The organism is Caballeronia sp. dw_19 (genome assembly GCF_018449515.1).
In the GTDB taxonomy this organism is placed as follows: domain Bacteria; phylum Pseudomonadota; class Gammaproteobacteria; order Burkholderiales; family Burkholderiaceae; genus Caballeronia.
In genome coordinates this window covers 1-47,354 of record NZ_JAAVUQ010000051.1, presented here as the reverse complement: position 1 = coordinate 47,354, position 47,354 = coordinate 1, and the positions used below count along the sequence as shown (strand labels likewise).

At 61.4% G+C, this 47,354-nt stretch carries 29 protein-coding genes and 3 pseudogenes; 13 read left to right on the top strand and 19 right to left on the bottom strand.

All coding sequences use genetic code 11. From position 1 onward, the window contains the following. Positions 1 to 220: 220 nt before the first annotated feature. The 10 genes and pseudogenes from mdtD to HB376_RS36730 all read right to left on the bottom strand — a co-directional run bounded on the left by mdtD (position 221) and on the right by HB376_RS36730 (position 11,812). Positions 221 to 1,669 (bottom strand): multidrug transporter subunit MdtD, encoded by a 1,449-nt coding sequence (mdtD, locus tag HB376_RS36770; RefSeq protein ID WP_213768605.1) that lies wholly within the window; start codon positions 1,667 to 1,669, stop codon positions 221 to 223. Positions 1,670 to 1,975: 306 nt separating this feature from the next. After that, positions 1,976 to 2,635, bottom strand: coding sequence for a hypothetical protein (locus HB376_RS36765; RefSeq protein ID WP_213768604.1), 660 nt, complete (start codon positions 2,633 to 2,635; stop codon positions 1,976 to 1,978). 515 nt (positions 2,636 to 3,150) lie between these two features. After that, a pseudogene (locus HB376_RS36760) lies at positions 3,151 to 3,455 on the bottom strand (mannose-1-phosphate guanylyltransferase/mannose-6-phosphate isomerase); the annotation flags it as partial. Between the two features lie 242 nt (positions 3,456 to 3,697). Next, the gene (locus tag HB376_RS36755) at positions 3,698 to 4,660 is read right to left on the bottom strand and encodes a hypothetical protein (protein WP_213768603.1); all 963 of its coding nucleotides are present in this window, start codon (positions 4,658 to 4,660) and stop codon (positions 3,698 to 3,700) included. Further along, entirely contained in the window at positions 4,657 to 4,899 is a 243-nt protein-coding gene (locus HB376_RS36750) for an acyl carrier protein (protein ID WP_213768602.1), read from the bottom strand. Before HB376_RS36750 ends, HB376_RS36755 begins: the two co-directional genes overlap by 4 nt. After that, complete coding sequence (locus tag HB376_RS36745; RefSeq protein ID WP_213768601.1) at positions 4,892 to 6,502, bottom strand: AMP-binding protein; 1,611 nt, start codon at positions 6,500 to 6,502, stop codon at positions 4,892 to 4,894. The genes HB376_RS36750 and HB376_RS36745 overlap by 8 nt, the downstream gene beginning before the upstream one ends. Before the next feature lie 331 nt (positions 6,503 to 6,833). Then, on the bottom strand, positions 6,834 to 8,240 hold the full coding sequence (locus HB376_RS36740) for a hypothetical protein (RefSeq protein WP_213768600.1): 1,407 nt from the start codon (positions 8,238 to 8,240) through the stop codon (positions 6,834 to 6,836). 157 nt (positions 8,241 to 8,397) lie between these two features. After that, a pseudogene (locus HB376_RS41495) lies at positions 8,398 to 8,685 on the bottom strand (sugar phosphate nucleotidyltransferase); the annotation flags it as partial. A gap of 41 nt (positions 8,686 to 8,726) precedes the next feature. Then, positions 8,727 to 10,655 (bottom strand): capsular biosynthesis protein, encoded by a 1,929-nt coding sequence (locus tag HB376_RS36735; RefSeq protein ID WP_213768599.1) that lies wholly within the window; start codon positions 10,653 to 10,655, stop codon positions 8,727 to 8,729. A 2-nt stretch (positions 10,656 to 10,657) separates the two neighbouring features. Then, a complete protein-coding gene (locus tag HB376_RS36730) occupies positions 10,658 to 11,812 on the bottom strand; it encodes a glycosyltransferase (protein WP_213768598.1) in 1,155 nt (384 codons plus the stop codon). 695 nt (positions 11,813 to 12,507) lie between these two features. Here HB376_RS36730 and HB376_RS36725 point away from each other — a divergent pair. From HB376_RS36725 to rfbC, 5 genes are all read left to right on the top strand, one after another. Next, positions 12,508 to 13,677, top strand: coding sequence for a polysaccharide biosynthesis/export family protein (locus tag HB376_RS36725; RefSeq protein WP_213768597.1), 1,170 nt, complete (start codon positions 12,508 to 12,510; stop codon positions 13,675 to 13,677). A gap of 217 nt (positions 13,678 to 13,894) precedes the next feature. Then, a complete protein-coding gene (gene rfbB, locus HB376_RS36720) occupies positions 13,895 to 14,953 on the top strand; it encodes a dTDP-glucose 4,6-dehydratase (RefSeq protein WP_213768596.1) in 1,059 nt (352 codons plus the stop codon). After that, complete coding sequence (rfbD, locus tag HB376_RS36715) at positions 14,950 to 15,846, top strand: dTDP-4-dehydrorhamnose reductase (protein WP_213768595.1); 897 nt, start codon at positions 14,950 to 14,952, stop codon at positions 15,844 to 15,846. Before rfbB ends, rfbD begins: the two co-directional genes overlap by 4 nt. 18 nt (positions 15,847 to 15,864) lie before the next feature. Continuing rightward, complete coding sequence (gene rfbA, locus HB376_RS36710) at positions 15,865 to 16,749, top strand: glucose-1-phosphate thymidylyltransferase RfbA (RefSeq protein ID WP_213768594.1); 885 nt, start codon at positions 15,865 to 15,867, stop codon at positions 16,747 to 16,749. After that, positions 16,746 to 17,288 (top strand): dTDP-4-dehydrorhamnose 3,5-epimerase, encoded by a 543-nt coding sequence (rfbC, locus tag HB376_RS36705; protein ID WP_213768593.1) that lies wholly within the window; start codon positions 16,746 to 16,748, stop codon positions 17,286 to 17,288. The genes rfbA and rfbC overlap by 4 nt, the downstream gene beginning before the upstream one ends. Positions 17,289 to 17,336: 48 nt before the next feature. Here rfbC and HB376_RS36700 read toward each other — a convergent pair whose 3' ends face one another. From HB376_RS36700 to HB376_RS36665, 8 genes and pseudogenes are all read right to left on the bottom strand, one after another. Then, complete coding sequence (locus tag HB376_RS36700; RefSeq protein WP_213768592.1) at positions 17,337 to 18,851, bottom strand: glycosyltransferase family 1 protein; 1,515 nt, start codon at positions 18,849 to 18,851, stop codon at positions 17,337 to 17,339. A gap of 14 nt (positions 18,852 to 18,865) precedes the next feature. After that, complete coding sequence (locus tag HB376_RS36695; RefSeq protein WP_255631782.1) at positions 18,866 to 20,914, bottom strand: glycosyltransferase family 2 protein; 2,049 nt, start codon at positions 20,912 to 20,914, stop codon at positions 18,866 to 18,868. 163 nt (positions 20,915 to 21,077) lie between these two features. Beyond that, entirely contained in the window at positions 21,078 to 22,076 is a 999-nt protein-coding gene (locus HB376_RS36690; RefSeq protein ID WP_213768591.1) for an NAD-dependent epimerase/dehydratase family protein, read from the bottom strand. Then, positions 22,063 to 25,377: a glycosyltransferase gene (locus HB376_RS36685; RefSeq protein ID WP_213768590.1), complete on the bottom strand. Its 3,315-nt coding sequence runs from the start codon at positions 25,375 to 25,377 to the stop codon at positions 22,063 to 22,065. The genes HB376_RS36690 and HB376_RS36685 overlap by 14 nt, the downstream gene beginning before the upstream one ends. A gap of 363 nt (positions 25,378 to 25,740) precedes the next feature. Further along, positions 25,741 to 26,353, bottom strand: a pseudogene (locus HB376_RS36680) (IS5 family transposase); the annotation flags it as partial. A gap of 1,006 nt (positions 26,354 to 27,359) precedes the next feature. After that, positions 27,360 to 28,013 carry an ABC transporter ATP-binding protein gene (locus tag HB376_RS36675; RefSeq protein WP_213768589.1) on the bottom strand — a complete coding sequence of 218 codons (654 nt, stop codon included), beginning with the start codon at positions 28,011 to 28,013 and terminating at the stop codon, positions 27,360 to 27,362. Next, positions 28,010 to 28,801, bottom strand: coding sequence for an ABC transporter permease (locus HB376_RS36670; protein ID WP_213768588.1), 792 nt, complete (start codon positions 28,799 to 28,801; stop codon positions 28,010 to 28,012). The genes HB376_RS36675 and HB376_RS36670 overlap by 4 nt, the downstream gene beginning before the upstream one ends. Before the next feature lie 7 nt (positions 28,802 to 28,808). Further along, entirely contained in the window at positions 28,809 to 29,963 is a 1,155-nt protein-coding gene (locus HB376_RS36665; RefSeq protein WP_213768587.1) for a hypothetical protein, read from the bottom strand. Positions 29,964 to 30,785: 822 nt separating this feature from the next. Between HB376_RS36665 and HB376_RS36660 the strand changes: the two genes are divergently transcribed. The 8 genes from HB376_RS36660 (at position 30,786) to HB376_RS36625 (ending at position 46,369) form a co-directional block, all read left to right on the top strand. Further along, positions 30,786 to 32,006, top strand: a complete 1,221-nt coding sequence (locus HB376_RS36660; protein ID WP_213768586.1) for a capsular biosynthesis protein — start codon at positions 30,786 to 30,788, stop codon at positions 32,004 to 32,006. Continuing rightward, on the top strand, positions 31,999 to 32,784 hold the full coding sequence (locus tag HB376_RS36655; protein ID WP_213768585.1) for an SDR family NAD(P)-dependent oxidoreductase: 786 nt from the start codon (positions 31,999 to 32,001) through the stop codon (positions 32,782 to 32,784). The genes HB376_RS36660 and HB376_RS36655 overlap by 8 nt, the downstream gene beginning before the upstream one ends. Then, positions 32,784 to 34,316: a sulfatase-like hydrolase/transferase gene (locus HB376_RS36650; RefSeq protein ID WP_213768584.1), complete on the top strand. Its 1,533-nt coding sequence runs from the start codon at positions 32,784 to 32,786 to the stop codon at positions 34,314 to 34,316. Before HB376_RS36655 ends, HB376_RS36650 begins: the two co-directional genes overlap by 1 nt. After that, positions 34,316 to 41,917, top strand: coding sequence for a type I polyketide synthase (locus tag HB376_RS36645; RefSeq protein ID WP_213768583.1), 7,602 nt, complete (start codon positions 34,316 to 34,318; stop codon positions 41,915 to 41,917). The genes HB376_RS36650 and HB376_RS36645 overlap by 1 nt, the downstream gene beginning before the upstream one ends. Further along, entirely contained in the window at positions 41,914 to 42,816 is a 903-nt protein-coding gene (locus HB376_RS36640) for a UDP-3-O-acyl N-acetylglycosamine deacetylase (protein ID WP_213768582.1), read from the top strand. The genes HB376_RS36645 and HB376_RS36640 overlap by 4 nt, the downstream gene beginning before the upstream one ends. Before the next feature lie 28 nt (positions 42,817 to 42,844). Further along, positions 42,845 to 44,191 (top strand): aminotransferase class I/II-fold pyridoxal phosphate-dependent enzyme, encoded by a 1,347-nt coding sequence (locus tag HB376_RS36635; protein ID WP_213768581.1) that lies wholly within the window; start codon positions 42,845 to 42,847, stop codon positions 44,189 to 44,191. Beyond that, a complete protein-coding gene (locus tag HB376_RS36630; protein ID WP_213768580.1) occupies positions 44,188 to 44,865 on the top strand; it encodes a GNAT family N-acetyltransferase in 678 nt (225 codons plus the stop codon). The genes HB376_RS36635 and HB376_RS36630 overlap by 4 nt, the downstream gene beginning before the upstream one ends. Before the next feature lie 121 nt (positions 44,866 to 44,986). After that, on the top strand, positions 44,987 to 46,369 hold the full coding sequence (locus tag HB376_RS36625; RefSeq protein WP_213768579.1) for a CoA transferase: 1,383 nt from the start codon (positions 44,987 to 44,989) through the stop codon (positions 46,367 to 46,369). Between the two features lie 20 nt (positions 46,370 to 46,389). Here the strand turns inward: HB376_RS36625 and HB376_RS36620 are convergent, their stop codons facing one another. Next, positions 46,390 to 47,136 (bottom strand): GntR family transcriptional regulator, encoded by a 747-nt coding sequence (locus HB376_RS36620; RefSeq protein WP_213768578.1) that lies wholly within the window; start codon positions 47,134 to 47,136, stop codon positions 46,390 to 46,392. Positions 47,137 to 47,354 lie beyond the last annotated feature (218 nt).

Here is a 47,354-nt window from a genome sequence, read left to right as displayed (position 1 = left end):
ATGACGTGCCGCCACGCACAGTGGCTAATAGTGATAAAGAGAAAATCCGACTCTCGCAGGCCGCTAACACTGAAAGCAGCAACCCAGCATTAACCCCGACCGCTAACGCCGAAAGCACCAACCCGGCACTGACCCCGACCGCCAACCCCGGAACCTAACACCCCGACCACCAACCCCAAAACCCCCCAACCCGTCCACCGGCGCGAGCAAAAACCACCGTTCAATGCGCTTCCGACGGATCCGTTTTCTTGTTCTTCACAGCGCGAATCTCTGGCCCAAGCTGCGCAAAAATCCACGCTGACGCAGCCGTAATAATGCCGACACAGAGGAACGTCGCGTGAAAGGCGGGCAACGAATTCGTCGCGGTGACGCGCGGCAGAATGCCGGTGAAAGTTGCAAGCACCGCGCCGGCGATCGTGACGCCGAGACTCATCGACAACATCTGCACGAGCGAGAACAAACTGTTGCCGCTGCTGGCACCGCCAGTGCCGAGGTCCTTCAGCGTGAGCGTGTTCATCGCGGTGAACTGAATGGAGTTGACGCCGCCGAAGAACGCCAGTTGCACGAGCCGCAACCAGAGAGGCTGATCGGCGCTGGTGAGCGAGAAACTGGCCATCGTGAGCCCGACAAGCACCGTGTTGACCACCAATACGCTCCGATACCCGCGCTTCATGATCAGGCTCGTCACGATGCGCTTTGACAGCATCCCCGCAGCGGCCACGGGCAGCATCATGAGACCGGCTTCAAACGGCGAATAACCGAGACTGATCTGCAACAGCAGCGGCAGCAGATACGGCATCGCGCCGCTGCCGATCCGCGCGAACAGGTTGCCGAGCAAGCCGACGCTGAACGTATGGATCTTGAACAGATCGAGCGAAAAGATGGGCTGCGGCACGCGCACGGCGTGCAACCCGTAGGCCACGAAACACCCGAAGCTCAGCACGAGCAGCACCAGCACGACAGCGTGCTGGAGGCCGAGATCGGCGAGGCCATCGAGTGAGATGGTCAGGGCAACCATGCCGACCGCGAGCAGCAGATAACCCGCGAGATCGAAGGGCGCGGTGGCCGGGTTGCGGCTATCGGTCATGAAGAGCCGCGTGGCAATACAACCGATCACGCCGACCGGAACGTTGATCAGGAAGATCCAGTGCCACGAGGCAATCTGCACGATCCAGCCACCGAGCGTCGGTCCAATAAGCGGCCCGATCAACCCCGGAATGGCCACGAACGACATGGCGCTGAGATAACGTTCGGCCGGCACCACGCGCAGCAACGAGAGGCGTCCGACCGGTAGCAGCATGGCGCCCCCCACACCCTGCACCACGCGATAAATCACGAGTTGCATGAGCGAGTGGGCATCCGCGCAAAGCAATGAGCCGATAGTGAAGATCAGGATCGCGCTGAAAAACACGTGGCGCGTGCCCAGCTTGTCGGCCAGCCACCCGGAGAACGGAATGACCGTCGCCATGGTCAGGGAATACGCAATGACCACGCCCTGCATGCGAAGGGGCGCTTCGCCGAGGCTTTTCGCCATGGCCGGCAGCGCCGTGTTGACGATGGTCGAGTCGAGGGTCTGCATGAAAAAGCCCGTGGCGACCAGCCATAGCATGACGGTGAGCGATTGGGGCGAGGGCGTGGGGGTAACGTTCGAGCGGATTGTGTCGGGCATGAAAGGAGCCGGCGGAGGGAGTGCCGTGATTTTACGTGGATGTGGCGGGATAGCGGGGCAATCGAGAAGACGACTATGCCGTGCGGACGGATCAGCAATAAACGTTCAGGGCGCCCGCACGTTTTCTTCGAGTCGACAGATCGAATCGAATTATCAAATGCCCCCGCAAATGAGACGGAATGTCAATTCGTTGATTCCGATCACCCTACACTTGGCGCTCGCTTTAGATTCCGGCGATCGAATACCGAATACCGAGAACGCACAGCAAACAATGGGCCTTTTCGCTGAGGGAGTGAGATTGGCGTGTCAGAACCGATAAGACACGCCAATCTGAATTATCGGATACCAGCGATACCGCCGCGCTTTATCGCTGAGTTCCTGCGCGCCTGTACTGGCGATCTGCTGGGCAAATGCTGGGCCGGCATGCTGGGCCAGCGACGGAGACAACGTATAGCTTGTGCGCGGCACGCCGTACGCTACGCCCAAGTCCGCTATGAAGCCAAAACCTTTGGCCAAAGGCTGATGCCCGAAGCCAATGCCGAAATAAGGCATGACCGTGGGATATTCAGCCGTTGCCGTCGCGGTGTCTCCCGGCAAGGCGGGGTAATGCTTGCCGCCAAACACATATGTGCCGTTTGACGGCGTGGAGACGCCTGAGAGTTTGTCGTCGGTGAAGAGGACACCGCCCGTCATGCGAAACCCGAGGCTGGACCAGGGGAAGAAGTCCAGATAGAGACCACCCTGGCGCACGTGGATATCGTCGTCGTAACGATTTCCACCTACTGTGAAGTTGTGCGAAAGGTTGATGGCGTTGAAATCCGCGTGAAGCCCGAAGTTCGAGCCAAGCCCGATTGCACCGCCGATGCCCGCGCCTTGCGTGCCGCCCTGTAAGTAGATCTCCTGTGCGTGTACCCCGCCAATCCAGACTGCACTACAAGCCGCCAAAATCATTGTCTTGGTGATCATTGTTGTCTCTCTGGTGTCATGCTTGATGCACGAGCCATCTGGGCGACAAGCATTGTTAGTGTTGGTCCCGGCGTCTCCCGACGCGCAACCTCAACGTATTCCCCTTAAAAGGGGCGGTATGTGGGGAGTCGCACGCCTTTTCGTACGATTCGGGCAAACCCTTTGTGCAATGGCGCTAGCACATCGACTCGCTATAGGCTGTTCTTCAGCATCGCTGACGAATCTGTGAACAGATAACGTGATTGGATGATGCGTAGAAATGGGCAATCGCGGTCATCTGTCATGCGCGGGTCAAACTGAGAGGTCGGGAAGTCGAAGCGGATGACCGCGACACATGGGTCGCGCAAGAAAGCGGGGCCGGGCGGGAGAGAACAGAAGGATCTGAACTTACGCTGATCGTGAAGCAGAGGGAAGACGAAATACTGGTGAATCGTTGCTGCGCCCTTAACGAGTCCGGGCGTGGCAGGATACTGAGTTGATGAACCCTTTCATGTACAAAGGTTTAGTCCCGGACGGCCACACGGCCGTACCACTCGCCGATGCGTGACCGACTCCTTATGTCCCGACGCCTTCAACCGTCCGACGATCTTCTTCACATCCTGCGTGCTGTCGCGATGCGTCACCCGCACCGCATCCGCGGTTTCCATGATCACGTGTTGTCGAGTCCGATAGCCGCCACCATGCGATGTTCCGCGCGAATGTACGAGTTGGTTACGTTCTCGACCAGAACGTCGCCGAGCAGCGCGTTCCCTTTGGCATCGCTTTGAGCGATCCCCGCCAGTGCTTTCCATGAACCGATGTCATTCCGGTCGAGATCGGCCGGGTTTTATGGCTACGCAATTTTGCTCGATTTCCGCGATGGGCGTTTTTGCTTGTAATGCCATAGCCCATGACGCTCGTTTCATATCCGAGATTGTCGCCGCATCCCCATTACCTGCCAAGAACATGACGATACACGCATGGCGTCCGCACGCAGCGGGCGCCGCGCACGGATCGATTCGGCTCATCGCGACGCCGAGCGACGCGGGCTCCGCAGACAGACAAATGACGGGCAAGCCGTCCTCATTGCTTGGCGGCCGATTCCTCATAGGTCTGCCAGTTCTTCTGCGGATGGAGCGCGTCCAGCGCGACGCCGGTGAAATCGGCAAATGCCACCGCACCGTCCCGCGGCAATACGCGATTGCCGGAATTGTCCTTGTTTCCAACGAATCGCTCGATGACTTCGAACACGACGAGATCGGGCTTTTCCGCCTCGATCAAGTCATAGTGCATGTCGAGGGAACTCACAGCCACGGTCCGCGAGAACACCGGGATCATGTGCGGCAGGATGTCGTTGAAGAACGAATCCCGGAACACCACGACACGCGGCGCATCCACACGCGGCGAAAGGAATACCGACGTATTGCCGCGGCTAAACACACTGTTGTCGTAGATCCGCTTGAAGGGCAGTTCCGTCGCGTGCGACAAGACCTCTGAACGCTCCTCTTCCTCGGGTTCGAGACGCACACCCAGGTCGCCAATGGTCTTGCGTTGCGTGACCTTGAGATCGTCCAGCGTTACCTTGCGCAGGTTGAAACGGGCCGGCAGTGAGTCCATCAGCAGGTTGTAGGTGAGAAAGCTGCCCCAATGATTCCAGTGGGTATCCGTTTTGTAGAACAGATCGCGCGTTTGGCGCGCTTCCTTGAGCTGCTCGATTGGGTACAGGCAGGCCTGCCGAACTGGCTCCGGCAGGCCGTTCAGGATTTGAATGACGGGCCGGTTCTCTGAAATGCCGACGTCGGGCAGGTAGTCCGAATAGACCACGTGCTTTTCCGGCACGAAAAGATATCGCACCTCGATGCCGCGCTCCTTGCACCATACGTACCGGTTGTTCAGCGCGCCCGTCCAGACCCCGAGTTCCTCGTTACTGAGCGCATATGCACCGGATAGCTGCTCAATTACCTCATGATCCGTAAAGAACAGGAAGTCGTTCTGCCCTCGCATAATGGTCTTTTCTAGGGCCTGGGACCTTGTGAGTTCTGTCATTCAACACTTGCCTCAACCAGGGATACAAGATCCCCCAGGTTTTGCGCCGCACTGGCCCTTCGGGGGTCGAGCGTCGTGTTGAAATTCTTTTCCAGACGAATCACGAGCGTCGCATGTGCGAGCGAATCCCAGCCGTCGACATCCGTGGCGACGGTGTCCATCGTGATTTCCGACGGATCGACGTCGAACGTGCGTGCAACGATCTGAATAACACGGCTTTCGATAAGGGCACTACTCACTTGCAAACTCCCTAATATATTTTGAAATGTTTTCCGAGCGGCTGATTTTTCCACTCGTGGACTTCACCAACCAGCCAGGTTCGACGAACGCGATCTTCTTCGGCACGAGACCGATCGTGCTTTCCAGTTTCCGTTTCATTTCGGATCGGATCGACTTCACCTCCGCCGAGCCGTCCAGTTCCGCGACGATGATGGGGTCTTCGCTGCCGATCTCTGGATTGTAGATCCCGAGCGCCACGGCTCGGCCGGGCTTGATGCCCGCGACGGTATTCAGGATAGCCTCGATCTCGTTCGCGAAGAAGTTCTTGCCGAGGACGATGATCATGTCCTTGGTGCGACCGAGCACATACAGCTCGCCTTCGACCAGGAAACCGAGGTCACCTGTCAGGTAATAGCCGTCCTGAAACGCTTGTGCGCTGTCAGTCTTGTAATAGCCGCCGAACACGAAATCGCCCTTCAATGCGATTTCCCCGACTTCCCCGCCGACGATCCTGACTTCCATGCCGTCGATTGGATGGCCCGTGCTCAGCAGGCGGATCAGATCGGTGCCCTCGAGCGAAATCCGCTGCTCCTCGCGCAACGCTCGCTGCGATACCGCGACGCTGCGGACCGGGGCGCCAATCCTCGTCTGTGTGACCGCGAATACCGTCTCCGCCATCGCGTACGATACCTGCAACTGTTCCCGTCGGACACCGAAGCGCTCGAACGTCGCGAGGAATGTGTCGAACGTCTCGACTTTGCACGGCTCCGAGCAATTGATAAATGCCTTCACACCGGATAGATCGACGTTGTCAGTGCCGCGCATGCTGCGCGCCAGGTGATTGAACGCGAAATTGGGCAACCAGACGAACTTGCCGTCGTAGCGCTCGATCAGGCGAAACAGCTCAACCGGATCCATGAGCCATTCGAATGGGCTCATGATCACGGAATGATTTCCGCGCACGAGTGGCATCAGCAATGTCGCGACGAAGCCCATGTCGTGATAGAGCGGCAGCCACGACACGATCGTGTCGTCATCCTCGAGTCCGAGGGATGCAGCATAGCTGTCGAGTTGATCGACGATCGCGCGCGACGTCAGCGTGACGCCCTTCTTCAGCCCGGTCGTACCCGAACTGTGCTGCAGGCAGCAGATTTCGCGATCGGTCCATTCGTACGCGCCGGCATGGCCGGACGCGTGCGCCGCGTCGGCTGGCGTCAGGATGGTCAACAAATCGGGTGTGATATTGGCCTGGACCTGCTCGACATTTTCGTCGAATGTGATGAAAAAACCGCCGCCGATATGACGGAACAGATCGTCGTGACTGGACCAGAACAATGCGGGATCCTGCTTGGCCGACGGAAATGGCATCATCGACGGCACACATCCGGCGAGCAGCGAGCCCAGAAAGGCGAAAATGAAATCTGGTTCGAGTTTCAGAGAGATCAGTACGACATCGCCGGGATTGGCGCCCCGATTTTTCAGAATCGATGCGTAGCGGCTCCCGCCGTCCAGCAATTGGCGATGCGTCAGGGATACGGGGGAATTATTATTGATGATAGTAAAGAGCTCTCGATCACGGTCGCTTTCTACTCGCGTTAAAAAATTGTGCAAAATACTGCTCATGAGATCCCCGAACGAAACCAAAATGAATTGTAGCGATGGCGGCCGAGAGCGTCAGGACAACGGCGAAATGCCGATTGACTCGCGCCATTTTGCGGCAAGCATGACATCCGTCTTGCAATGTTCGGCGACAGTGTCCCGATCGTGACGGCGCGAGCGGTTTCGCCCTAAAATTCTTTACCGATAGTTTAACGCATCAAATGTGCCCTATTCGCAAATGAATCAGGGTAAGGCCGCTTCAGTACTGCCTCAACGCCCGACTCGGCAACGACCTGCCCGCGGGTGCATCGTCTTGGCAGCGGACCCGGAGCCGGGCGCATTTGGTCAAATTTGGTCAATAGAGCATGTACCAGCTGGTATCGGCCCCGCGGCACAAGAAACCATGTCCTGCCCCGGGCAACAGCGACGCGGGTCGCGTGGCCAGTGCACCCGACGCCGCACGGACGGTCAGCGCACGGACCGGCCGCGTCGACGAGAACCGCACGATCGAGCCATCGTATCCGCCGTCGCATCCGGGCAGTACGATCGTCAACGAGGCCAGCGCCGCACGTGGGTTGACGATCGCAGTCTCGGAGCCGCGCGCGATCGTTATGACATCGCCCGCTGCCGGCACGCTGTACGAATACGACTTGTCGATCGTTTGCGCGCTATGCGCGACCGGCACGTCGAACGTGAAGGTTCCGCCGCTGCACATCTGCCATACGTATGCGCGCGCGACGATGTCGTACGCGAAAAAGCAGTTCGAATTCAGCTTCCCGATTTGCCACTTACCCGCGCCGGCTTCGTCCCATTGCAGGACGCCGGGCTGGCCGGCCGCGCTGTCGATTTCCAGCTGCGCCGAGCCAGAACGCCGCCCGATGCGCGTTACCGCATTCAGTTCGATCGCGTGAGCATCGGCGCCGTCGCGAATCGAGAAGTCGCCGTTCGCAAGCACCTGCTGGATCCAGGCCTGCACCTTGCCGCGCGCGTCGAAATAGTTGAACGTGATCGGCTGGCTCGGCACGTCGACGCCGCCGGTGTCGAGCGCCCCGATATGAAACGCGTTGGCGGCCACGCCGTCCTGAGTCACGAACGCGTAGGTCCACTTCGCGAGCGCGCGATCCTGTGTCGACAGCGATCCCACGGTAAAGCCGACCGCTGCCTTTGGCTGCACCAGCGAACTGCCGGTCAGGGTCGGCCCCTGCACGTTCGTATCCGGCGACGTGACGTCGAAATCGTATTCGGCGGCATTCAGTTGCACACCTTTCACGTCCGATATTTCCCAGCGCGCGTTGTCGATCAGGATGTTGTTGTTGGCCCAGCACGCAGCTTCCTGTACTCCGCAGATCTGGACGCTGAAGTAATTGACTCCGTTTCCGGACGTTCCATGCCCCGTCGACGGATTCCGATTGTTGAGATAGCTGCCGTATCCGTTCACGCCGGTGACGGTGGTGCCTGGCGGAATGGTGAGCGTCGTCTGATGCGCGTCGAAGGATACGCAGCCGGCACAGATGCCGCGATAGAGCGCCTGACCGCTGGCTGCGCGGCGGCTGTCCGACGTAGCCAGCACGCCGCCCGCGGTAATGCCCCCGTCCGGCGCGCGGTCGGGGGCACCCCGGATAACGGTCGAAGGGTCCGACGCTGCGCTGGCCTGCCGTTCGAACGTCGCGGGCGCGAGCGAGTCCGTCGGAGCCGCCTGCACGGCTCGCACCATCAGGACGACGGCCAGCCACCACAGGCCCATGCTGAAACATCTCTTCATGCCACATCACCCATCTCTAAGGACATCGGCCGCCACCTTACCTTCCGACGACCCGCGTCACCGGCTCAGATGGTTGTGTAGCCGCCAGGATCGCAAGGCAAGTCCATCCAGGAACTGTACGTGAGCCTCTTGATCCAGCAGCGTATAGGTCGAACTGCGCAACGCAAGCGGCTGCAACCGCAATATCGGGCACCGTCTTGGGACCGACAGGCTCCAGCACGATAGACGAAACGCCGTACCCGCTACGCGCAACTGCTCGGTTACCAGGAAACGTTGCTTGTTGTTCGTCACCACGATAGGCGCAGTGACATCGGCAATATCGCGCGTGCAGCGCTTATCTGAAGCAGCGTCTTATCGCCGCTAAGCTTCAGATACAGCCGCTGCGCGACATCGGCCGCAGGCGCCTGTCGCTGCTGCCGCGCAAGATGATTGCATGAATGCTCATTCAAGCTTTCCCCGGAGGCCTTATGGTTAGTCGATTGTGTTTCATTTTCGCGGCAAGCATTTTTGCCTGTATTGCCACAGCGTATGGTAGAGGGCGTTGCGCAGCCATCGCGCGGATTTTAAGAATGGCCTCAGGCGGTTGCCGCGAACAGGGCGTAGAGGTCTTGCGGCTCCGGGCGCAAGTTGATGCACGACAGCCTCCGGCGTGGTGTAGATGCGCAAGCGCCAGTCCCAATAGATTGGGTATCGAAGCAGGGCGCCCGCGGTGAGCATATCCAATGAAAGAGTGCGCTCGCGCCATGGCAACGGTGCAAGCGCGTCGTGCGTCAGTCCCCAGCCGGCATAGAACGGCAGCCCGTAGGTGAATACCGCCTTTTCGCGCATGAGCGCGTCGAAACCCGCGAGCGATGAAAGGGTATGCACTTCGTCGGAAATATCTATCAGGGAGAGCAAGTCGGCAGTCGTATCGACAACGTCGGCAAGCTGTTGCGCGTCAATGAGGCCCGAGCGATTTCCCGATAGCACGTCCGGATGTGGCTTGTACACGATGAATGCGTTCGGACGACGCGCACGCACTTCGCGCAGCAACGTATCCGCGGTGCTGATCGTGCTCGTGCCGAGCCGGATGGACGCATCGTCTGCCACCTGCCCTGGAACCAAAACGATCTGCTTGCCACCGGGCGCCGTCCATTCCGGGGCGTGTCGGCCAAGGTTGTACTTGGTTACGCCGAACTCGATGATCCGCTTTCGCAAGGCTGCGGCGCGTGCTAGTTCCGCTTCGTTAAATCTGGTTTCGTTGAGCAGCACGGACAAGTCGCTCGGTTGGCGTGCGTCGAAGTACAGCCCGCGCCGGTCGATCACCTGGCTGCGAGGTGCAATCATGTCGGATCCTAGGCCGCATGAATGAAAAAACCCGTCTTCTATGCGCACGCGCGTTACGTTCGGCGGCAGTTCGTCCGCACTACGCGCGCCCCAGAGTGCGCCGCATTCGTCGTTCGCCATTGCGGCCGGCTCATTCGACCATCGAAGCGTGCCTCCGCCCGCCGTCAGAAACGGCGTGGCGAATGGCCGCTTCCACCACTGAAAGCGGATGCCTGCGACGTCCCTGAGATCGGCGAAACGCTCGCGGACTTCGCGCTGCAGGTCGATGGTATCGACGACCTCGGCTAATGTACCCGGCGTGTGGGTGATGGGATCAAGATAGCGTGCCCATTGTATGAACACCACATTGAACAAAGCGGACAATGTAGGGCGGGCATCACGTTGGATGAGTGGCGTTGCGTCGTGTGTGAGCCCCCAGCCCGCGTAATAGGGCGCGCCGTACACATGTAACGGTACATTTGCAAGTAGCGCCAGCATTCCTTCCGATGCGCCGATGGTATAAGCCCGATCGACCTCGTGAAGTGCCGCGTGGGCCGTATTGGCGACGTGAATATCGGGGGGAAATGCCGGGACGGTCGACGAAAGCCAGCGGCCCGAGCCGTTATCGGATGATCGGGCTAGCCAGAATTCCGCCTCGGGATAAGCGGCGCGTGCGGCCTCAATCATGCGCGAGAAATCGTGCGGCGTGTGGTGTATCGCGACGCCTTGCATACCGTGCGACTTTTCGCGCTGGTCGATTAACAGTACGCGTTGCTGCGCCCGCCGGACCTCCGGACGCGGCGCCATTACCCGCTTCATTAATGCTGCAATGTATGGCGGAAGTTCCGTAACCTCGGACAGCTGCGCATTCAGGGCGTCGATCAGATCACCTTCGGGCAATAGCCACCACGACAACATTGGCACGCCGAGCGGCACGGAAGATAGAAGGGGGCCGGGCGCCGCCGCGATAGCCTTCCGACCCGTTGCGCGGGCAATGCGCAGCGCGGCGCGTCCGCTCCAGTGATCCGTCCACAGGTAATCAGAGCGTCCGGTTAGCCACGCAACGAGGCGAAATCCGCGTGTGATGCCCGCAAGTGATGCAGCGCGCATCGTCACGTTTGCAGTGAGCCGATGAAGTCATCGACTCGCTCAAAGTGCGTAGTCCACGTCGGCGGCCGAAAGTGTTTCGCGCGGTCGAGCTGTGCCGCGCGTGCCCGGCTTTCCGGTTGCATGTATTCCTTGATTTGCGCAATCCATCCCAAGCCGTCAAGCGGGTCGATGTACTCCGGGATGTCGCCGGCTATCTCGTGGAAAACGTCGATATCGCTTGCAAGAACCGGTACCTGCAATTCGAGCGCTTCGACGAGCGGCATGCCGTAGCCTTCGACGAACGACGGGAACAGCAGCGCCTGGGCGTACTGCAGATAAGTGCTCAGACGCTCGTCTGAGCAACTCGCTTCTTCGATCACCACGCCTTTTAGGGCCACACATCGTTCCAGCATGTCAATCACGTTTTCGCATTCCCAGCCGCGCCGGCCGATTATGACGAGCTTAGGGGCAGCGTTGCCATACTCTTCAACAATACGGCGCCAGACATGCAAGATAAGCCAATGATTTTTGCGTGGCTCGATAGTGCTCAGGAAGACAAAGTACGGTGTATCGATAGGGCGTTTTCCGTGCGCGCGGACGGGCAGGCCGGACGCCAGGTGTGCGATGACCGCCGGCGGCATCCGTAGATGCGCTTGTTGCGCTTCAGCGATAAGGGAGTCGAGTGTGAATCGGGAATTAACGATCAGCCCATCGGCATGTTCCAGCGCGGTGCGGATGCGTTGCCGATGAGCCTGGTCGACAGCCGGACGACAATATTCAGCGTGAGTCAGCGGAATTAGGTCGTGCACCATGAATACTGAACGAACATTGCGCCGCTCCATTGCACGGTAATATCGCTGGAATTCCATTCCGTTGTGACTGGTGTGCAATAGGATCCCCCGCTCGAACGCTGTTTTGCGCAAGCTACTGGTGCATGCGCTTATCACTAATCTACGAATCGAGTTTCGATTGCAAATTGACGATGTCAACCACTCGAACGCTTTAAGTGAGTCGCGCTCAGTTAATACGCTGGACACTCCTCGCTCGCTGAGGACGGCGCGGGCTTGGCCGCCGTATCGCTGTACGTAAGCGAGTCCCACCCGGTCTACTCCGGTAGGCAGGAGCCCGTCGTAAAGCCGGGTTAGCAAACGCGTTACGTCAATTAAGATTTTTGACACTGAAGTGAAGTAAGTTTTGCTACGTTAGTGCGGGAGGCGTAAGTGTTATGCACACATGCTATCTGGCCCGCCGGCAATTGTTGACGACCGCGCATTCTCTCAGATTTATCTTTCGGTAGATCGCAGCCGAATTACTTTACGGAAGAGATCGTTGGGAGTCGAACCGGATCTCTGAATTGCCTGGCTTTGCGGGCACCAAATGAGCGCCGCCAAAAGTGCTCAATAAGAATGAAATAGCGGAACTCGAAAATGCGGCGCGCCAGCGGGCGTATTTGGGCGTAGCAGGAGTTCAGGCGAAAATCCAGCGTGGCCGCGCGATTCCGGTTCGCCCGCCTGGTTCTGGATCACATGATCGGACAGCGGTACCGGCAGTAAATCGGGCGAACTGCGCAGCGCGAGCAACACCGCACCTGCAATAGCGGACGCCGTTTTACGGCCGACTGACTCCAGCGAGATAGGCGAAGCCTCGGTATCAGTTTGCGCATCCGCTCGGCGGCCAGGAAGCGTTGCTCGTTGCTCGTTGTTCGTCACAACGATAGGTGAGATGATGCCCGCGATTTCATTTTTGGATGCGATCTGGTCTGCTGTACCGCCTTGAGTTTTTGAAAATCGACGCGACAATTTTTTTCAAGTTGACCTTTAGGATGTCGCATTGTGCGACAATTCGCGCCACTCTATTTCTGAATATGCACCACATGTCGCATTCGCTGATCCGTACTATTACGCCTGTGCTGTTGATCAGTGTACTTGCCAGTTGCTCTGCTATTCCGAGGTCGGGTCCGAGCACGGCGCAGGTCAATGCCGCAGCGGACTCCTCCTCGGTCGCTGCGAAAGCGACCGGTATCCAGGTTGTCGACATTACTGACGAGGTGGCGCGCAAGCTCTTTGCCGAACGCGGCAGCGCGGATTTCTCGACCTCGCTTGGCAACGTGCCCGACTTCCAGCAGCAACTCGGCGTCGGCGACACTATCGAGGTATCGATCTGGGAAGCGCCGCCCGCGATGCTGTTCGGAGCATCGGGCGATAGCCGCAGCGGGCCAAGCAACGCCCGGTTAACGGTCCTGCCCGACCAAACCATCAACGGCAGCGGCTTCATCAATGTGCCTTTCGTCGGCAACGTAAAAGCGACCGAACGAACTCCGACGGAGTTGGCCAGCGACATCACGAGTCGTTTGAAGAATATTGCGCACGATCCGCAGGTGCTGGTCAAGCTGTCGCGCAATGAGACCTCGTACGTGACCGTGGTCGGCGACGTGGTGAACAATAACCGCATGCAATTGTCGGCGCGCGGCGAACGGCTGCTGGACGCGCTGGCGAACGCGGGCGGCGTCCGTCAGCCGATAGACAAGATCACGCTGCAGGTGACGCGCGGTGACAAGCTCGTATCGCTGCCGCTCGAAACGGTTATTCGCAATCCAAAGCAAAACGTCCCGTTGCGCGCGGGCGATGTTGTCACTGCGCTTTTTCAACCTTACAGCTTCCTCGCGCTGGGCGCGGCCGGCAAGAATCAGGAGATCAATTTCGAGGCGCAGGGCATCTCGCTAGCGCAGGCGCTCGCGCGTGCTGGCGGCCTTGATGACTCCCGTTCTGACGCGAAGGGTGTGTTCGTGTTCCGCATGGAAAATGCGAATGCGCTCAACTGGCCCGTTCAGCCGGCCCGCGTGACAGTCGACGGCAAGGTACCCGTCATTTACCGACTCGATCTTCGCGATCCTAATTCGTTCTTCAGCGCGCGTAATTTCATGATGGACGACAAGGATCTGCTTTATGTGTCGAATGCGCCGATCGCCGATATTCAGAAGGTGCTAAATCTGGTGTTGTCGGTTGCTTATCCTGCCGTGACCGCTGTTCAGCTCACGCGTTAATCGGAATCTGACGTTTGCGTCGGGTGTGTGCCGGTGACATTCATGATCCGGCCGGACCCGAGGGCACCGGATTGAAGCTGGATACTCGCATCAGGCGCGGTGCCGCGGACCATCGCGGCGATGTCGATATAAAAAATTGCAGGCAGGAAAAAATGTGGGTCCGATTTCGGATCGACATGATTTGATTGCCTGATGGGCATCTTCGACAGGGGAATGTATGTTGCTCGTTACTGGTGGCGCCGGTTTCATCGGCGCCAATTTTGTGCTCGACTGGCTCGCGCATAGCGACCAACCCGTATTGAACGTCGACAAGCTGACATACGCCGGCAATCTCGATACCTTGAAGTCGCTGGACGGCGACAACCGTCATGTCTTTGCCCGTGCGGATATCGGCGATCGCGAACGCATGTCGTCGCTGCTCGAACAGTACCGCCCGAGCGCCGTGGTCAATTTCGCCGCGGAATCCCACGTGGACCGCTCGATCGTGGGTCCGGGCGATTTCATTCAGACTAACGTTGTCGGCACGTTCAATCTGCTCGAGGCCGTGCGCGGCTATTGGAGCAAGTTGCCGGACGACGAGCGCACGGCCTTTCGCTTCCTGCACGTTTCCACCGATGAAGTTTTCGGTACGCTCGAAGCGGACGATCCACCGTTCGCCGAATCAAATACGTACGAGCCGAACAGCCCGTACTCGGCGAGCAAGGCGGCGTCCGACCATCTGGTGCGCGCGTGGCATCACACGTACGGCCTGCCCGTGGTCACCACGAACTGTTCGAACAACTACGGTCCCTACCACTTCCCGGAAAAGCTGATCCCGCTTGTCATCCTGAACGCGCTGGCCGGCAAGCCGCTGCCGATATACGGCGACGGCCAGCAGGTCCGCGACTGGCTCTACGTGAAGGATCACTGCTCGGCGATCCGCGTGGTGCTGAAGTCGGGCGCGCTAGGTGAGACCTACAACGTGGGTGGCTGGAACGAGAAGGCCAACCTCGATGTCGTCCGCACCATCTGTGCGATCCTCGATGAACTCAAGCCGCGCGCCGACGGCCAGTCGTATGCGACTCAAATCAGCTTCGTCCAGGACCGCCCCGGTCACGATCGGCGCTACGCGATCGACGCGCGCAAGCTCGAGCGCGAGCTGGGGTGGAAGCCTGCCGAAACCTTCGAGACGGGGATCCGCAAGACTGTAGCGTGGTATCTCGAGAACCAGGAGTGGGTCGCGAACGTGACGAGCGGTCAATATCGTTTGTGGGTCGAGAAGCATTACGGGGCATGACGATGCGGCGAATCCTAGTTACCGGAGCCAATGGCCAGGTCGGTTTCGAGTTATGCCGTTCGCTCGCGCCGCTCGGCGAGGTCACGGCGCTGACACGACACCACATGGATCTTGGCAACCGTGCGAGCATCCTGGCCGCACTGGATCGTGTCAAACCCGACGTGATTGTCAATCCGGCCGCGTACACAGCCGTCGACAAGGCGGAGAGCGAACCAGGCATCGCACGCGCGGTCAACGGCGCAGCGCCGGGCGTGATGGCCGGTTGGGCGGCCACCCACGGCGCCTCGCTGATCCACTATTCGACAGACTACGTGTTCGCGGGTGAGGGCAATGATGCCTATCGCGAGTCCGATCCAACGGATCCACAGTCCGTCTACGGGCTGACGAAGTGGGAAGGCGAACAGGCCGTGCGCAACTCCGGCTGCCGGAACCTGATCCTGCGCACGAGCTGGGTGGTCGGTGCTCACGGCGGGAATTTCCTAAAAACGATCCTGCGGCTCGCCCGCGAGCGCGAGCAGCTAAAGATCGTCGCGGACCAGGTCGGCGTACCGACGTCGGCCGCGCTGATCGCGGACGTGACCGCGCATCTGGTGGCGCGCCAGGGTCAGCAATCGGATACCTTCGACTACGGCACTTATCACCTGGCCGCCGGTGGCGAAACCACGTGGTTCGACTATGCGCGCCACGTGGTCGCGGCCGCAGAGCGCCATGGCCTCCCGCTGAAGCTGAAGGCGGACGACATCCAGCCGATTACGACGAACGAATATCCGCTGCCTGCCAGGCGCCCGGCCAATTCACGGCTCGATTGCAGCAAATTGACCAGCGCGTTCGGGCTCCATCTGCCGGACTGGCGCCACGGCGTCGATCACGTCTTTTCGGAATTACACGACTGAGGCAGAAGCAGAGACATTATGAATCCAAAGGGCATCATTCTCGCTGGCGGGTCCGGCACCCGGCTCTATCCTGCGACGCAGGCAGTCAGCAAGCAATTGCTGCCGATCTACGATAAGCCGATGATCTACTATCCGCTGAGCACGCTGATGCTGGCGGGCATTCAGGATATCCTGATCATTTCGACTCCACAGGACACGCCGCGCTTCGAACAGCTGCTGGGCGACGGTTCGCAATGGGGGATTCGCCTGCAATACAAGGTGCAACCGAGCCCGGATGGCCTCGCGCAGGCGTTCATTCTCGGCGAGTCGTTCATCGGCGACCATCCGTGCGCGCTGATCCTCGGCGACAACATCTTCTATGGCCACGACTTGGCGGTGCTGCTGAAGCGAGCCGCAGCCAAGACGTCGGGTGCGAGCGTGTTCGCGTATCGCGTGCAGGACCCTGAGCGTTACGGCGTCGTGGAGTTCGATGACGCGGGCAAGGCCATCAGCATCGAGGAAAAGCCGGAACGGCCAAAGTCGCAATTCGCGGTGACGGGGCTTTATTTCTACGATGCGCAAGTCGTCGAATTCGCAAAGTTGATCAAGCCGTCGCCGCGTGGCGAACTCGAAATCACCGATCTGAACAGGCTCTACCTGAAGGACGGCATGCTCGACGTGCAGACAATGGGGCGCGGCTATGCGTGGCTCGATACGGGCACGCACGACTCGATGCTCAACGCGTCGCAGTTCATCGCGACGATGGAGCATCGCCAGGGCCTCAAGATCGCGTGCATCGAGGAAGTCGCATACCGGCTCGGCTACATCGACGCAGAGCAATTGCTGCGCCTCGCGCAGCCGTTGAGTAAGAACGGCTACGGCCAGTACCTGAAGGACATCCTGAAGGAGGGACACGTACGATGAACGTGCTCGATACCGCTATCCCCGACGTCAAGATATTCGAACCGAAGGTGTTCACGGACGCTCGCGGCTTTTTCTTCGAGAGCTTCAACCACAAGGTCTTCGAGGAAGTCATCGGTGCATCCGTCACGTTTGTGCAGGATAACCACTCGAAGTCGCTCCGCAATGTCGTGCGCGGATTGCATTATCAGATCAGCCACGCGCAGGGCAAGCTCGTGCGGGTCGTCGCGGGCGAGGCATTCGACGTCGCCGTCGACATCCGGCGGTCGTCGCCGACCTTTGGCAAGTGGGTCGGCGTCACCCTGTCGGCGGATAACAAGCGCCAGCTGTGGGTGCCCGAAGGATTCGCGCACGGTTTCGTCGTAACGTCGGAATCGGCGGAGTTCCTGTATAAGACGACGGACTACTGGTATTCGGACGCCGAGCGCGCGATCAAGTGGGACGATCCGACGCTCGCGATCGAATGGCCGGTCACGGGCAATGCGCTCGTGTCGACCAAGGACGCGGCCGCTCCCGCATTCGCCAACGCAGAGTACTTCTGAGTATCGCCGGCGTGTGACCGGGCAACGCCGCGTGGCGTGTGCTACCGGTCACGCTGCGGCACCGATCCGCGCGAGAAACGCTTCCCACTGGGGCAGCACATTTTCCGGCAGATATTGTGCCGAGACGGCCACGCCGCGTTCGATCGCACGTCCGCGCTGTACCTCAGGACCCTGCAGCATGCGTCTCAGGCAATCTACCAAGCTCGTGACCGAATGAGAGTCAAAGTACTCCGCCGCGTCCGCATAGATTTCCCGGTGAACTGCAATATCCGACGCGGCGACGGTGCCGCCGCTGCGCATCGCCTCGACGCCCGAAAAATCGAAACCTTCCGCGAGACTCGGACAGACGACTACAGCCGCATGACGGTAGAGCACCCGTAGTTCGTCGGCCGGCACTTGCTCGAGCGCGTATAGCGCATCCTGCTCGATCCACGGCTGCATGTCCCGGATGATCGGTTCCGCATTCCATCCCTTGCCCCCGACGATCACGAGCTTCAGTTCCGGATCGGACGTAGCGCGCAGCGCGGCGAATGCCGAGATCAGCAGCGAATGATTTTTGCGCGGCTCGAGTGTCGACACCATCAAGAGGTAGCGGAACGACGGACCGTTGGGCGGCCGGGATGGCGTGTCGGCAACGTTGGCGTTGTGTCTCGTCCGCAGGATTGGCGCGACGCGGTTCGCGGGGGAATCCTCGGGAAAGTAGTGGTGCGAGACCACGTTCGGGATCGTGACGCTGCGCGTTTCCAGTTCTGGAAACACGCGCAGCAGGTCCTGACGGGTCGATTCCGACACGCACGCGAAGTGCGCGCCGCTAGCGACATTGTCAGCCAGCGCTCGGAAGTGGGTTGCCTGATGCCGCGACTTGTTCGCGAACGCGTGCGGCATGAAGATCGGCAGCGCGTCGTGATATCGGATCACGAGCGCCGTGCCGGGCGCGACGCGTCCAGGATACGGCGTCTGCGCAATGAAGACGTCGAGGCCTGTTGTGTCGAGCGTCGGGTAGACCGGACGCTTGCGCCATTTGGCCGCCAGCAGTCCGGCCGACTGCATGATGTTCCACGGGATCGTGCACACGACGAACCGGCGCGACGTGACGTCGGCGAAATCCTCGGCGGGCAGGGTCTTGCTGAACAGCGCTTGCCAGACGTATTCCTCGAAATGACGGCTGTCGAAGAGTGTGAGCGGAATTTTCCGGCGCGCACCGTGCGTTGCCGTCGACAGCATCAGGCCGTACGCGACACGTCGGCGTTTCAGGTACAGCTCGATTTCGCTGAGCAGCTTGCCGCTTGGCTTCGTGTCGAGGCTGACGATCACACGCGAGTAGCGGTTGAGCCGTTCGCTGATCGGCACGGCCGTGTCGTCGTTGCACGACAACGGAGTGCCTGATTCCAGGAAGCGCAGCGAGGTCTGCAGCAGGCCGACGATCTCGATCGACGGGCTGGCGCCCAAATTGCGGAACAGGAGCCGGGTCTCCTGCGGAATGCCGGCGAAGCCATCGAGGGCCGGGCGCATTTCGAGCAGTACGCGTCGACGCGAGGCGGGGGGCGAGGTCGGGTGACTCATGTCTGGGCGGTACGTTAGGTGTGGTCGCGAGCCAGCGCGTCGCGGGCGGACGGGATGCGGGGCGGCCATGCGTAACCGAAATCCTCTGCGTCGAGGCTCAGGTTCGGGTTGTAGGCGGGATCGTTGCGCAGCAGCTCGCCCCAGGTATTGTGCATGTACGCGGTCTCGCGCATGCTGCGCTCGATCTTCTCTCGCACGTCGTCGAATCCGCGGCTCGCGGATTCGTGATGGAAGAGTTCCGCGTAAGGCGTCCAGATGTTGCGGTAGCCCGCGTCGCGCAAGCGGAGGCAGAAATCAACGTCGTTGCAGGTGACCGCGAGATCCGCCTCGTTCAGACCGCCGACCTCGTCGTAAAGCGCCTTGCGCACGACCAGGCAGGCGCCAGTCACGGCGGAAAACGACTGCACGACACTCGCCCGGTCGCGCGGGCCGCGCTGTCCCCGGGGCAGAAAACGGTGAACGTGGCCGGCGACGTCATGGATGCCGAGCACCACCCCGGCATGCTGAATGGTTTCGTCGCCGTACCATAGCCGCGCGCCGACTGCGCCGATTTCCGGGCGCACCGCGTGGCTAACCATCTCGTCGAGCCAATCCTCATTGATCACTTCGATATCGTTGTTGATCAAGCCGAGGATCGTGCCGCGGGCCTCGCGGGCGGCGGAATTGTTCAGGCGTGAGTAATTGAATTCGCGGGGATCGTCGAGCACCCGCACGCGGTCATGTGCTGCGAGGTCGCGCAGATACCGGAGCGCGGACGGCTCGTCCGATCCGTTGTTGACGATCACGATCTCGTAATTCGTGTAACGGGTTCGCGCCATGATTGACTCGACGCAGCGCCGCAGCAGTGCAACCTGATTGCGCGTCGGGATCAACAGGCTGACGAGCGGCGCTTCGGCTGGCAGCGCGTAGCGTACCCGATAGGCGCCGCCGTCCGGCTCGACGCGTGCGGTGATCTGGCGCCGTCCGAAATGGTCTTCCAGCGCGCGCCGGCCGGCATCAACCGCGTAGGGCTTTGCGCCCATGTCGGACGCGGTGCTGCCGTCGTGCTTGCGCCAGTGATAGAGCACGCGAGGAATGTGATGGATGCTGCTCGCCGGGAGGCGCTCGATGCATCGCAGCGCGAGATCGTAATCCTGCGCGCCGTCGTAGTCCGGCCGGAATCCGCCGACTTCGGCGACGAGCGCGCGCTCGTACACGCCGAGGTGGCAGATCATGTTGTGCGAGTAGAACAGGTCCGGGTTCCAGTCGCTTTTGAAGTAGGGGTCCGAACGAGCGCCGCTGTCGTCAACCTTGTCTTCGTCGGAATAGACCAGCCGCGCGTGCGGCATTTCACTGATCGCATGCGCGACCCAGAAGATAGCGTGCTCAGCGAGCAGGTCGTCCTGATCGAGCAGCGCGATCCAAGTGCCCGTCGCGAGTGCCAGCGCGGTGTTCGATGCAGCCGAGATGCCGCCGTTGTCGCGGCGATACGCGACCTTGATGCGCGCATCGCCCGCGCGAAACGACTCGAGCAGGTCATGGACGGCGGGCTCGCCCGAACCGTCGTCGGCGATGCAAAGCTCCCAATGCGGGTAGGATTGCGCGCGAACGGATTCGATGGCGGCGCGCAGCCAGGCCGGATTCGGACGGTACACCGGCATTACGATCGACAAGGTCGGCGGCTGCGTCGCCTGTCCGATCGCGAGTTGGATGGCCGTGCGATCCGCGTCGTTCGTCGTGTCGAATTCGCGTACCCAATTCGCGTACAACGCGCTTTCGCTGCGTTGATCAAACGCGTCGCAGTAGCGGTGCCAAAGCTCGGGGAGCGCAAGTGGTACGCTCCCGCGCTGGGTCGTTACCCGATACGCGGGGTCCGTCAACAACAGTCGCTTGTGCATGCGCGACGTGGCGAACCGTTGCGACACCCGCGCCAGCACGAAATGTACGATCGACGGGGCGACCGCGTCGAAACGAAATCGCACGGTCCCCATATGCTCTATCCGGATCAGCCGCTTGCACAGGCGTCCTGCGTCGATCATGAACGGGAACGTGTCGCGCCCGTGGTGTCCCACGATCTCGATCATGCTCTTGCAACGAACGCTGGCCGACTCGATCTGCAGTTCGACCATGTACCATCCTGGGCGGATGGGACGCGCGATCGTTGCGATCGTCCCGTCGTCATCCGGTGAGCTGTCCAGTTCGAGATGCCTGGCCGTCCACCGCCATCGTCCCACCCAGCCTGCGATGCTACGCAGTCGCTGCATAAGCGCGTGCCGTTTCGTTGGCATCTAGCACGTTGCTTAGCCACCGGTAGGTGATGTCGAGCGCGGCCTGCCAGTCGGTCTGGGGCCTCCAGCCGAGATGGTCGTATGCGCGCCGGATGTCGAGCACATTCACGGGAACGTCGGCCGCGCGGCCGGGCGTGTACTCAACGCGCGGCAGCTTGCCGTGAACGTGCGTGATCGACTCGATCACGTCATTGACGGACTTGCCGACTCCGCTGCCGATGTTGAAGACGCGCGGCGCGTGCTGCGTGTCGAGTGCCATCGACGCGATGGCCGCGTCGACGACATCCTGAATGTACACGTAGTCGCGCACGACGCTGCCGTCGCCCCAGATACTGATCGGCGTGCGCGACAGCGCCTTGCCGAACAGCGTCGCGATCAGCCCCTGATCGTGCGGCATCTGATATTCGCCGAACGGATTGGCGATCCGGAGCGCGACGTAGTCGAGCTGGTGCAGATGACGGAACAGATGCAAATAACCTTCCACCGCGTGCTTGACGATCCCGTACGAGCAGATCGGCAGGGGTATCACGTTTTCGCTGATCGGTACCACGGATTGCGGGCCGTAGACGGTGCCGCCGGACGAGGCATAGATCACCTTCTTCACGCGGTGCTCGCGGCATAGCTCAAGCAGGCGCAGCGTGCCGATCAGATTTTCCTCGACGTCGCGCGCCTTCTCCGCGTTGGACGGCGCGGGCAGCAGAGTGTTGACGAGGTGGATCACGAAATCGCTGCCGCGAATCGCGTCGTCCAGCCCCGTGCCGGTGGCGAGATCGGTGCGTCGCCAACTGACCTTGTCGGCCAACTCCGCGCGGGCGGACGCCGACCGGCCGGCGCCGATCACGGTCGCGCCTGCCGACTGCAGCGCCAGACACAGGTTTGTCCCGATGAAGCCGTTGGCGCCGAGCACTGTGCAGCGCGCGCCTGCCAACCAGTTCCGATCGTGATCAGGTTGTTGCATGTTTTTTCCCAACGTCGGCGATAGATGTCACGCCGCAAGCATCGAAGAAGGCGCTCGTGAATGCTTGCACCGAGAACTGCTCGTCGAATACCTTCTTGCCGCGGATAGCGATTTCCGGCAGATCGCTCGCGCGATCGACGGCTTCGCGCAGCATCTCGGCGATCGCCTGCGGCTCCGGCGAGCGCGATACGAAGCCCGACACGCCGTGCTCGATGTACGACGAGGTGCCGGTCATGTTGGTGCACATGAGCACCTTGGCGATTCCGAGCGCATCGATCGAAACAAGCGGGAGCGTATCGTCGCGTGACGCTATCAGGATGGCGTCCGCCGCGGCGAGCTCCTGCACGTAGTGCTCGTACGGAATTTCCGTGCGAATAGTGATTTCCGGAAACTTGCGCGCATTCGTCTCGACCGCGCGGAAGAAGTGCTCGTCGAGCACGCGACCGTAGAGGTTTAGGCGCAGCTTTGAGCGGTACTCGGCCGGCAGTATTTCGAATGCGGCCACGGCCAGATCCTGCCCCTTGCGCGGCTCGTACGAGCCCATCAGCGACACGTTGAGCGGGAAATTGGCTCTCTTCAGAGGCAGGGGCTTGTCGTTGTGCGGCCGGACGCCGTACTTGATCACTTCTGCGTCGGGGCGAAGGCGTTTGACCAGCACCGCCGCATGGTCGCTGCCGACCCAGATCCCTTTCGCGACCGAGAACGCCTCGGTGATTTCTGGCTGGATGTTCAGCAAGTGCTCGAGCAGCGAGATCTCGTGGATGTACCAGTACGTGTCGACGACGGCGCTCAACTGCGTAATCGCAGGCCACGTGACGACCGTGTTGGCGATCACGAGATCGAAGTTGCGGGCGAATTGCTCGACGGACGGATGCTGACGCAACAGCAGTTCGTCGACTATCACGGGAATGCCGAGGTCGTTGAGTTGTTGGCGGAAGACGCCGTCCGACGGCGATGCTACGACGACGAAATGGCCCGCCTCGTGCAGTACGCGCGCCATCTCGAACACGACGCGCGGCGCGCCGCTGCCCGTCAGGTCGTGCGAGATCAACAGGATGTCCTTGCCGCCTTCCGGCGCGGGCGGTACGTTTCCGTAAAGCTGCCATGCGTCGGGCGAGTCATGGAACAGGATGTCGCGCATCGTGGGCGGGAAGTACGGGTCATACGATGTTTCCCGACCCCAGCGGCGCAGCAGGAAGATGTCCGACTTGTCCTTCTTGCGCGGAACGTTCTGAACGACTTTGGCCTTTTCGGCCTTTTCGGTTTCGCCGATCGACATGTGGCCAATATGGATCAGCGTGGCGTGGGGCGTGTACAGGCAAGTGTGTCCGAGTTCGCGAACGCGGAAGCAGAGGTCGACGTCGGAGTGAGAAATCGGCGCATTTACCGCGTCGTAGCCGCCGACCTGGTCGAACACACTCTTACGCATCGCCAGGAGCGCGCCGCAAATGAGCGAGACCTCGCGCAGCCACAGCGCCATGCCGAAGTGCGTGTCCGTTTCGTGCGGCAGACAATGGAACATGGTGCCGACGAGGCCGCGCACGCCTGTCACCATGCCGGCGTGCTGTATCAGGTAGTTCTCGTACAGCAGCTTCGGACCGACGATGCCGACGTTCGGACCGACGGCGAAGCCCTCGAGGATCATCTCGACCCAGTCTTTCGACACGACGCGCACGTCGTCGTTGAAGAAGATCACGATTTCGCCCGTGGCGAGCGCCGCGCCTTCATTGCATTTCAGCGAGAAGTTGAAAGGTTTGTCGAACGGGACGAACTTCACGCAGTCCGGCAGGCCGGGCTTATCGAGCTTCTTGATCAGCTTCGAATTCGTGACGACCAGGATCTCGTAGTTGCGGTACAGCGAGTTGTCGACGATCGACGCGATCGAATCCTGGATGTTGTTCAGGTTGTCCGACGGAATGACGATCGAGACCTTTTCGGTCATCGACGAGACGTTGACGCGGAAGTGATTGGCCGCGCGCTCGGGATAGGCTTCGCCCTGTAGCCGGCGACGGCGCGCGGCATCCTGGAGCGCCGCGATGTTCGTTGTCCGTGCATGGGGCTTGTCGCCTTGCGCGGCGGAGCCGGCGATCATCCGCCAGCCGTACAGCACGCGTGCGATGTGTTGCACGTTCTCGGTCATTTCCGCGATCCGCAGCGCGAGATCGTAGTCCTGTGAGAAGTCGTATTCGGAACGGAACGCACCGGCCTTCTCGACGAGTGATTTTCGGTACACCGAGAGGTGGCCCGTGTACATACTATTGAACAGCATGCTCGGGCTCCAGTCCGGCTTCGTGAACAACTGGATCGGTGCACCCGCGTCGTTGATCTTGCACTCGTCGGAGTAGATCATGTCGAGCTTCGGGTTCGCATGCAGCGTCGAAACGACGTGATGCAGCGCGTCGAATGTCAGCATGTCGTCGTTGTCGAGCAGGGCGACGAACTCGCCCGATGACATCGCGAGCGCGACATTCGTCGCTGCGGCGATGCCTCTGTTGGTTTTCTCGATCGACAGGCGGATGCGCAAATCGCGCGCGGCCGCATCGCTCAGGAACTGGGCAAGCTCCGGCACGTTGGAGCCGTCGTCGACGATGCAGAGCTCCCAGTTCGCGTAGCTCTGGTATTGCGCGGATTCGATCGCCTTCGCCAGATATTCGAGCGGCACCTTGTAGACGGGCATCAGGATAGAGATTCGGATGTCCGCCGGGATCGCTGACGCTTTCGCAGGCTGGGCGGTGAAGCGTAGCGGCAGCGCGGCGAGCGCGGCTTCGTAGCGGTGCGCGATTGGATCGTGGACGGCCGGGGACTGATACTGCGGTTCCGCATCGGCTGCCAGCGCAGGAATCGTACCCGCGGCGTCGCCGCCGTTCAGTGTCTTGACCAGCGCGGTCAGGCGCTCCAGTTTGCGATCGAATTCGGCTATCTGGAGCTGGATCGCTTCGCTAAGCACGTTCAGCTTGTTGTCGATTGCGCGGATCGTGTGCTGCTGCTCGAGCGTGACGGACGCGAGCGAGTGCTGGAACCACGTGCGCGGCGACAGGAGCTTCCGGCGCTTGTGAGCCTGCACGAGTTCGTCGAGACCGGGGAGGCTCACCCGCGCGGCCTTGCCCTCGGGGCTCAGGCGCAGCTGGGCAAGCAGCTCGGTCTTGCTGACCCCGGCGCGCAGCCGATTCAAATAGTAGCGCGTGCCTTCCGCATCCGGCGCACGCCGCAATAGCGTGTGATATGCGACTACGACGAACCGCTCGTCGTAGTAGCCGAACAATTCCGAAAGGCTGGCTGCAGGGTTATGCATTTGAATCATGAAAACGAGTTCCCCGGGGTGTTTGACCGCCATGGCGGTAATTAGCAGGTTGGTAGTACGTCGATATCATTCGGGGGGTGCTGTCACGCGTAAAAGCGGCCTTCCATGAAGCCTATATGTTGGTCGCTTTGCGTGTCGCATCGTTGGCGATACGCATTGTATTCGCAATACTGCAGCACTACTTACGCCCTATATCAGCGAAGATGCGGTAATTGCAAATACCGTAACGGGGAGCCCGCTGCCGTGGGGCGCCTTCACAAGTGTCCGTAGGGTCCCAATCCCTGACGTAGATATCGTTGGTTCAAAAAGCGGCGTTGTTGCATAAGACAAACGTAAGGGTAAGTGGCTCGCGTGATCCCGGAATTTCGTGGTATCAGACGCACCGCAGCCAAGGGTATCGATCAGTTTGTCCGCAGGGATCTGTTCGAGCAGCTTGGGCAACATGTCGGCATCGGCGACGCCTTGATGCTTCATCAGCGAGGTGCGTACCCGACCGGTCTTTGCGTCGAGTCCGGAGTGCACCTTGCGCCAAGTGCTGCGCTTCGAATAGCCGTGCTTACGCAGCTTCCACTCGCCTTCGCCGTGAAACTTCGCGCCGGTGCTGTCCACCACCCTGTGCGGCGGTTCGCCCCTGCGCAGGGTGGTCAACCTAATCTTCAATTCTTCCGTGCAGCGGCTAAGCATCGTGTAATTCGGCACCGGCAAGTCAGCGAATGGGAGTTCGCGTAGGGTATGCATGAAGCCCTGAAGCAGGCGGTACACTTGTTTGAGCACGAGCAGCATCTGAATCGCCGCGGCCGAATACGTGTACGGCCGACCGCACTTAAACAACCCTGTCCTGGTTGTTTTTCATGAAGCTCTCGTCGATCCACATCGTCACGTCGCCTCTCACAGTCAAGCTCGTGTAGTACTGCGTCCAGTTCCTGACGCGGTATTCCCCTTTGGGTTCACGCGTCTTGTGTTCGTCCTTGTGCATCTTCTCGGCAAAATCGAGAATCTACGCAGTTCCCTGGAAAGTTGACAAGGGCGCCGTCCACTACCGTTGCGTGTAAACCTCATTTAATGATTTCGCGAGATATCCCATCACCCTTCCTTGCACGTGCAGGGAGCAAAAGAATAAAGGCTAGGTCCTCATATCGAGGACCATTCCTTATGATCTTCGACCCCGGCAATGAAAGTGGTCAAGATTAATTCTCACGCTACGCCATTGTCGACCGCAAATTTTATAGCAGCCAGAATTCGTCAATTGACATTCCGTCTCATATTACGACTACGTTCTAAGTACGACTACGTTCTAAGACCGCGTTTTACGTTTGCGCGAAAACTTTAAACGTCTATGGCTTATCGTGCCGAACCGCTCGCCATTGCCAGTGACCGCCGCTGCATCGAGGTAAAATCACACCATGCCTTCCGTCGGCCGCCTTTAGCCCGACACGAATCGGATCCTGGCATCCAATGTCGAACACCACCAACACATGAGGCTTAACAACTGGGCGGAAACTCGCAGCAGCCGACCCGGGTTCGCGAGAATTTGACGCGCCGTTTGAAGTCGTCGCGTCACCGGCAAAGTTACGTTCGGTTCGCGATCAGGTCGCCGATCTCTTCATGATTGTCGTTACCGCTCCGACGCAAAAGGAAAAGCTGGCGCCCGCACATAGGCCGTCGAGGCATGGGAAAGCGATGGCCGTTCTCATATTGGAGTCCCTTCCGGATTACGTTAGCTATCCGTGAGTGCGTCGTCTTCGGTCGGGCGAGTCAACGTGCTGGCAGCACCCCTTGCCATCATGGTAGTCAATGATCGAGCTAAAAGATTGCGAATGGACAGTCGTAGGCATTGACTCGGACATGTCTCATCGGATGGCGGACATCGGGATGACATCACAAGGTGCCGCAGACCGACGGGTATCTATTCGCGGCAACGCCGTTTCCTGCGGTTCGCAGCGGGGTGGCGCCCAGTCCTAACCTGGTCGAGGAGCAACAGTTTAGCCAGGAAGCGAATGATAGTGATGCAGCGCTTCGTCCACCGTGTCGAAGTCGTGAAGCATTCCGTCGATCAGCACAGTCGCTCGAGTGCAATGTTCGCGGATGTATGCGGGACTGTGCGACACGATGATCATCGCGCGGTCGCTGCGCTTCTCGAACAGTTCGACGTGGCATTTCTGGTGAAACCGGCTGTCACCGACCGCCACAATCTCGTCGATCAGGAAACAGTCGAATTCGACGCCCATCGAGATCGCGAACGCCAGCCGAGCGCGCATCCCCGACGAGTAGGTCTTGACGGGTTCCTTCAGGTAGATGCCCAATTCGGAAAACTGCTCGACGAAGTCGATGGCCGGCTGGATCGGCGCGCCATACACGCGGCAGATGAAACGGACGTTGTCGAGCCCGCTCAAGCTGCCCTGGAAAGCGCCGCCGAACGCGAGCGGCCACGAGATGCTGATGCCGCGGTGGATGTTGCCGCTCGTCTGCAGTTCAGCGCCGCTGATGAGGCGAATCAGCGTCGACTTGCCGGCGCCGTTGCGACCGAGGATGCCAACCTTCTCGCCTTTCGCGACCTTCAGATTCAAGCCCTTCAATACGCTGCGCGCGCCAGAGCGCGTGTGGTAGGTCTTGACGATGTTCTCTAGGATGATCATTCCGGTTCCACCCGACGGCCGGTTTCTCGGACCAGTGCAAGGCCTATCAGCAGCAGAACCGCATTGAACGTCGCGAGATACCATGGCTCCTCGTGCGTGTGTACGGCGGCGCCGAAGTAACCGTGCCGGATCATTTCGGTGCCATGGACCATTGGCACCCACGAAATCAATTGCCGGTAGTGTTCGGGCAGCCAGTCCACCATGAATGCGGCACCCGACAGCGGGAACATCAGGTAGGTGATGATGTGCCAGACCCGCTCGATTGTTTCAGAGCGCTCGGAGAGGGCGCCCACGACAAGACTCAGCGCGAACGCGAACCAGCACAGTAGGAACCAGCCGATCAGGATCGTCAGGATATCGACAGGAAAGCTCATCAGCCCGACAGCGGAGAACGTGATCGTCAAGACGATCAGCGACGAGGTCGCGCCGACGATTTCGAGGATGATGCGCGTCGCAATCACGTCGAACGCGCGCACGTTCCGGTGGTAGAGCAGCGCGAGGTTGACGTCGATTGCCTTGACGGCTCGATTGCTGCAGTTACGCCACAAGATCAGCGACGAATAGCCCGTCACCGCGAACGCGGTGATCGGCAGGTTGCTGCCGTGCGTGGCCTTGAGCAGCGTCCAGAGGGTGGTGATGCCCAACGTGAACAGCATTGGCTCGAGGAACAGCCAGAGAAAGCCAATGTTGTGGCGACCGTAGCGCGTAATGACCTCGCGCATGATGAGCGCGCCCACCACGCGTGTCTGGATCTGCAGCGACCTGGAGAGGGACGATTGTGGTTGCATCTCGGATTCAGTCCTTGTGCTCTTTCATGCCGGCGATGAAGATGCTAAGGATCCCCCACGCGACGATACCCATCAGCAGCGTCGCCAGGATCGACTGCAGCCGCTTGGGCTCGATCGCTGCATCCGGTGTGCCAGGCTGAACGATGCGCTCGAGATACAGTTGCTGGCGCTGGGCTTCCGCGCGCGCGGTCTCGAGCGACGCCATCGCTGACGCGAGTCCCTTGTTAGCGAACTCCGTGTCGAGCTGAAGCCTCACGTAGCTCGCCTCCTTGTCCGACAACGATCCGGAGCTTCCAGTGATGGAGCTCGTCATCGTCTCAATCTGCTTTTGCAACGTCGCGATGTTGGTCTTGAGCGGCGCGATCTGCGGATTGGCGGGCGCGACCGACTGGACCTGCACGAGCTGGTTCTGGGCCTCGAACAGGTCCTTCTGCAGGCTGGCGATCTGTTGCAGCTGGAGCGAGGACTGCTTCTCCGGATCGAACACCGTCTTCGAGTTCCGATACGCGGCCAGCGCGGTGGCCGCGTCCTTCGCCTTGGCGGTGGCTAGACTGACCTGATCCTGCGAGAACTTGATCGCATCTTGCGCGGAGCGCGCGTTGATTTGATTGACAAGGCGTTCGCTGTACTGGAGCAGGAGCTCGTTGATGTGCTGCGCGTCTTTCGCGGTGAATGCGCGAACCTTGAGGGTCGTGATCGACGCCGACGAGTCGAAGTCGACCGATACGACATGATTGCCGTAATACTTCCACAGGGCTTCGAAGCTGTCGTCGAGGCCGCGATGGAAGCGACTCACGAAGTCGCCCTGCTGGCTGAACGCGTTCTCGATGTACTTATCCTGGTTCAGTTCCATCAGCACGTCGCGCGAGCGAATGTAGTCGATCACCGGATAGGTGTTGCTGTCCGCGCTGGACAAGCCCGAGCCCTGCAGCAGTGCGCCGACGACGCCGGCCTGAACCTGGCGCTGCGGGCTGCGGACCACGAAGCGGGATTCCGATACATAGATATTGGCCGCAATGAAGCCGAAGTACACCACCGCGACGGCGGTGGGCAAAACCACCGTAATGGCAAACAGCAGATTGATTTTCTTGATGCGCTGAAAGAGGCCTTTCTTGGGGCTGGGCGCGGACGGGACGGCATAGTTGTTAGATACGTGTTCCAACTCAATTTCCTGGCTAGTGGCTCGTTCCATCCAGTTAGAGGAACCGATGCCGAATTCGATAAAAGAGCAGAAATATCGTCAAACCTCCGTGCGCACTGTATGTTTCCGGTGGGCTGATCGAAAGATTGTGACGGCTAAATGTCCCGCGCGCCTGGTGCCCTCAGATAGCTGGGCAAAGCGTACGAAGTTCCGTGGGAGTGGTTGGTCCGGGCAGCTTGGTGTGCAATAGAGCGCATGATTATAGAAGACCTCATCCGCGCTTGATCGCGGGCTTGCTTTATCTGGTGAGCACTTGGCAGCGACGTAGAATGAGCACGCTTTCGTGACTCTTGGAGCGCATGGAGCTATGGTTACGCAATGTATCCAATCGCAAATTCAGGCCCATTGTCGAGCAATCCAGCGTCTGCGTTAACAGCACTTCCCGATCCATCAAGATGTCAGCCTAAGAAGCACAAGCGGCGAATCAGTTAGGATGCGAGGCCAATCGGCGTCGAAGACAGACTTTACTTAGATGCTAGGCAGCTAAGCGAAAAAAGTCGTCCCGGCGCAGGGTTTGGCATCGCTTTTCGGCGCCGAGTATAACGATCCCCACCAAAATGTGCTATCGCGGCAACATGAACGGCTTCGGCAGCGACACGAACGCAACATGATAAGCGGGATCATTACTTTTTGTTTCATAAACTTATCGGTTGTTGTACTCTTCGAGTCGCTTAGGCCTTGCTCAACGCGACGAAGATCCCGTGCAAGACGTCAAAAAAAGAGGCTAATGCGGTAGGTTCACTTCCGCCCGCGGACACTCCGGCTAATTGTCAACGCCTCTACATGCAACGTTCCTTCCTTGTCCTACAAGGCACGGCTTCACCGTTTTTTCGCGAGCTAGCCAGTGTTCTTAACGACCGCAATCACAACGTCCGCAAAGTCAATTTTTGCGGCGGTGATTTATTGTATTCGGTCAAGGAAAAAACTAAGAACTCCGTGGCGAACTATTCGGGCACGGCTAAAGGCTTAGCGGATTGGTACGTGAAGGAAATGCAGTCGGGAAACTACACCGACCTGCTTATGTTCGGCGATTGCCGTCGAATTCACACAAGCGCGCGTCCCGTGGCAGAATCCCTCGGCATTCGCGTCCACGTATTCGAGGAAGGCTACGTGCGACCGCATTGGGTAACCCTTGAGCAGCACGGCGTCAACGGAAATTCAAAAATGCCGCGCGATCCGGCGTGGTATCACTCGCAACGAGCGGCCATTCCCCGAAGCCCGGCAGGCAAGCCCACTGGCTACAATCTTTACGAACGCGCATTCCACGACATCGCATATCGGGCGGCTAATACGCTTTACAAATCGCGCTTTCCCCATTACGAGACGCATCGACCGCGCAATGGCTTCGTGGAATATGCGGGCCTCGCATCGCGCGCGTTACACGAGCGCCGTCACCGGCGGCTAGCCGAGGAAGCCACGCGCAAGCTGCTTGCCGCAGGTCATCCATACTTTATTTTTCCGCTGCAACTGAACTCCGATTCCCAAATAGTGGTGCATTCGCCATTCGACGGCGTGCGGCACGCAATCGACAAGGTCATACACTCATTCGCAGAAAATGCGCCGGCGAACGCATGGCTTGTCATCAAGAATCATCCGCTTGACACGGGGCTGATCGACTATCGGCGGTACGCAACGAGCCTCGCCCGCGAATACAGCATGGAGGACCGGCTTGTCTTCATGGACGCCGGGCATCTGCCGACGTTGCTCGAAAACGCGCAAGGCGCGGTGGTGGTGAACAGCACGGTGGGTCTCTCAGCGCTGCATCACCGTTGCCCCCTGATCGCGCTTGGCACGGCGATCTACAACATGGACGGCCTGACCTGGCAGGGCGGCATTGACGACTTTTGGACCCAGGCCCACGCGCCGGACATGAGTTTGTATCAGACCTTCCTTGACTACGTGGTGCACAAGACGCAGATCAACGGCGACTTCTACACCCGCACGGGTATCGCCATGGCGAGCACGTGTGCGGCCGATCGCCTGGAGGCTGCATCGCATGACTAGCGCGGCGCCGCGCCATATCGTCATCACGGGAGCCAGCGCCGGTCTTGGCCGCGCACTCGCGCTCGCGTACGCGCGCCCGGGCGTGGTGATCGGGCTGGTGGGACGCAACGTGGAGCGGCTCGAAGCCTGTGCTGAACTGTGTCGCAAACAAGGCGCAACGGCGGTGGTGGGCGCAGTCGATGTACGCAACGCGCCGGACATGCTCGCATGGCTCGATCAATTCGACGACCGTCATCCGGTCGACTTGCTGATCGCCAATGCGGGCGTGGCAAGCACGATTGCAACGGCCAGCGACTGGGAAGATCTCGAGCGCACGGCGCATATCGTCGATACGAATTTCTATGGCAGCATGCACGCGGTCCTCCCGGTGGCGGCTCGCATGCGCGCACGCCGTAGCGGACAGATCGCATTGATCGCATCCATCGCTGCGCTGCGCGGCATGGCGATCTCGCCGGCCTATTGCGCGAGCAAGTCTGCGCTCAAGGCCTATGGAGAATCGGTACGTCCCTTGTTGAAGCGCCACGGCGTGCGCTTGTCGGTGGTGTTTCCGGGCTTTGTAGAGACGTCGATGAGCGACGCGTTCCCCGGAGATAAACCCTTCATGTGGTCCGCGGCAAAAGCGGCGCGCCACATCCAGCTAAAGCTCGCCGCGAACCGCTCCGAAATCGCATTCCCGGCTCTGCTTGCGTTCGGCACGAAACTGCTGGGCTTCTTACCCGCCACGTTGGCCGACGCCATTCTTGGGGGTTTGTCGTATGCCCCGAGCCAGGAGCGCTAGTGCTTCTTCGCGTGCTCATCGTCAGCCTGCCGGCTGCTATTGCGTTGTCATTCCTGGTGGATGCGCTCGCCGTGCCGCGTGCATCATGGCGTCGTTCGGCAGCGGGCGTGGCACTCCACGTGACGGGCGCAATCTTTCTCTACGCGCTGGCGTTCGCGGCGAGCGCGCGGCCCTGGTCTTCGGGGTTTGTCACGGTGGCGCTCGTCGGCCTGATGACGGCTGTGAGCAATGCAAAATATGCGTCGCTGCGCGAGCCTTTCGTGTTCACCGATCTCAGCCTATTTAGCCAGCTCTTCTCGCATCCGCGGCTTTATCTGCCATTTCTGAGCACGCTGACCATGGCGGGCGCTGCAGTCGGCGCGGGTGTTTTCGTCGCGAGTTTTATTGCTGATCGCGCATTGACGCCGAATGTGTGGGGCGTGGCGCTGCTGGTTGTTGCGGCCTCGCTTGCGCTGGGTTATCGGCTCGCGGCGGGCATGCCGCTCACCCTCGTTCCCGCCGACGACCAACGCCGTCACGGTTTCTTTGCTGTTTTCGTGGCTTATCTGCTGAACGGGCTGCGGCCAGCCACGGTGCAAGCGTTCCGTCGGGCGGTTGAAACGGGCCCGTTTGCACAGGGCGCGCCAGCCCATAAACCCGATGTGATCGTGATCCAGAGCGAATCGTTCTTCGACGCTCGCCGGCTCGGGCCGGCCATCAAAGCGTCGCTGCTGCAGAATATCGATACTGCCCGGCGCGAGTCTTTCCAGCACGGCGAGCTCACGGTGCCGGCGTGGGGGGCGAACACCATGCGCACGGAATTTTCGCTGCTGACGGGCTTGCAGGAACAGCGCCTGGGTTATGCGCGCTTTTATCCGTACGCTTTCTTGCGGCGGCCGTGCGCGTCGCTGGCCTCGTGGTTCAAGCGGGCGGGCTACCGGACGTTCGCGGTTCACCCGTACTACGCCGACTTCTTCGGCCGGGACCGCGTTTTCGGCCTGCTCGGGTTCGACCGTTTCACCGATATCACAGGCTTCGGCGACGCAGCGCGGTCGGGTCCGTACATAGCGGATTCAGCCGTCGCCGACGCCATCGTGGAGCAGCTTGACGCCACCGCGCGCCATCCCGCTTTCATCTTTTCGATGACGATGGAAAACCACGGTCCGTTGCATCTCGAAACCGCTGCACCTGGCGAATCGGCGGCGTATCACTCGTTGGGCGAGGACGCGCAGTGGCGTGACCTCACCGTGTACCTGCGTCATCTCGCCAACGCGGACGCCATGGTGGCTCGCTTGCTCGCGCATCTGAGAGCGCGCGGCCGGGACACCGTTTTGTGCTTCTACGGCGACCATGTGCCGGCGCTCCCGCATGTGTTCGCGGGCTTGGGCGCGCAACCGGCGCGTACCGACTACTTCATCTGGCGCAGCTTTGGGTCTGCGCCGGCAAAGGCGGAAAACTTGAGTGTCGATGAACTCGGGCAGGCCGTGCTCCGTGCTATCGACACGCGCGATTCCCTGACGGAATCGGCGAGTCAGCTGCAAACGACAAAATAATGATGACCAAACCAATCGCAATAATAGGAATGGCCTGCCGGTTTCCGGGCGGCGTGACCACTCCCGATGACTTCTGGCAGTTGCTGTCCACCGGCCGCGACGCGGTCACGCAAATCCCGCCTGATCGCTTCGGCACCGAGTTCTACCAGCACCCGTCAAAACGCGAGCCGGGCAAGAGCTACACGTTCGCGGCGGGCGTGCTCGACAACGTCGCGGGATTCGACGCCGCTTTCTTCGGCATCTCCCGTCGCGAAGCCACGCAGATGGACCCGCAGCAGCGCCTGCTGCTGGAACTCGCGTGGGAAACCTTTGAAGACGCGAGTCTGCCCCCGCGCGAGATGGCAGGGCGCAACTGCGCCGTCTATGTGGGCGTGGCGAATACGGATTACGGCCATCGCGGCATGGACGACGTGAGTGGCATCGATGCCTACACGGCTACGGGCACCACGCTGAGCATTGCGTCGAATCGCGTGTCGTATGTATTCGACCTGCGGGGCCCGAGCATGTCGATCGATACCGCCTGCTCGTCGTCGCTGGTCGCGCTCCATCAGGCGTGCCAATCGTTGCAAGCAGGCGATGCCGACATGGCGCTTGCCGGCGGCGTGAACGTGTTGACACATCCGTCGGCGTTCATCGGCTTCTCGAAGGCGTCGATGTTGTCGCCCACAGGCCGTTGCCGCGCATTCGATGCCTCCGGCGACGGCTACGTGCGCGCCGAAGGCGGCGCATTCGTGCTCCTCAAGCCGCTGGATAAAGCCCTCGCCGACGGCGATACGATCCACGCGGTGATCGCGGGCTCGGGCGTCAATTCCGACGGCCATTCGCGCGGTGGAATCAGCGTTCCAACGTCGGCTGCGCAAGCGGCGCTGCTGAAGAGCGTGTACCAGCGCGCGGGTATCGATCCGAGCGAACTCGCCTATCTGGAGGCACACGGCACGGGCACGGCGGTGGGAGACCCCATTGAAGCGCGGGCGCTGGTCGAAGCGGCATCGGTTGGGCGGCCGGCTGACAAGCCGTTGCTGATCGGGTCGGTGAAGACGAATGTCGGCCACCTCGAGACGGCGTCCGGCATGGCGGGTTTGTTCAAGACCATCCTGAGCCTGAAGCATCGCGCGGTGCCCGAGTCGCTGCACTTCAAGACGCCGAATCCGCGCATCGACTTCGAAGGCGGCAGGTTGAAAGTCGTGGACCGGCTTACGCCGCTCCATAGCAGCGAGCCGCTCGTGATGGGCGTGAACTCGTTCGGCTTCGGCGGGACCAATGCGCACGTGGTGCTGCGCGAAGCGCCGCTACGCACACCAGCCGCTGATGCTCAAACCGATATCGCAAAAGATATCGCGTTATTGCCGCTTTGCGTGACGGCGCGCGCACCGGAAGCGCTGGCCGCCATCGCCGCGCGCTACGTCGCCATGCTGGACGCGGGCACGCCCTGGAATACGCTGGCCGTCAGCTCGGCGCGCGGACGCCAGTGGCTGAGCGAACGCGCGATCATCGCGCCGTCGAACGCAGTTGACGCGCGTGCATTGCTCGAAAGCCTGAGCAAAGGCGAGGACCCAACCGGCGACGCCAACGCGCTGGTCCGCGGCACCAGCCCCGGCGACGACGACCGTCTAGCGCTCGTGTTCTCCGGAAACGGCGCGCAGTGGGCGGAGATGGGCAAGCGTCTGGTCGACGAAGAGCCGCTGTTCCGTGCCGCGCTGGAAGAAGTCGATGCACACTGGTGCGCCGACGGCAGCGCGTCGCTGCTCGACGTATTGCGCGCGGGCGCAACAGCCGCGTGGCTCGACGCAACGGAAAACGCGCAACCGCTGTTGTTCGCAATCCAGGTGGGCATTGTGCGGGTGATCGAAGCGCGCGGCGTCCTGTACGACGCGTGTCTCGGCCATAGCGTGGGCGAGATCGGCGCGGCGTGGGCATCGGGCGCCCTGACGCTGGCGCAGGCGGTGCGGGTCATCAAGGTCAGAAGTCAGGCTCAGGCGCTGACACGGGGCTTGGGACGCATGGCGGCGGTAGGCATGAGCGAGATCGCGATGCGCACGCGCATCGCGGAACTGGGGCTTGCGGCATCGGTGGAAATAGCCGGCATAAACAGTCCGCAAGCGGTCACGCTGGCCGGTTCGCTCGAAGGCCTGCAAAAAATTGAAGATGCGCTGCGCGATAGCCGCACGTTCTTCCAGATGCTCGACCTGGACTACGCGTTCCATAGCTCGCACATGGACCGGATTCAAGGCGCGGTGCTCGACGGCCTCGCGGACCTGGCGCCGCAGGAATCGGTGCGCCGTTTCATCTCGACGGTGACAGGCGCGGACTTTCCAGGCGATCAGCTCGATGCCGATTACTGGTGGCGCAACATTCGCGAACCGGTGCATTTCGGCGATGCCATCGCGCACCTCGCCCGCGCGGGCGTGCGGATTTTTCTCGAAGTCGGCCCGCATTCCATCCTGCGTCACTACGTGAAGCAGACCTGCGACGACCTGGAATTGCCGGTGCGCGCGCTGTCCACGTTAAAGCGCAATCACGACAGCGCACAGATGTTGGAGCACGCGCTGTACGCGGCGCTGGCCAATGGCGCGCGTGCGGATCTGGATCGCTTTGCACCCACGGATCGTGCGCCGGCACGCATCGCGTTGCCGGGTTATCCGTGGCAGCACGAGCACTTCTGGCAAGGCCCGACTGCGGAAGCGTATGACCTGGTGAACCGGCATCGCGAGCATCCGCTGCTGGGGTATCGGCTGCGCGATCAGGCGCTCGCATGGGAAAACGATATCGATCCGGAACGGCTGCCGATGCTGGCCGATCACGTGGTGGACGGCAATATCGCGTTCCCGGGCGCGGGGTATGTGGAGATGGCGCTGGCGGCCGCGCGCGTGTTCTTCGGCACGGAAACCTGCGCGGTCGAGAACGTCGAGATTCGCGTGCCGGTGGTGTTCCGCGCACAGCATTCAAAGCTCTTGCGCCTGAGTGTCGATCCGCGCACTGCCGCGTTCACGATCGAAACGCGCGACCGCATGAGTGACGCGGCATGGACGCTGAATGTGACAGGACGTCTGCTGTCGGGCGGTCCCGACATGAGCGCGCCAGCCTCGGTGCCGCGTGAGGAACTTGAGCGGCTCATGACGCTGCCGGCGCTCGACGGCGCGACGCTGTACGAACAAGCCACGAACATCGGTCTTGCCTACGGTCCGGCATTCCAGTGGGTTCAAACGGTTCGCATTGCCGACGATAACCTCGCGCTCGCCGAAGTCGCGATGCCGTTGGCGTGTGCCGTTCCCGGCCGCAACCCGGATCTGTACACGTTCCATCCGGCGTTGATGGACAGCGGTTTTCATCCGCTGTTCGCGTTGCTGGCGGCGGGTGTCGAAGAAGGCGTTGCCGATCACGCCGCGTATGTGCCGGTGCAACTCGGACGGATCGACTTCCTCGGCGGTGAGGCCGTCAAGTATGTGCTCGCACGGGTCGAGCGCCGCAGTCCGCATTCGCTGGTGGCATCGTTTGAATTCGCCGATGAACACGGTGTCATCGTCGCGCGGCTAAGCGCATGCCGGTTCCGCCGCGTGGATCTGAACGCGCGCCGTCCGAGCGCGCCTGCACGCTTCGCCTATGTGCTCGACGCAAAACCGCTGTCCGGCGACGCGCACGCGCGTACGCTGCCGGCCTCGGCTGGACTGGTTGCGAACGCGTTGTCGGCACGAGGCGCGGCGTCCACCGAAGACGATGCGCGCCGCACGACGCATCTCACCGAAGTGCTGCCGTTGCTCGACGTGCTCGCGAGCGCATACGCCTTGCACGCGCTCGAAGCGCTCGATGTGTTCAATCAGTCCACGCTGCCGCCGTGCGCCCATCCGGCGCTGCTTGCGCGGCTGGTGGACATGCTCGTTGAGGACGGTCTCGCAAGCTGGGACGCGAGCGGTCGCCTGATTCGCGATGAAGCCGCCTGCGAGAGCTTGCCGCCCACCGACGCACTCTGGCGTGAGCTGCTTGCGCAGTCGTCGTCACACGTCGCGGAATTGACGTTGCTCGCGCATTGCGGCAGCGCGCTCGCGCCGGTACTGCGCGGCGAGAAGTCTGGCGTTGAGATTTTGCCGGCCGCACGCAGCAGCCTGGTCGAGCATTTCTTTGAAGGCTCGCCGACCTGGTCGTTCGTGAATCAACTGGTGGGCGATTGCGTGAACGCCGCCATCGATTCATGGAAGCAGCCGCGCCGCTTGCGCCTGCTCGAAATCGATTCGCCCGAAAGCGATGTATTGCAGCCGCTGGGCATGCATTTGCCGTTGTCGCGCGTGGATTGCACGATCGCCGGAACCGATGAACAACTGAGTACTTTCGACACAGCCGCGTACCCCGCCGTGCATACAGTCACGCTGGAGCGCGGCGCACGGCCGAAGCTCGGCAGCGGCGCGGCGAATCACTACGACGTGCTGGTTGCAAGTCACGCGCTCGCGGCGCAATCGAATCCGCGCGCGTTCGTTGACGCAATGCGCGGCTGGCTCTCGCCGGGCGCGCTGGTCATCATCACCGAAGCGCGCCGCAGCCGTTTCTCCGACATCGTCTTTAATCTCGATGCCAGCGAGTCCGCAAAGCGGACTTGGCTGTCCGCCGCCGAAATCGCGCTCCTGTTGCAGGAGGCCGGTTTCGACGATGTTTTCCAGCACGTCGAGCAGGGCCTCGACCTGGAAGGCGCGCCGACGCTCGTGGTCGCGCGCCAACCATCGGCACCGGAAAACACGTCTGCACAGGACAGCCGGCCGAAGCAGTCCTGGGCGTTGTTGACGACCGGTGCTTCGAGCGCGTTGCATACCGCCATTGCTGCCGAACTCGATACCGAAGGGCAGGATGTGAGCTGCGTCGCGCTGTCCGCGGCGTCCACGCTCGGCGTTGAGAACGTCGTGTTCATTGCGCCGGACCTGGCCGGTGAAGATGTCTTGTCATCGCAGCGCGATCTTTCGCTCGCGCTTGCGCGGCTGGTACGCGATCTCACCCGCAATCCGGGTGCGCCCGCGCCGAAGCTCTGGATTGTCACGCGTGGCGGTGCGCCGCTGATCGTGGGGCCGGAGTCCGTATCGCAGCAGACGGACGCCGCCGCATTGCATCCTGAACAGGCCACATTGTGGGGTCTCGGCCGCGTGATCGCCAATGAGCATCCCGAACTTTCGTGCCGTCTCGTCGATGTGCATCCGGCATGCGCGAACCCGGCGGCGAGTCTCGTCGGCGAACTGCTTGCTGCCGATGCTGAAGAGGAAGTGCTGCTGACGCCTTCGGGCCGTCACGTCCCGCGCATGCTGCCTGCCGCCACCGCCGCATTGCGTCAACCGGTCCCGGCTTCTGCCGGACACGCGCGCGTCGAAGCCGTGTTGGGCTTCGGCACGCCGGGGTCGCTTCGTAACCTCGAATGGTTCCCGCTGCCCGATCGCGAACTGGCGGCCGACGAGGTCGAGATCGAACCCGTCGCCACCGGCCTGAACTTTCGCGATGTCATGTACGCGATGGGCCTGCTCTCCGACGAAGCCGTGGAAAACGGCTTCGCGGGCGCGACTATCGGCATGGAGTTGTCGGGAAGAATCGTGCGCGTGGGACGCGACATCACGGGCTTCCGTCCCGGCGATGCCGTGCTCGGTTTTGCACCGGCATCGTTTGCATCGCGGGTGCGTACGCGGGTCGTGGCCATCGCCCACAAGCCGGCGCAGATGACCTTCGAGGAAGCCGCGACCATTCCCACCACGTTCTTTACCGCCTGGTACGCGCTGTGCGAACTCGCGCGGCTGCGTCCCGGCGAGCGCGTGCTGATTCACGGCGGCGCGGGCGGCGTGGGCATCGCGGCAATCCAGCTCGCGCGCCACTTCGGCGCGGAAGTGTTCGCGACAGCAGGCAGCCGCGAGAAACGCGAGTTCGTGCGGCTGCTGGGCGCCGACCATGTTCTCGATTCACGCAGCCTGCTGTTCGCCGATGAAATCCGCGAGCGCACCGGCGGTGCAGGCGTGGATATCGTGTTGAATTCGCTGGCGGGCGAAGCAATGGTGCGAAGCATCGATACCTTGCGGCCGTTCGGACGTTTCCTCGAACTCGGCAAGCGCGATTTCTACGAGAACAGCCGCATCGGCTTGCGTCCGTTCCGCAACAACATCAGCTACTTCGGTATCGATGCCGATCAACTGATGATCGTATTACCCGACCTCACCGCGCGCCTGTTCGCCGACGTGATGAAGCTCTTCACCGATGGCGTGCTGCATCCGCTGCCTTACCGCGCGTTCCCTGCCGAGCGCGTGGAAGACGCGTTCCGGCACATGCAGCAGGCGCGTCAGATCGGCAAGGTGCTGGTCACGTATTCGGGCGGCACGCCCGCGCCCGCACACGCGGCGGTTACGCCGGACGCATTGCGGCTCAATGATTCTGCGGCGTATCTGGTCGTGGGCGGGACCGGCGGGCTGGGCTTTTCGACGGCGCGCTGGATGGTCGAACGCGGCGCGCGGCATATCACGCTGGCAAGCCGCCGTGGTGTACTGGCGCCGGCCCTCGCCGACGAAGTCAGGACCTGGGAGGGCGTGCAGGTCCACGTAGCCGCGTGCGATATCACGGACAACGAAGCTGTTCACGCGCTGATTCGCGACATCGATGCACGCGGTTTGCCGTTGAAGGGCGTCGTGCATTCGGCCATGCTTGTCGACGATGGCCTGATCCGCAATCTCGACGACGCCCGCTTCAACGCCGTGCTCGCGCCGAAGGTCGCAGGTGCATGGAATCTGCATCGCGCGACGCGGGCTTGCACGCTCGATGCGTTTGTCGTGTATTCGTCGGCGACCACCTTCCTCGGCAATCCGGGGCAGGGCAGCTATGTGGCCGCGAATACGTTCCTCGAAGCGCTGGTCGGACAGCGTCGCGCAGCCGGACTCGCGGGGACGGTGATGGCGTGGGGTCCTATCGATGACGTCGGTTTCCTCGCGCGCAATGAAGAAACACGCGAGGCGTTGCAGGCGCGAATTGGCGGTTTGTCGATTACATCGGCGGAAGCACTGGCTGCGCTGGAACAAGCGCTGCTCGATGGCCGCTCCGGCGAAGCGGTGCTGCGGCTCGACTGGAATGTCGTCGCACGCGGCATGCCGGCTGCCGATGCGCAACGCTACTCCGAGCTGCACACGCGCGGCGCGGCGGAAGTCACGCGCGAATGTGGCGCGCACATTCGCGCGTTGTCCCGTACGGACGCGCTGTGGTTCGCCGAAGAAACGCTGCAATCGCAGATCGCGCGGATCCTGCATATGTCGCCGGAAAAGATCGGCAAGGACCGGTCGCTCGCCGACATGGGCATGGACTCGCTCATGGGCATGGAGCTCGGCATGGCGGTCGAGGAATCGTTCGGCGTGAAGTTCTCGGTGATGGCGCTGGCCGAAGGGGCGACCGTGGTATCGCTGGCGCGGCGTATCGTGGATTCCGTCATGACCGGCGACGCAGAAGGCGCGTCGCTGGATGCACCGGACGAGGCGTCGGTACTGGCTGCACGTCACGGTATTGAAGACGAAACCCGGGCTCTGGCGGAACCCGATACAGAAGCTGAATTGGAATCGGTTTCAGAGGCCGCACTCGCCGATACCACCGGGGGAACGCATTGAGCGCCCCGGCCGGCTGGCACGGCGACCAGGGCACGCTCGCCCGCAACCTTGAACTGAGCGGCCGTGGGCTTCACACGGGGCGTCGTGTGAATGTGCGCGTTGTTCCCAGCGAGGCCGGCGGCATCATTTTTCGGCGGATGGGCAGTGGCCGGGTGCTTGCCGAGTTGCCGGCGAGTCCTTCGATACGTCTCGCGCAGCCGCTCTGCACGACCTTGCAAATAGATAGCGTTCGGGTGCGCACGGTGGAACATCTGCTGGCTTCACTGCTGGCGTGTGAGATCGATCACGCCACCGTGGAACTCGACGCTGAAGAAGTACCCATTCTCGATGGCAGCGCTCAACCCTGGATTGAAGCCATCACCAATTGCGGGCGACGTTCCCTGTCTGCCCGCAAGCGCTTCATTCGCGTGTTGCGCCGGGTCAGCGTGGAGGACGGGGTGGGCAGCAAGAATGTTCGCAGCATGAGCATCGAGCCTTCAGACCGATACGAAATGAGCGTTCGCAACGATCTCAAGGGGTTCGGCAACCTGCATTGGGATGGCGGCATTACACCCGCCAGTTTTGCGGCCGAAATCGCCCCGTCGCGATCGTATGGCCGCGTGAAGTGGGCGGCGCTCGCCATTGTTGCGGGCTATGTACGCGGCGTGCCGATCCTGCGCGGCGCACGGCTCAGTTCGACTGCGGCGATCGTGGGCAGCAAGGTGATCGGCGGGATGCGCCTGCCGGACGAATTCGTGCGGCATCGCGTGCTCGACCTGGTCGGCGACCTCGCGCTCGCGGGTGCGCCGCTGCTCGGACGCGTGACGGCGGTACGGCCCAGCCACGAGATGAACTATCGGCTGCTTGCCGCACTGCTTGCCGATCGAGATGCATGGGAATGGACCGGATTTCCCGCCTGAGCGCACGCCACACAGGAAAAAACACCTCATGGATTTGACTGGAAATTTTCGCCAGCAGCTCGCTGCAAAGGCATTGCAGCGACAACTCGAACGTGTGTCACAGCAAGCTCAGGCTCCGGCGCGTTCGCTCGCGCAGGAACTTGCGCAGGCGCCCGGCAGCGCGTCCAGCTCGACGCGCGACGCGTTATGCAGTTTCGAGACCATGCCCGGTTACACGCAGGTCAAGCTGCTGCGTGAAATGGGCGACAAGCTGCGCGTGACGTCGCCGTTCTTCCGCGTGCATGAGGGCACCGCAGGGGCGACGACGCAGATCACCGGCAAGCAGTATCTGAACTTCGCGAACTACAACTACCTCGGGCTGGCCGGCGATGCGCAGGTGAACGCGCGCGCCAAGGCCGCGATCGATCAGTACGGAACGTCGGCATCGGCGAGCCGGATGGTCGCGGGCGAACGCACCGTGCACGGCGAACTGGAACACGCAATGGCGCGTTTCTATGACGCCGACGACGCGCTGGTTTTCGTCAGCGGCCACGCAACCAACGTGACGGTCATCGGCTCGCTGTTTGGTCAGGGCGACCTGGTTGTCCATGACTCACTCGCGCACAACAGCATCCTGCAAGGCGCGCAACTGAGCGGCGCGAAACGCCTGAACTTCCCGCACAACGACTGGCGCGCGCTCGATGATTTGCTGACACGCGTGCGCCATGAATTCCGGCGCGTGTTGATCGTGGTGGAAGGGTTATACAGCATGGATGGCGACATCCCCGATCTCGCGCGCTTCGTGGAAGTGAAGCGGCGCCATGCCGCCTTCCTCATGGTTGATGAAGCGCATTCGCTGGGTGTGATCGGCGAGACGGGCAAGGGCATCCGCGAGTATTGCGGCGTGCCGAGCGCGGACGTCGATATCTGGATGGGCACGCTCAGCAAGACGCTGGCAGGATGCGGCGGATTTATCGCGGGCTCGCAGGCGCTGGTCGATATCCTGCGGCATCTGGCGCCCGGATTCCTCTATAGCGTGGGTCTGGCGCCTACGCTCGCGGCCGCGTCGCTGGCGGCGCTGGAACGGTTGATCGCCGAGCCGTGGCGCGTCAAGCTGTTGCGAGAGCGCGGTCACCAGTTCCTCGATGAAGCGCGCAGTGCGGGCCTGGACACCGGCATGAGCGCGGGTTTTGCGGTCGTACCCGTGATCACCGGCAGTTCGCTGAAGGCGGCGCAATGGGCCAATGCGCTGTTCGAAGAAGGCATCAACGCCCAGCCGATTTTCTATCCGGCCGTGGAAGAGCGCGCGGCGCGGCTGCGGTTCTTTATCTGCTCGACGCATGAGCCCGAACAGATTTCGCAGACGGTAGCCGTGCTGCGAAAGCTCGCGCGATGACGACCGCGTCGAACGCGTCCACGGCAGCTTCCACGGCAGCTCAAAGCTCGCACTCTGGCGGCCGTCCTGCCGGTCCCGACGATGCACGCCAGGCTGCGCCGCTTGTCTTCGCCTCCGGCAGGCTGGAGTTCGGCTTCCTGTTCGGCGTGCCGCCGGAGCACTGCATCGCTTTCCTGCAGAGCGCGTTCGCGTCCACGCATGGACGGTTCTCGTGGCGGCGGCATTGGGTATCGATGGAGGGAGGCGAGGTCGTCGGCGTACTCGCGGCGCATGGCAGCCGCTCGACGCTTTCGGACAATCTCTGGTTCGCGTGGATGACCCTGCGATGCTTCGGCTGGTGGCGCACGGTCGGCGTGCTCAGGCGCGGACTGATCCTCGAAAGTGAATTGCCGCCACCGCGTCGCGGTGAAACGCTGCTTGCGCATTGCGCCACCCGTGAAGCTTCGCGCAACCGCGGCGTGTTCAGCGCTTTGCTGAACGACGCACAGACGCTCACCACGCCGTCGTTCGTCCCGCAGAGTGAAGGGCTCGTGCTCGATGTTCTGGTAAGCAACGAGCGCGCTGCGCAGTTGTATCGGCGGCTGGGGTTTGTTGCGCTGACACGCAAGCGCCCGCCGGCGCGCAACCTGCCCGCTGAGCTGGAATCGGTGAGAATGCGCTTTCAGCAGAAGTGAATGGCGCGGGCCAGTAGTGACAACCAGGCGCACGGATAAACGAACGTAAAATCATGGTCAGCGTGCAAACGGATGCCCGGCTCCGTCGATCCGTGGACGATCCTTGAAAAGGAGCATGGCCATGAAACCTGTCGAAGAACTCTGGCGCCTGGCGGAGGGAGACCCCGCGGCGCTTGAACACCTCACGGTCAGCGGCGATGAACGGCAATTGCCGTCGGTGTATCGGGTGAGTGCGTTGGCTGCGGCGACCGTGGGCGCGTCGGCGTTAGCGGCGGCGCAATGCTTCAGGCATCGCACGGGCCGGCAGCAAGACGTGCACATCTATACGCGCCGCGCGGCCATTGCGTTCCGCAGCGAGCGCTATTTGCGCATCGGGACCGATAAAGCGCCGGAGCTGCGTGATCCGCTAATGGGCTTCTACGAGACCCGTGACGGCCGCTGGATTCAGCTTCATACGAACTTCAAGCATCATCGGGACGGTGTGGTGAAGCTGTTGGGCTGCGCGAACGATCACGCTGGCGTGACGCAGGCCATCCGTCAATGGAACGGCGCAAGCCTGGACGAGGCGCTGGCCGACGCGGGCCTGTGCGCCGCGCTGATCCGCACGCCGGAGGAATGGGCGCTCACACCGCAGGCCCAAGCGATTGCGGAAATACCGCTGCTGGAGATCGTCAGACTTGACGATGCGCCTCCCGAATCCATCGGTGAAGGCGAGCCGCAACGGCCTTTGTCAGGCATCCGCGTGCTGGACTTGAGCCGCATCATCGCGGGTCCGGTGGCGGGGCGAACGCTCGCCGAGCACGGTGCCGATGTCCTGCTCATCAACGGTCCGCATCTGCCGAACATTCCACCATTAGTCATCGACAACGGCCGCGGCAAGCGCTCGGCGACGCTCGATCTTCGCGAAGAGAGCGACCGTGAATCGCTGCGTGCGTTATTGAAAGACGCCGATGTATTCCTGCAAGGCTATCGTCCCGGCGCGCTGGCAGCACATGGCTTCGGCCCGGAAGAGGCTGCGCGGCTGCGCCCGGGCATCGTGTATGTGACGATATCGGCGTATGGGCACAAAGGCCCGTGGTCTCATCGGCGCGGTTTCGACAGCCTCGTGCAATCGGCGAGCGGGATTGCGTGGACCGAAGCGCAAGCGGCTGGTCAGGCGCAACCGCGCCATCTGCCGTGTCAGGCACTCGATCACGCCACCGGTTATCTCGCGGCGCTTGGCGCGATGATCGCGCTGCAACGACGCGCCACGCAAGGCGGAAGCTGGCATGTGCGGGTGGCGTTGGCGCGGACCGGGCGCTGGTTGCAATCGATGGGTCTGATCCAAGACGGTCAGAACGTGCCCGATCCTCAACTCGACGATGTCCGCGACATGCTGCAAACCATCGCCTCGCCGTTTGGAATGCTCACGTGCACGCAGCCGCCTGAACGTATGTCGCTGACACCGCCGTACTGGGGGGCGCCGCCGGTGCCTATCGGGACCGATCAGCCGCGCTGGTGGTGAGCGCTGGCGACTACGCCCGACTACTTGCGCAACTCCGCGACGAAATCGTAATAGTCGTTGCGGCAGTAGGTATCGGTGAGTTCGATCGGGCGCTGGTCGGCCGTATAACCCACGCGCGTGATCAGCAGCAGCGCGTCGTGGGGCGCGATGCCCATTTGCGCGGCGATTTCATCGCTCGCGTTCACCGCGCGGAAATGCTGCAGGGCTCGCACGATCGACAGGTTGCGCTGTTCCAGGAAGCTATAAAGCGAATCGCCGACAGCCTGCGGGTCGGGAATCAGCGCCGCCGGAAAGGTGGAATTCTCAACGGCCATCACAATGCCGTCGGCGGTGCGCAAGCGGCGCAAGCGTGTCACCGCAGCCGCCGGCGATAACCCGAGCTGGATCACTTCATCGCGATTCGCGGGTTCGATCACGCGTGAGAGCCATTTCGAACCGGGGGTAAAACCGCGTCGACGGAGCATTTCGCTGAAGCTCGACAGTCGTGACAGCGGATCTTCATAGCGCGGCGTGATGAACGATCCGGCGCCTTGCGTGCGGCGAATCAGCCCTTGTTCGACCAGCAAGGCGATTGCTTTACGCGACGTAATCCGCGATACCCCTAGCGCTTCCGACAGCACGCGTTCCGAGGGCAAGGCTTCGCCCGCGTTCCAGCGATTGTCGTGGATTGCGTTGCCGAGCTTGCGGGCGAGCTGGAGATAGAGCGGGGTGTCACTGTCCGGGTCCGGGCGCAAGTCGCGCCAGCGGTCCTCCGATGTCGTGTTCATAGTGCGCAGGAAGTGGGGACCAAGGGCAGATTCTAAGACAAGCAGCGCGGCGACGGGGATTGAATGAGAAGCGGCATGAGTGGGAGAGCCAGGGTTGGGGGTGGTCAGTGCCGGGGTGGTCGGTTCTGGGGTGTTTAGTGGTCGGGGTTGATGCTGGGGTGGTCGGTTCTGGGGTTAGTGGTCGGAGTCAATGCCGGGGTGGTGGTTTCGGTGTTAGC

Coding starts and splice junctions, on each gene's coding strand:
- HB376_RS36695 (WP_255631782.1), bottom strand. CDS start 20,914: ATGATCGAGATCGTGGGACACCACGGGCGCGACACGTTCCCGTTCATG.
- HB376_RS36685 (WP_213768590.1), bottom strand. CDS start 25,377: ATGATTCAAATGCATAACCCTGCAGCCAGCCTTTCGGAATTGTTCGGC.
- HB376_RS36735 (WP_213768599.1), bottom strand. CDS start 10,655: ATGCGCGCTGCATCACTTGCGGGCATCACACGCGGATTTCGCCTCGTT.
- HB376_RS36755 (WP_213768603.1), bottom strand. CDS start 4,660: ATGACAGAACTCACAAGGTCCCAGGCCCTAGAAAAGACCATTATGCGA.
- HB376_RS36630 (WP_213768580.1), top strand. CDS start 44,188: ATGACGACCGCGTCGAACGCGTCCACGGCAGCTTCCACGGCAGCTCAA.
- HB376_RS36675 (WP_213768589.1), bottom strand. CDS start 28,013: ATGATCATCCTAGAGAACATCGTCAAGACCTACCACACGCGCTCTGGC.
- HB376_RS36645 (WP_213768583.1), top strand. CDS start 34,316: ATGATGACCAAACCAATCGCAATAATAGGAATGGCCTGCCGGTTTCCG.
- HB376_RS36765 (WP_213768604.1), bottom strand. CDS start 2,635: ATGATCACCAAGACAATGATTTTGGCGGCTTGTAGTGCAGTCTGGATT.
- HB376_RS36620 (WP_213768578.1), bottom strand. CDS start 47,136: ATGAACACGACATCGGAGGACCGCTGGCGCGACTTGCGCCCGGACCCG.
- HB376_RS36625 (WP_213768579.1), top strand. CDS start 44,987: ATGAAACCTGTCGAAGAACTCTGGCGCCTGGCGGAGGGAGACCCCGCG.
- HB376_RS36700 (WP_213768592.1), bottom strand. CDS start 18,851: ATGAGTCACCCGACCTCGCCCCCCGCCTCGCGTCGACGCGTACTGCTC.
- HB376_RS36670 (WP_213768588.1), bottom strand. CDS start 28,801: ATGCAACCACAATCGTCCCTCTCCAGGTCGCTGCAGATCCAGACACGC.
- rfbB (WP_213768596.1), top strand. CDS start 13,895: ATGTTGCTCGTTACTGGTGGCGCCGGTTTCATCGGCGCCAATTTTGTG.
- HB376_RS36660 (WP_213768586.1), top strand. CDS start 30,786: ATGCAACGTTCCTTCCTTGTCCTACAAGGCACGGCTTCACCGTTTTTT.
- HB376_RS36690 (WP_213768591.1), bottom strand. CDS start 22,076: ATGCAACAACCTGATCACGATCGGAACTGGTTGGCAGGCGCGCGCTGC.
- rfbA (WP_213768594.1), top strand. CDS start 15,865: ATGAATCCAAAGGGCATCATTCTCGCTGGCGGGTCCGGCACCCGGCTC.
- HB376_RS36635 (WP_213768581.1), top strand. CDS start 42,845: ATGGATTTGACTGGAAATTTTCGCCAGCAGCTCGCTGCAAAGGCATTG.
- HB376_RS36655 (WP_213768585.1), top strand. CDS start 31,999: ATGACTAGCGCGGCGCCGCGCCATATCGTCATCACGGGAGCCAGCGCC.
- HB376_RS36740 (WP_213768600.1), bottom strand. CDS start 8,240: ATGAAGAGATGTTTCAGCATGGGCCTGTGGTGGCTGGCCGTCGTCCTG.
- rfbD (WP_213768595.1), top strand. CDS start 14,950: ATGACGATGCGGCGAATCCTAGTTACCGGAGCCAATGGCCAGGTCGGT.
- rfbC (WP_213768593.1), top strand. CDS start 16,746: ATGAACGTGCTCGATACCGCTATCCCCGACGTCAAGATATTCGAACCG.
- HB376_RS36725 (WP_213768597.1), top strand. CDS start 12,508: ATGTCGCATTCGCTGATCCGTACTATTACGCCTGTGCTGTTGATCAGT.
- mdtD (WP_213768605.1), bottom strand. CDS start 1,669: ATGCCCGACACAATCCGCTCGAACGTTACCCCCACGCCCTCGCCCCAA.
- HB376_RS36745 (WP_213768601.1), bottom strand. CDS start 6,502: ATGAGCAGTATTTTGCACAATTTTTTAACGCGAGTAGAAAGCGACCGT.